Genomic DNA, 57,671 nt, shown 5'->3' with positions numbered 1-57,671 from the left:
GGACCGGATGCCCCGAGCGGGTGACCAGGCCGGTGCGCCTGGCGATCTCGTCGGCATTGTCGATGATCCGTACCAGGTAACGCGCGGCCTTGCGGGTACCACTGGCGGTGACGGTGTGCACCTGCACCTGGGTGGCGTACAGCTCCGCGATCGCATCACGAAGACGCTGCGCCACCTTCAGGCTGTCGAGGTTGACCTCGATGACCAGTCGCCCCGTGACCACCTGCATCTGCCCGGTGAAGCGGAGCAGCGCCGACACCTCGGCTGCGCGGGCACTGGGGCGGGAAACGCCGACCGTGGTCAGTTCGGCCTTGACATCAGTGGTCAGTGACAATTGTTCAAACCTTCCTCGGGCATCTCCCGCAGGTGGATGCAAACTACCGGAACGGAGAAAACCCGTACCGGAGGGGATTAAAACCGGGGTCCGCTAAGCTCTGCGCGCCTCCGCGTACACCGACAGCAGGGCCGAGCTCAGCTTCGCCGGATCGTGGACGCTGGTGAACCGCCCCCGGCCGTCCTCCGCTCGGACATCACAGAAGTCGACCTCGGCACCGAGCGCCTCCGCCGCGCGCTGAATGTAGCCCCGTTCCATTGATGAGGCCACCGTACCGGAGTCGACGAGGATCCGGTCAACCTTGAGCTCCCGTGCGTGCTGGCGCAGCACGTGGATGTGACGCTCCGAGGAGAACCCGGAGGTCTCACCCGGTTCGGCCCTGAGGTTGAGCACCACCACCTTCGTTGCCTCGGACTCCGACAGCGCCTCGACGAGGCCGGGGACCAGAAGGTGCGGAATCACCGAGGAAAACCAGGATCCGGGTCCGAGTGTGATCAGATCCGCACCGGTGATCGCCTCAATTGCCTCGGGGCTCGGCTCCGGATCCTCGGGAATCAGACGCACCCTGCGCACCTGGCCGGGTGTACTGGCCACAGCCACCTGCCCCCTCACCTGCTGCATGACCCTGGGGTCCTCCCCCAGCCCGGAAACCTCCGCCTCGATATCCAGCGGTTCGGTACACACCGGTATGGCCCGGCCCTGGGACTGGGTGAACTCGGCGATCTTATCCAGGGCGTTCTGGGAGCTTCCCAGAACATCGGTGAGCGCGACGATGAGGAGATTGCCCAGCGCATGTCCCGCGAGGGCACCGTGCCCGCCGAAACGGTGCTGCAGGAACTGCTCCCACAGCTCGCCCTCCTCATTCTCGGAGGTCAACGCCGCCAGGGCCATCCGGAGGTCTCCGGGAGGGATCTGACCGAGCTCGTGCCTGATCCGCCCGGAGGATCCGCCGTCATCGGCGACGGTGACCACCGCGTTGATCCTCTGCGGCGAACAGATCTTCGCCGCGCGCAGCGTCTGGAACAGGCCGTGTCCCCCACCGAGGCTGGTGATCACCCGCGGCTTATCCGCCGTGGGCAGGTCGCGACTCCCCCCACCCTCGCCGGGCTGCGCCGAGGCGGGCGTTCCCGCTTCAAAAATTGAGGTCATTGCCCTCCCTTTCTCTTCCTCGACTTGCAGATCAGTTCCTATTAATATCGCGGTGCACCACCGATACGTCCAAATCCTCATGGGCCGCGAGCCTGCGGCCCAGCTCCTCGGACACCGCGACCGAACGGTGGTGTCCCCCGGTGCATCCGATGGCGACGGTGATGAAGTTCTTCCCCTCGTGGCGGTAACCGGGAAGCATGTCCTCGAGCATGGAGACGAAGTTGTCAAGAAAGGTCCGCGCGCCGTTCTGGCTCAGCACATAGTCCGACACCGGCTTGTCGACGCCCCTGAAGGGTCGAAGTTCCGGCACCCAGTAGGGGTTGGGCAGGAAGCGCACGTCGACGATGAAGTCCGCGTCCCGCGGTGATCCGTGCTTGAAACCGAAGGACTCGATGGTCACATGCTGGACGCGCTGCGCGATCGTCTTGAATGAGGACTCGATGGAGCGGCGCAGGTCATGTACCGAGAGCTCGGAGGTATCGATGACAACATCGGCGTTTTCCTTGAGCTGCGAGAGCATCTCGCGTTCGCGTTCGATCCCCACCTGCAGGGTCTGGCTCCCCTGGAGGGGATGGGTGCGGCGGACACTGTCGAAGCGGCGAATAAGCACGTCATCCCTGGCATCGAGAAAAAGCACGGTCGGCGCCAGGTTCCTCCGCTGGAGCTCGGTGATGATATCGCTGAGGTTTCCGCGGAACTCCCTGGAACGCACGTCGGAGACCAGGGCGACCTTGTCCACCGGGGAGTCATCGGCCGCGCAGATCTCGATCAGCGAGGGAATCATCTGGGGCGGGAGATTGTGGGCGACGTACCATCCGAGGTCCTCCAGGACCCGGGCGGCGCTGCTGAGTCCCGCCCCGGACATCCCGGTCACCAGAACCGGTGTGAAGGGACGGCGGTTTCCCGATTCCACGCTCTGTGCTGCTGTCAACGTTCCGGCACTAGGATTCATGGCTCTCATACTAGTCAGCCCGTCCTCTCATGGTCGGTCTCTCCGTGTTCTCACGGTGTCGGGGGATGCAGACCCGCGAACACGCTCTCCGCCAGCCTGGGACCGAAACCCTTCACCGCGGCTATCTCCTCAACGGTGGCACTTTTCAGGTTCGCCACCGAACCGAAGTGTTTGACCAGTTCCGTTCGTCGGGTCTGGCCGAGCCCGGCGATGCCGTCCAGCTCGGAAACGCGCATACGCTTCGAGCGCTGCTGTCGGTGGTAGGTGATGGCGAAACGGTGTGCCTCATCACGAATCTGCTGGAGCAGGAAAAGTGCCTGGGAGCTGCGGGGCAGGATCACCGGATCGGGGTCCCCCGGCACCCAGATCTCCTCCAGGCGCTTCGCCAGGCCGATCAGTGTCACGTCGACGATACCCAGCTCATCAAAAACCTCCTGGGCGGCGGCCACCTGCGGCGCACCACCATCGACGATGAAAAGCTGTGGCGGATAGGCGAAACGCCTGTTGTCGGTGCTCATCTCCTCAACCTTTTCATCGGCGAAGTTCGAGCCGTCGAACTCTTCGGCCTCGGGAACTGCCAGGCGGTCACGGTTGTGCCTGAGGAAGCGGCGCCTGGTCACCTCAGCGATGGAGGCCACGTCATCGGAATGCCCGTCACCCGCGGCCTCCCGGATCCGGTAGCGCCGGTAGTCCGACTTGCGGGGCAGGCCGTCCTCGAACACCACCAGGGAGGCGACCACATCGGTGCCCTGGATGTGGGAAATGTCCGTGCACTCGATGCGCAGCGGCGCCTGCTCCATACCCAGGGCCTCCTGGATGTCCCGGAGGGCGGCCGAGCGGGCCGTGAGATCTCCCACCCTTTTGAGCTTGTGCTGTTTGAGCGCCTCCCTGGCGTTGCGCTCGACGGTCTCCATCAGGGCCCGCTTGTCCCCACGCTGAGGGACCCGCAGGTCAACGGTGCCCCCACGCAGCTTCTCCACCACTCGTCTGGTCTGTTCCGGCTCGTCGGGAAGGACCTGGACAAGGATCTCGTGCGGAATAACCGCTCCGGTGGACGCGCGCCCCTGGTTCGACTGCTTATCCACACCGCGGCGCTCGATGAGCTCAGCGTCCTCGGCGGCCTCCGTTTGCGCGCGCTCGACGGCATCGCCGTAGAACTGGACCAGAAAATCCTGCATGACATGCGCCAGTGCCGGATCGGTGCCATCGCCGTTCGGATCGGGCTCCTCCCGCCGGTCCCAGTCCCCGGTCTTCTCCACCACCCAGCCACGCTGGCCCCGGATGCGTCCACCGCGGACGTGGAAGACCTGGACCGCAGCCTCCAGGTCATCGGTGGCGATGGCAATGACATCGGCGTCGGTACCGTCGCCGAGGACGACCGCCTGCTTCTCCATGACCCTGCGGATCGCCTCCAGGTCGTCCCGCAGCCGTGCGGCGCGCTCAAAATCCAGATCCTCCGCGGCTTGTTCCATCTCCGCGCTGAGCTTCCTGGTCACCTTGTCGGTGTGTCCGGACATGAACGAGCAGAAACCATCGACTATCTCGCGGTGCTCCTGTTCGCTGACCCTTCCGACACACGGTGCGGCGCATTTGTCGATGTACCCGAGCAGGCAGGGTCGACCCAACGACTCGTGCCGGTTGAACACCCCCTTGGAGCAGGTACGCATCGGGAACACACGGATGAGCAGATCAAGGGTCTCCCGGACCGCCCACGCGTGGGAATAGGGCCCGTAGTAGCGAACGCCCCTGCGTCGAGGGCCACGGTAGAAGAATGCGCGCGGGAAACGTTCCCCCGTGGACACCGCGAGCATGGGGTAGGTCTTGTCGTCGCGGTACTTGACATTGAACCGCGGATCAAAGCGCTTGATCCAGGTGTACTCCAGCTGCAGTGCCTCCACCTCGCTGGACACCACCGTCCATTCAACGGAGGATGCGGCGAAGACCATCTGGCGGGTGCGCGGATGCAGCTGGGTGACATCCTGAAAATAGTTGGACAGTCGGGCGCGGAGATTCTTCGCCTTGCCAACGTAGATGACTCGGTGGTTGTCGTCCCTGAACTTGTACACGCCCGGCTCCGTGGGGATGGTCCCCGGCGCCGGACGGTAGCTTGTCGGATCAGCCATGTGCGGGACTAGTCCTCCGGCATGTAACGGGATTCCAGATCACGGAACTCCCTCACGGCGCGCACGACATCCTCGCCGTCACGGGCCTGGAACGCCCACATGGGCACGTACTCGAAATCGGGCAGTTCCAGCCGGGCGACTCGGGCGCCCTTGGGGAAGGACAGGCCGTAGATCACCGCCCAGGGGTAGAAGCGGGTCCCGATGAAGTTGCGCACCTCCACGCCGTCCTCATTGGCACGGACCCGGGCCCTGGTGAATCCGATGAAGGCCACCACCGAGATGATCAAACCGATCCCCGGGAACGCCAGGGTGTCAATGAAGGTCACCGCGGCGCCGGTGAAATCGACATCGACGACCAGCCCCATGAAGATGTGCACCGCCATGACCACGACGACCAGGATCCACGCGATCATTTTCATCGTCCTGGAGTGAACCTCGAGCCGCCACGGTTTGTCGGTCGTGGTGTCGGCGAATGCGGCGGTGTATTCGAGGAGTTCGGCGTCGCTGAGCCTTCTCGGGGATGCGTCTTCGCTGCGCATGTTGTCGGAGGCACCGCTGGGGGCTTTGGAGGTCACGATTTCACTATCCTTAAACATTCACGGCGACGGCAGTTGGACAACAGTCTAGCCCCTGCGGGCGCGAATGCCAGAAAGCACCAGAGCGGTATCCAGCGCCGCGATCATGGCTTCGGCCCCCTTGTCCTCGAGGGAGCCCTCACCTCCGGAGCGCTCTATGGCCTGATCCTCGGTGTTGACGGTGAGAACACCGTTTCCGATCGGTACGCCCGAATCGAGGGCGATGCGGGTCAGCCCCTGGGTGACGGAATCACAGACATAATCAAAGTGCGGGGTACCACCGCGGATCACACAGCCGATGGCCACCACCGCATCGTGGGAGCGGCTGAGCTCCTGGACCACCACCGGAAGCTCGAGAGCTCCGACGACGTGGTACTCGGACACCGTCGCACCGGCCGCGCATCCCGTGTCCACGGCGCGCTCGTGCATCCGCTGGCAGATCTCCGCATTCCAGCGGGCGCTGACGACCGCGACCTGCAGACCACCTGCATCGGGCAGCGTGATCCGGGGAAGTCCTTCCTTTGCCATGGGGGATTCCAGCTCCTTAAAGGTTGTCGTTTGAGAACAGTTGTTCCGGATGCGCCCTGTCCCATGCGTCCACTGCGGGCAGATCATGGCCCATCCGGTCCCGTTTGGTGCGCAGGTAGCCCACGTTGTCCTCATGGACCTGCACGGGGATGGGGGTGCGCCCGATGATCGAAATTCCGTGGCCCTCCATGCCGAGGCGCTTTCCGGGGTTGTTACTGATCAGGTTCAGTGACCGCACCCCGAGATCATAGAGAATCTGCGCGCTGGTTCCGAACTCCCTGGCGTCGGCCGGCAGTCCCAGCGCCAGGTTGGCGTCCACCGTATCGGCTCCCTCGTCCTGCAGCTGATAGGCGCGGAGCTTAGCCAGCAGGCCGATCCCGCGCCCCTCATGACCGCGCATGTAGACCACCACCCCGCGACCCGCCTCCTGGATCATGCGCAGGGATTCATGGAGCTGCTGCCCGCAATCGCAGCGGCGGGATCCCAGAACATCACCGGTCAGGCACTCCGAGTGGACCCGGACCAGGACGTCCTCTCCCCCGTTGTCCGAGGGATCGCCGACGACGACGGCCAGACTCTCCTGACCATCCACGGTGGAACGGTAGCCCACGGCCCGAAACTCGCCGAAGCTCGTGGGAAGCCGGGTTTCAACCACTCTTTCCACCAGGATCTCGTTCCGGCGCCGCCATTCGATCAGCTGCTCGATGGAGATCAGTTTCAGGCCGTGGGTGTCGGCGAAGCGCCGCAGTTCCGGAAGCCTGGCCATGCCCGTCGGATCCTCCTCGCTAACCACCTCGCACAACACCCCCGCGGGACGCAGTCCGGCGGCCCGTGCCAGATCGATGGACGCCTCGGTGTGCCCCGCCCGAACGAGTACCCCCCCGGCCCTGGCACGCAGCGGAACCACGTGGCCGGGGCGGGTGAAGTCCGAGCGCACGCTCTCCGGGTCGGCCAGGAGGCGGATGGTGTGCGCGCGGTCGGCCGCAGAGATGCCCGTGCTGCCGGTGTTGGCGTCGACAGTCACGGTGTAGGCCGTGCCACGCGCATCCTCGTTGGTGGCCGTCATCGGTGGCAGATCAAGACGATCCGCATCCTCGCCGGTCAGGGGAGCACAGACATAGCCGGAGGAATAGCGGACCATGAACGCGACCAGTTCAGGGGTCGCCTTCTCGGCGGCGAAGATGATATCGCCCTCATTTTCCCGGTCCTCATCGTCGACGACCACCACCGCCCTGCCTGCGGCGATGTCGGCGATGGCCTCTTCAACGGAGTCGAGTACTACTTCAGTCACGCGCTCAACCTTAATCCGAGGTGTTTTCGGGCCCGGTGCCGGGTGCCATCATGCGCTCGACATACTTTGCAATAACGTCAACCTCCACGTTCACCGGATCACCCGGAACCAGACCGCCGTGGGTGGTCTCACGCAGCGTGGTCGGGATCAGCGAGACCTCGAACCAGTCCGCGCCGAGCGCGGACACGGTCAACGATGTGCCGTTGAGGGCGATGGAACCCTTCTCCACCACGTACCGCGCCAGTTCCGCGGGCAGGGAGAACCGCAGCACATCCCAGTTCTCCGAATGCGTGCGCGAGATCAGCGCCGCGGTGGCGTCGACATGGCCCTGCATGATGTGTCCCCCGAGCCGACCGTTGGCGGGCAGTGCCCTCTCCAGATTCACCCGGGAACCGATGTCGAGCCCGCCGAGTGAGCTGCGGTCAAGGGTTTCCTGCATGCAGTCCGCGGTGAAGTAACCCTCACCGACACTGACCACGGTCAAGCACACGCCGTTGACGGCAATGGAGTCGCCGAGGTGCGCGTCCTCCAGGACACGTGTCGCCCCCACCTTCAGTCGGACCGAATCACCCAACCTGTCAATTCCGGTGATCCCGCCGATCTCCTCCACAATTCCGGTGAACATCCTCACATCCCTTCATCCTGCTGCTCATTGGTGGGTCGAACCATCTCTATCAGTACATCAGGGCCGAGTCGCTGCACGTCCCGGGTGTCAAAGCGCCGGATGTCGGCCATGGTTGTCACACCCGTGCCTGCGGTGTCGCCGTCCAGCACCGGGCGGCCGGTCCCGAGGAGCGCCGGGGCCAGGTAGGCCTGGACGGCATCGACCAGGCCGGCGTCGAGAAAAGCCGCCGCCAGTGTCGGCCCGCCCTCCACGAGGACGTCGCGGGCACCTGAATCCCACAGCGCGGCCAGCGCCTGATCTATTCCCGCGTACTGTTCGAAACCGAGCCGGCCCAGCTGTGAATCCGCGGGAATCGTCCGGCCGCCGATGACAACGCGCCGGGGCTGGTGCGCGTAGAGACCGTCCTCGGCGCGGGCGGTCAGCGCGGGGTCATCCTGCAGGGCGGTACCGCTACCGATCATGATCGCATCCCTGCGGCTCCGGTCCAGATGGACCGCCGCCCGCGCCCGCGGGCCGGTGATCCAGCGACTGCCTCCGTCGCCCGCCGCCGAGTACCCATCCATGGTCGCGGCGAATTTCCAGGTCACATGGGGTCGGCCGAGCCGCGTTGCGCGAAGCCAGGGACGCAGGGCCGGGACCTCGATGCCGAGACACAGCGTATCGACGCCCCGGTCGCTCAACCACCGGCCGCCACCGGCGGCTTGCGGGAAGGGGTCCGGGACGGCGTAGACCACCCGCACGATTCCCGCCTCGAGCAGCGCACGGGTGCAGGGCCCGGTGCGCCCGGTGTGATTGCAGGGTTCCAGGGTGACGACCGCGGTTCCGCCTCGGGCCCGCCCGCCCGCCTCAGCGAGCGCCACGATCTCCGCATGCGCTCCCCCCGGTGGCCGGGTGGCACCCGTTCCCACCAGCTGCCCGGCGGCATCCAGGATCACCGCACCCACGGGTGGATTCGGGCTGGTGGTACCACGGACCTGCTCGGCGGCCAGTGCCGCAACATCCAGCGCCTCGGTGGGTTCCACGGTGTCTAGCGCTCCGCGAGTTCGCGCAGCTTCAGCACGGCATCATTGGGATCGGCCTTGCCGTAGACCGCGGAACCCGCGACGAAGGCGTCCACCCCGGCATCGGCAGCGAGTCCGATGGTGGACTCCCCGATGCCGCCGTCGATCTCGATGATGATCTCCAGTCCGCGTTCGTCGATGGCCTTCCGCAGGGTGCGCACCTTGGCTAGCTGGTCGGGCATGAAGCTCTGTCCGCCGAATCCCGGCTCCACGCTCATCACCAGGACCTCATCGAAGTGCTCGAGATCGGCGAGGTAATCCTCGATCGGGGTACCGGGGCGGAGGGAGAAGCCGGCGCGCACCCCCCTGGAACGGATGTGCTCGGCCAGCCTGACATGGTCATCAGTCGCCTCCACGTGGAAGATCACGCAATCGGCACCGGCGTCGATGTAGTTGTCCACCCACCTCTCCGGGTTCTCGATCATCAGGTGCACATCGAGGGGTTTGTCGGTGACCCGGTTGACCGCGGCGGTGATGTCATGGCCGAAGCTGAGGTTGGGCACGAAGTGGCCGTCCATGATATCGACGTGAATCCAGTCCGCATCGGGTACCGCTGCGATCTCCGCACCGAGACGGGAGAAATCCGCGGCGAGTATGGACGGGGCGATGATGGGTGTGTTCATGCCCTTGATCATAACCCGCGGGGTGGTCAGCGCTTTCGCAGCACCGAGAAGAACATGGCGTCGGTGCCGTGCCTGTGCGGCCACATCTGCACCGATCTGGCCTCGCCGGTGTCACTCATCCCCGGGATCAGCGGTGCGGCGGGAAGCTCCTCGACCGGCAGGTGCTGAAGCGCCCTGTCCACGATGCCACGTGTTTCCCTGAGATCCGGAGAGCACGTGGAATAGATGATCACGCCACCGGGGCGGACGTGTGAGATCGCGGATTCGAGCAGTTCATACTGGAGGGAGTTCAGCTGCTCGATCTCGCTTTCCCGCTTGCGCCAGCGCGCCTCGGGGCGACGCCGCAGAGCGCCGAGTCCGGAGCACGGGGCATCGACGAGCGCGCGGTCGTAGTCGTTCCCGAGTGCGATCGTCCGGCCGTCGCCGACGTGCACCCTGACGGGCAGATCACGCACGGAACGCTCGATGAGCCGGGCGCGGTGATCGGAGATCTCCACGGCGTCAACCCTGGCTCGGTCCATTCGTGCGAGCGCCCCTATCAGCGCCGCCTTTCCGCCCGGCCCGGCGCAGAGATCGAGCCATCTTCCGTGATCGGTACCCTCCACCGGGGCCTCGACCAGGGCGCGGGCAATCAGCTGGGATCCCTCATCCTGCACCGCGGCGAGTCCCTGTTTGACGGGTTCGATCTCGCCGGGGTCGCCGCCGTCGAGGTAGACGGCGTAGGGAGAGTACCGTCCCTCCTCACCTCCTGTGATCAGTGCCAGTTCCTCGGCGCTGATCTCGCCCGGTCGCGCCACCAGGTGGACCACGGGGCGTTGGGAATCGGCCCGTAGTGCCGTTTCGAGCTCATCCACCGGGAGCACGCGGGCGAAGCTTTTCGCGATCCACTCCGGATGTGCGGTGCGGAAGGCGATGGCGGCGATCTCCCCCTCCGGCTCGAGTCGTTTGAGCCACTGTTCGGGGCTGCTGCGGGTGATGTTGCGCATCACCGCATTGCTAAAGCCGGTGGCCTGGAACTTCTTGAGTCCACCGACCATTTTCACACTGGTGTCCACGGCGGCATGATCCTCGACGCGGGTGAAGAGGACCTGGTAGGCGCCCAGCCGGAGCACATCGAGGACCTCCGGATCGATCTGGGCGCTCCCGCGCCTGGCGGCGGACTCGATGACCGCGTCGAGCAGGCCCTGTGTGCGCAGGGTTCCGTAGGTGATCTCCGTGGCGAAGGCCGCGTCGCGCCCCTCGAGCTTCTCCCTGTTCAACAGTTTCGGAAGGACAAGGTTGGCGTACGCCGCCCCGGTGCGTACGCGGTCAAGCACCTCGAACGCCACCTCCCTCGGCTTGTCGACGCCCAGGTCGCGGACCTCCCGCCGCTGTTTCTCCGCCCCGACGGGCACGGCCCGCGGTGCGGACGCCTTCGCCGAACGCGAGCGGAATCCGCCCTTCCTGTCCAGGCTCATTCGAAACTCGCTTCCTCGTTGAGATGGATCCCGCGCGCCCAGTCAGCGGCCGGCATCATTTTCCTGCCCGGCGGCTGGATTCCGGTCAGTGCCACCGGTGTCGTGCCGGTGCCCACGGCAACCGTGTGCTTGTCCGCCAACAGTGCCCCTGGTGCCAGTGGCACCGGCGCCTGGGCCAGCAACTCGACTGGTGCGAGTTTGATGCGGGCGTCGGCAAGCATCGTCCACGCCCCCGGGGCCGGGGTGTGCGCGCGGATACCGCGGTCGACCACCTCGGCGGGCGCGGACCAGTCGATCCTGGCGTCCTCCGTGGTGATCTTGGGTGCCCGGCTTTCGGGTCCCTGCTGTTCGGTGGCGGTGATGGTGCCCGCCTCGAGTCCGTCCATCGTCTGCACGAGCATGTCCGACCCGAGATCGGCGAGACGCTGCAGCAGCGTATCGGCGGTGTCGGTGTCGCGGATGGGGTCGCTGATGGAGTTGAGGATCGGGCCGGTATCCAGCCCTTCATCGATGCGGAAGGCGGTGGCGCCGGTGATGGTGTCACCGGCGCGGATCGCGGCCTGGACCGGAGCCGCCCCGCGCCAGGCGGGCAGCAGGGAGAAGTGGAGGTTGACCCAGCCGTGCGGCGCGACATCCAGCAGATCCGCGGTGATCAGCTGGCCATAGGCGACCACGGGAATGCAGTCGGGCGCCAGCTCGTTCAGGCGCTGCCTGATCATGGCGCCGTCCGGTGTCCCCGCCCTGAGGGTCACGGGCTTGAGCACCTCGATCCCGCGTTCGGCGGCGAGTTCTGCCACCGGGGAGGGATGGAGGCTCCGCCCCCTGCCCCTCCGCGCATCCGGGCGGGTCAGCACCGCCACCACCTCATGGTCGGAGTCCAAAAGTCTCTGCAGTGCAGTCACCGCCGGAGCGGGGGTTCCCGCGAAAACCAGTCGCATGTATTTCTCCTTGACTTATCGGTTGAACCACTCGGAGGCACGGATGGTGCCCATGGCGGCTTTGCGTTCCTCGGGAGCCAGGCGTTTGAGAAAGAGGACACCGTCGAGATGATCGGTCTCATGCTGGATGCAGCGTGCCAGAAGGCCGGAGGCTACGATCCCGACCGGATTGCCGTGCAGATCGACCCCGGAAAGCCGTACCTGTTCGAATCGTGTGGTCTCCGCCTTCACCCCGGGAATGGACAGGCATCCCTCGCCCCCGGTCTGAGTTTCCTCACCCATCGCCTCCCAGACGGGATTGACGATGTGCCCGCGCAGTCCTCCGTCGGTGTGGCTGCAGTCGAAGACGAATACCCTGCGCAACACCCCGATCTGGTTGGCGGCCAGTCCCACTCCGCCGGCCGCGTCCATCGTCTCGAACATGTCTTCGATGAGAAGTGCCAGTGCCTCGTCGAAGTCGGTGATCTCCTCGGCCCGGCTGGTCAGGACCGGATCTCCGAATAGTCTGACGTCGCGCACGGTCATGGTTGTTGGGTTCTCCTTACAGATACCGGATCCAGCGGTGGAAATACCGCCCCATCCTATCGGACCGCCATGGTCGCCGGTTGGACGGGGCCGGGCGGGCGGTGCGGGGATGGTGTGGTCTCCCCGCAGCGGTGAGTCTCAGCCGATGTGGATGGGATCCATCTGGACGCGCAGCGGAAGATCCTCCCTGCGTACAGCACGCGCGACCGCGGCGGCACGCAGGGCCGCGCCCAGCTCTGACCGCGGTCCCAGCGGGGTGCGGATCAACAATCGCTGCGCCGAGCCGAATCGCTGCTCGTCATATTCACCCGGCAGCGAGATACCCGGGGGCAGGTCAACCGGTCCGAGCACCTCCGCGTTGTCCGGTAGCCTGGCCGCCCTGAGGAAAGAGTCGAGGGCCGCCTGCGCCCCGTCCACCGCCGCCATGTGCACCGCCGGTGGGAAACCCACCTCGCGCCTCGATTCCAGCTCGGCCGCCGCGGCCCCGATTGCGTCCCACCGGATCAGCGCCTGCACCACGGTCAGTGCGGGATCGGCCACCACAACCACCTGTCCGCCGTGGACACCGGATTTCACCAGGGTCGCGGCATTCATCCAGGCGGCCAGGGTGTCCTCCGTCGCCCGCAGGTCCTGCCTGCCCATCATCGCCCAGGTGTCCAGGAGCAGGCAGGCTCCGTAGGCCCCGTCGGTGACGGGGGTTTCCGCCCCCGGGGTTGACACGACGATGCAGGCCCGGTTGTCCACGGCGTCGAGGATCCTGGATCCTCCCGAGGTGAGCACGCGGGTCTGGGAGAAGGCCCTGCCCAGCTCCTCGGCGGTGCGTTCGGCCCCAAGCACCACGGCACGCAGCTTCGGCGACCCGCACTGCTGACAGCGGAAGCGGGCATCGGGGCGACCGCACCAGCGGCAGGTTGGAACGGCCGCGTGCTCCCCCACGCTCTGCGGGAGACCAAGCGGGCCGTTGCAGTGTCTGCACCGCGCGGGGGCACGACAGTTTCCGCAGGCGAGTGTCGGCACGTAACCTTTTCTCGGCACCTGGATCAGCACCGGCTCATCGCGCTCCAGCGCTTCCCGGACCACCTTGAACGCCAGGGCGGGAAGTCGAGCCGAACGCGCCATCGGGTCACGGGAGAGCTCAAAATCCGAGTCGCCGGCAGCCTGGATCCGCGGCATGCGGGTGCGCAGGGTCTCCCTCGGAGCCACGAGATCATGGGCCCAGGAGGACTCGACGAGCAGTTGGGTCTCCGCGGTTCGGGCGTGGGAGGCGATGATCAGTGAACAGCCCTCCAGCGTGGACCGCGTGGTCAGCACCTCCCGTGCATGGGCGTAGGGGGCGCGGGGATCCACCAGATTGTCATCCCCGTCATTGAGCACCACCGCAAGGCGGAGATCACGCACCGGGGCGAAGGCCGCGCTACGGGTTCCTATCACCAGTCTCCCCTGTCCGCTGAGGACGGAAAGGAACCTGCGGTAGCGGGCCTGCGGACCCAGGCCCGCATTGAGAACGGTGATCTGCCGTGCGGCGACCAGTCCCCGCAGTGCCACCTCCAGGCGATCGAGATCACGTTGATCGGGAACCACGATCAGGGCACCGCCACCGTCGAGGACCACCTTGGTGGCTATCGACGCCAGTGCCGCCGCCCAGTCATCGCCCGGTGCGATCTGCCACGCCGCACGCGCAGTAGTTCCCCCGAGCACGGCGTCGACAAAGGACTGGCCGTGCCCGTACGCAGACCAGGAGGACAGGTCCGGTTCCGTTGCCACACCGAGGTCGCGCCAGGGTGTCGAGGTATCGGAATCCTCCGCGGCGGCGTGACGCGCCGGGATCGCTGAACGGATCAGGTCCGAGCGCACGCCCCCGTAGCGCTCGGTGACGGCCTCGACGAGGCGGGAGGTCTGTTCGGGGTAGACAATCACCGGGGAGATGACACGATCCAGCCAGCTGAGATTCCCCTCATGATCTGTGTGGGCTGTGCGGGAGATCAGCAGGGCGTCGACGAGTCTTCCTGCAAATCGGATCCGTACGCGGACCCCGGGGCGTGCCTGTTCGTGTTGCTCCGCGGTGACCATGTAGTCGAAGAGCCGATCCAGGTGGGGCAGGCCCAGAAGCGGCAGAACCCGCGCCACCGGTGCCTCGGGGGCGGGGACGCGGGGTGTAGCCATGACACAGAAGATTACTACATGGCGGTGCTAGGCCAGGTTGAGTGCGGCGCGCAGCTGCCCGGTACGGTTGGTGGCCTCCCAGGGAAGATCGATGTCCGTTCGACCGAAGTGTCCGTAGGCAGCTGTCCGTGCGTAAATGGGACGCAGCAGGTCCAGCTCCCGGATGATCACCGAGGGACGGAGATCGAACACCTCGGTCACCGCGGCCTGGATCTGTTCATCACTGAGCCCGTCCCTTGCGGTGCCGAAGGTCTCCACGTACAGTCCCACCGGCTTCGCCCGTCCGATGGCATAGGCGACCTGGACCTCGGCGCGATCGGCGAGACCGGCGGCGACGATGTTCTTTGCCACCCAGCGCATGGCGTAGGCCGCGGAGCGGTCGACCTTGCTCGGATCCTTGCCCGAGAAGGCGCCACCTCCGTGGCGGGCCATACCTCCGTAGGTGTCCACGATGATCTTCCGTCCGGTCAGTCCCGCATCCCCCATGGGACCGCCGAGGACGAAGGAGCCGGAGGGGTTGATCAGCACACTCAGCTTGTCGGTGACCATATCCTGCAATCCCGCGTCGGCGAGTACCCAGTCGATCACGTGCTCGCGCAGTTCGGTCTCCAGCCAGGGCCGGTCCACCTCGGGATCGTGCTGGGTCGAGATGACCACGGTATCCAGGTAGATCGGGCGGTCCTCGCTGTCGTAGGCGAAGGTGACCTGGGTCTTGCCGTCGGGACGGAGATGGGAGACGATGCCATCCTTGCGGACCTGGGTCAGTCGGCGGGAGAGGCGGTGCGCCAGGGCGATCGGCAGGGGCATATACTCGGGCGTCTCATTGGAGGCGTAACCGAACATCAGGCCCTGGTCGCCTGCACCGGCACGATCATCCTCCTCGACGTCACCGTTGGTGCGGGCCTCATCCGAGGTGTCCACGCCATCGGCGATCTCCTGTGACTGCTCACCGATGGAAACCGATACGCCACAGGTCCTCCCGTCGAAGCCGACCTCGGAGGAATTGAAACCGATGTCGATGAGCTTGTTCCGGACCAGCTGCGGGATCTCCACGTATGCGCTGGTCCTGACCTCACCCACGACATGAACCAGACCGGTGGTGACCACTGTCTCCACCGCGACCCTGGAATGGGGATCCTTGTCCAACAGAGCATCGAGAATGGTGTCGGAGACGGCGTCACAGATCTTGTCGGGGTGTCCCTCGGTGACGGATTCGCTGGTAAACAGGCGGACGGCGCTTGGCTGGGCCACTGGTTGCCTTCTTTCAAAACTATGAGTTCTAGTGCATTTCTTACCCAGCCAAATATAGACTAAGCTGTCTAAGCGTGCAATTACCGGGGCTGCGCGGCCTGCTCCGTGAACGCCTCGGCGGCATCGAGAACGGCCGCCGCGACCTTGAGCTTTGAGGCATCCGCGACCTCGCGGACCCCTCCCGCGGAGTCCAGGATCCAGCCCCGGTTGCGGGTCTCCCCGAACACCTTGCCCACCCCGACCTCATTGCACATCAGCAGATCGCAGCCCTTCCTCGCCAGCTTCGCCCTGGCGTAGTCGAGGGCGGGAGTCTCAGCGTCCCCGGTTTCGGCGGCGAAGCCGACGATCACGGGCTGTGCGGGCAGCTCCCCGGTGGCGCGCCTGGCCACGGTGGTGGCGAGGATATCGGGATTCTCCACGAGTTGGATGGTGGAGAGGGATTCCTGGTCGCGCCCCTTCTTCAGCTTTGATGCCCCCGTGGTGTCCGGGCGGAAATCCGCCACCGCGGCGGCCATGATGATCAGATCCGCCCGGTCAGCGCGTGCCTGAACCGCATCGAACATCTCCCGTGCCGAGAGGACATCGATGATCTCCGCCCCCGCCGGAGTGGGCAGTGACACCGTGTTTCCTGCGATGATGGTCACCTCAGCCCCCCGCTGCGCGGCCATCTCCGCCAGAGCATAGCCCTGCCGACCGGAGGAACGGTTGCCCACGAATCGAACCGGATCAATGTTCTCCTGGGTTCCGCCGGCTGTGATCAGCACCCTCCGGCCGGCCAGACTCTGTCCGAAGGAGACTCCCTCGTAGGCCGCATTCGCGGTATCGACGATCTGTTCGGGATCCGGGAGCCGCCCAGGGCCGGAGTCGCTCCCGGTGAGCCGGCCGTGCGCGGGCTCCATGACGGTGATTCCCCTACTCCTCAGTGTCTCCACATTGGCCACGGTCGCCTTGTTGAACCACATCTCGGTGTGCATAGCCGGGACGACGACCACGGGTGAGGTTGCCACCAGCACCGTCGCCGCGAGAAGATCATCGGCCCTGCCCGCGGCGATGCGCGCAATCAGATCCGCGGTCGCCGGTGCGATGAGGATCAGGTCAGCCTCCTGCCCGATACGGACATGCTGTACCCCCTCGACATCCTCGAAGACGGAGGTGGCGACCTTGTTTCCGGACAGTGCCGCAAAGGTCGCCTCTCCCACGAAGTTCAGAGCCGACCGGGTGGGCACGACGGTGACGTTATCGCCGGCCTCCCTGAGCAGGCGGATTATGTGGCAGGCCTTGTACGCGGCGATTCCACCCGCAACCCCGACGACAATTCGACGGGGCCGGGCTTCCTTCTGCTCATGCATGATGTGGGGGGATCCTTCTGTTTGCCGGAGACGGTGAACTCCCACCAACTCTAGCGACGCACAACACCCGGCGGTCACTTGCGTACCGCCGGGTGTTGTGGGGAGGACCGTGTTAGCCCTCTTCGTGGTCCAGAAGACCCGCGTTGATCTCACGCAGTGCGATCGACAGCGGTTTCTCGCCCGCCTGCGGGGTGACGAGGGGTCCGATGAACTCGAAGACACCCTCATCAGCCTGCTGATAGAAGCTGTTGATCTGGCGCGCCCGCTTCGCGGCGAAGATCACGAGTGCGTACTTGGAGGTGACCTTGTCCAGCAGTTCGTCGATCGGAGGGGCGGTGATGCCCATCGGCGGATCGAAAACGGCTCTGGTGGCGTTGGTCTCGTTGCTCACGTTGGTCACTGACACCTTTTCAGAAGATCGTAGACAGTAGTTGAAGACTGGGGAACTTGCTCAGTCGGAAAAGTATACCCCATCGCAGCGGGTTCTGGCTAAGCGCCGGTGAGAATCCGACGGATTTCCGAAACCGCCCTATCCACATCATCGTTGATGATGACATGTTTGAACTCGCTCTGTGCAGCCAGCTCTCCACGTGCGGTTTCCAGCCTGCGGGAGATGACGTCCTGACTCTCAGTTCCTCGCCCCTTCAGACGTTCAACCAACACATCCCAGGACGGGGGCGCCAGGAAGACCGTTTCTGCCTCCGGCATGAGTCTGGCAATGTTCCTGGCTCCTGCGAGATCCACCTCGATGAGCACCGGACGACCGGCCTCACGGGCCTGTTTGACGGGGCCAGCCGGAGTTCCCGACCTTTGCAGACCTCCGTGGATGTCCGCCCATTCGAGCATCTCCCCATGGTCGATCCGATCCTGAAACTCCTTGGCGGACACGTAGAAATAGTCCCGCCCATCCACTTCACCCGGACGCGGAGCCCTGGTGGTCATGGAGACACTGAAATACAGATCCGGCACCTCACTGCGAAGGCGATCGACCACCGTCGATTTACCAACTGCGGAGGGGCCCGCGAGAATCACGAGCCTTCCCTTGGGTTTTTCGCCGGGCACGTGGATTTAGCCCTCGAAACCGAAGCGTTCGAGCAGTGCACGGCGCTGGCGCTCACCCAGGCCACGGAGACGGCGGGTCTGCGCGATGCCGAGCTCGTCCATGATCTCCTTCGCCTTCACCTTGCCAACCTTCGGAAGAGCTTCGAGCAGTGCCGAGACCTTGGTCTTGCCGATGATCTCGTCGGTCTCCGCCTTCTCCAGCACCTCCTTGAGGTTGGTGTTGCCGCGCTTCAGGTTTTCCTTGAGCTCGGCGCGAGCCTTGCGTGCTTCGGCCGCCTTGGCCAGAGCGGCCTTGCGCTGCTCGTCAGTCAACTGTGGAAGGGCCACGGGGTTCCTCCGTTTTCGTGTGTTTGCGTTTACCGGTGGACACTTGCGTGTCCGCGAATCGCAGGACGGAGCGGTGAATGCCACCCTTGTCAGCCTGCGATTTTCGATTAGTCTAGCACTAGTTCGACGAACTCAAAGGTGGCGGCGTCGACACCCACTGTTTCCGCAGGTCGGACGCCGCCACCCCGATCCCTTGCAGAGCCCCTACGACCTGGGAAAACCCGGATACCCCGCCGCGTTGTCGGCGACTGAGCGACGGAGATCGCCGATCTCCGGCCCATGGGAGAGGATCGCCCGGGATACATTCGGGAATGCCAGAAACTGGTTGTCCGGGGCAATGAGGGAAACGTCCCTTGCGGTCGCCCCCTGGGCACCGACACCGGGCAGCAGAATGGGGCCGCCGATCTCGGCCAGCTCCGGTGGATGCTCAAGCGTCGCTCCGACCACCACCCCGATGTTTCCGATGTCTCCGCGGTCGGTGTGCACCCGATTCGCGGCGGCCACCTGATCGACGATCTGCTGTGAGATGCTCCTGCCGTGCGCGTCCCTTTGATCCTGGAGCTGCCTCGCCTCCGGATTGGAGGTGGCGGCCAGGACGAAGACGCCCTTCGCGTATCGCTCCGCCAACTCGAGGACCGGGTCCAGCGAATGGAACCCCAGATAGGGCGAGACGGTCACCGCGTCACTGGCCAGGGGCGAGTCCGGATCCAGCCAGGCGGTGGCGTATCCGGCCATCGTGGAACCGATGTCACCACGTTTGGCGTCCGCGAGCACCAGGCATCCCCTCGCACGCAACTCGGCGATGGTCTCCTCCAGGACTGCGAAACCGGCGGAGCCGAAACGCTCATAAAAGGCGACCTGGGGTTTGACCAGCGCCACGGTGTCCGAGACCGCCTCGACACAGATGCGGGAGAACTCCCGCAGGCCCTCGACGGAGGTGGGCAGCCCCCAGGCCGCCAAGAGGCTGTCGTGGGGGTCTATCCCCACGCACAACCTCCCGTGGACGGCGGAGGCGTCGACAAGCTTTTCTCCGAAGGTCAAGGCATTACGCCTTTACCGCGTGGTCGAGTTCCTGCAGCGCACGCACCGACAGCTCCCCGGCGCGCAGGGCCTCGATGCCCTGCACCGCGGCGGTGACTCCCTGCACGGTGGTCACCAGGGGAACTCCGACGGTCACCGCGGAGGCACGGATATCGTAGCCGTCGTGGCGCGCCCCGGCAGAACCCGCCGGGGTGTTGAGGATGAGGTCAACCTCGCCTTCGCGGATGCGGTCCACGATGGATCTGCCCCGGATCCCGTCCCGGACATCGGATCCCTTGAGCACGATCTCGCAATCGATGCCGTTTCGCCGCAGCATTCCGGCGGTACCCTCGGTGGCCAGGATGCGGAATCCCATGGAGGACAGACGCTGGATCGGCAGTATCAGGGTGCGCTTGTCACGGTTGGCCACACTGACAAACACCGTGCCCCCCGTCGGCAGGGCACCGAACGCGCCCGCTTCGGCCTTGGCGTACGCCGCACCGAAGTTGTCTGCGAGGCCCATCACCTCACCGGTGGATTTCATCTCCGGAGACAGCAGGGTATCCAGGGTCTTGCCCTCCGCATTGCGGAAGCGGTTGAAGGGCAGCACTGCCTCCTTCACCGCGATCGGTGCGTCCAGTGGCAGGGAACCCCCGTCATAATCACTCGGGATCATCCCCTCGGCGCGCAGTTCGGCGATGGTGGCACCCACCGCGATCCGCGAGGCGGCCTTGGCCAGGTGCACCCCGGTCGCCTTGGACACGAAGGGAACCGTGCGCGAGGCGCGGGGGTTGGCCTCGATGACGTAGAGGGTGTCGTCCTTGAGCGCGAACTGGACGTTCATCAGACCCCGGACCCCGATGCCGAGGGCGAGCGCCCTGGTGGATTCACGGACCCTGTCAATGTCCTGGGAACCCAGGGTCATCGGCGGCAGGGCGCAGGCGGAGTCACCGGAGTGGATTCCCGCCTCCTCGATGTGCTCCATCACACCGGCCAGGTACACCTCCTCGCCGTCGCAGAGGGCGTCGACGTCGATCTCGATGGCGTTGTCGAGGAAGCGGTCCACCAGAACTGGGTGGTCCGAAGACAGTTCGGTGGCCCGCTCGATGTAGTCCTGAAGGGAGCGCTCATCGTAGACGATCTCCATGCCACGACCACCGAGGACATAGGAGGGACGGACGAGAACCGGGTAACCGATGGCATCGGCGACGAGACGGGCCTCCTCGAAGGAGGTTGCGGTACCGAACGCCGGGGCGGGAAGCTCGACCCTGCGGAGGAGCTCACCAAACTCCCCGCGGTCCTCAGCCAGGTCGATGGCCTCGGGTGAGGTGCCGATCACCGGCACCCCCGCGGCCTTGAGTCGCTCGGCCAATCCCAGTGGAGTCTGTCCGCCGAGCTGCACGATGACGCCGGCGACGGTTCCCGACTGCGCCTCGGCATGGTAGACCTCCATGACGTCCTCGAAGGTCAGCGGCTCGAAGTAGAGGCGGTCCGCGGTGTCGTAGTCGGTGGAGACGGTCTCCGGGTTGCAGTTGACCATGACGGTCTCGTATCCGACCCGGGACAGCTCCAGGGCGGCGTGGACGCAGGAGTAGTCGAACTCGATGCCCTGCCCGATGCGATTGGGACCGGAACCGAGGATGATCACCTTCTCACGCTCGGTCTGCGGCGCCACCTCCGATTCCGCGGCGGGATCGAGCTCATAGGCCGAGTAGTAGTAAGGGGTGTTCGCCTCGAATTCGGCTGCACAGGTGTCCACAGTCTTGAACACCGGGCGGATACCCAGGGACAACCGCAGCCTGCGCACGCCCTGCTCCCCGGCGAACTCGGGCCTGAGCACCGCGATCTGGGCGTCGGACAGGCCCATGAACTTGGCCTCCCGCAGCAGCGCCTCGCTGAGGACGGGGGCGTCGATCAGCCTCCGGCGGAAGTCCACCAGGGTCTGCAGTTCGGCGAGGAACCAGGGATCGATCGAGGAGGCCTCGTGGAGCTGCTCGATGCTGGCGCCCAGGCGCATCGCGAGCTCGACGTCGTACATCCGGCCCTCCGTCGGGCGGCGCAGGTCCTGCAGGACGGCGTCGAGGTCCGTGGCACGCTCGCCGGCGAAGAACTCATCCGACTTCGTCCAGAAGCCGGTCTGCTTGGTCTCCAGCGACCTCAGGGCCTTGTTCAGGGCCGAGATGTAGTTCCGGCCGAGGCTCATGACCTCACCGACGGACTTCATCGTCGTGGTCAGGGTGTCATCGGCGCCGGGGAACTTCTCGAAGGCGAATCGCGGCGCCTTCACCACCACGTAGTCGAGGGTGGGTTCGAAGGCCGCCGGTGTCTCGCCGGTGATGTCATTCTGGATCTCATCGAGGGTGTATCCGATGGCCAGCTTCGCCGCGATCTTGGCGATCGGGAAGCCGGTGGCCTTGGACGCCAGCGCCGAGGAGCGGGAGACGCGCGGGTTCATCTCGATGGTGATGATCCGACCGTCGTCGGGATTGATGGCGAACTGGATGTTGCAGCCGCCGGTGTCCACCCCGACCTCGCGGATGATCGCGATACCCTGATCGCGCATCTTCTGGAACTCGCGGTCGGTCAGTGTCATCGCGGGGGCGACCGTGACGGAGTCGCCGGTGTGCACGCCAAGGGCGTCAACATTCTCGATCGAGCAGATGACCACCACGTTGTCATCGCCGTCACGCATGAGCTCGAGTTCGAACTCCTTCCAGCCCAGGATCGATTCCTCGATCAGGACATTGGCCTCGGGCGACGCGGCGAGACCGCCGCCGGCGATGCGTTCGAGGTCGGCCTCGGTGTAGGCGAGTCCGGAGCCCAGTCCACCCATGGTGAATGAGGGCCGGACGACCACGGGAAGTCCCAGCTCCCCGACCGCTTCATGGACCTCGGCCATGTTGTGGCACACCTTCGACCTGGCGGATTCCCCGCCGATCGTGGCCACAATGTCCTTGAACTTCTGCCGGTCCTCACCGCGTTCAATGGCGTCGATGTCGGCGCCGATCAGTTCAACGCCGTATTTGTCCAGGATTCCCAGACGATCCAGCTGGATGGCGGCATTCAGGGCCGTCTGGCCCCCGAGGGTGGCGAGTACGGCGTCAATGGGATGCCCCTGCTCGATCTCCTTGGCGAAGATCTTGTCGATGTAACCGGGTTCAATGGGCTCGACGTAGGTGTGGTCAGCCAGCTCCGGGTCCGTCATGATGGTGGCGGGGTTCGAGTTGATGAGGGTCACACGCAGGCCCTCCTCCTTGAGGACGCGGCAGGCCTGGGTACCGGAGTAATCGAATTCACAGGCCTGACCGATGACGATGGGGCCGGAACCGATGACGAGGACGTGGTTGATATCTGGGCGTTTCGGCATGTCTTCTATGCCCCTTCCTTCTGGTTGTTGGCGTCCGCATCCATGAGTCCGACGAACTGGTCGAACAGGGGGCTGGCGTCATTGGGGCCGGCGGCGGCCTCGGGATGGTACTGGACGGAATAGGCACGTCCCGATTTCAGTGCGACGCCTTCGACGACGCCGTCATTGAGACAGGTGTGGGTGACCACCGCGGTGCCGAAATCGGTGTCGAATTCCTGACCGGCCTCGCCCCTGAGCGCGAAACCGTGGTTCTGCGCGGTGATGTCTATCTTGCCGGTAATGTGGTTCTTCACCGGAACATTGATTCCGCGGTGTCCGAACTTGAGCTTGTAGGTCTCCATGCCCAGTGCGCGGCCGAGGATCTGGTTTCCGAAACAGATTCCGAAGAAGGGGATGTTCGAGGCGAGGATCTCACGGACGATGCCGACCATCGCATCCGCCGCGGCGGGGTCACCCGGTCCATTGGAGATGAACACGCCAGCGGGGTTGTACTTCCGGATCTCCTCGAAGGGGGTCTCAGCCGGGACGATCACGGTGCGCACACCGCGGGCGGCGAGACGGCGCGGGGTGTTCTGTTTGATGCCCAGGTCGTAGGCGACGACGGTGTGGCGTGGTTCGTCCTCGGCCTCGACGATGTAGGTCTCATCGGTGGAGACGTCCGCGGACAGGTTCGCCCCGGCCATCGACGGCTGTTCCCGGACGATTCCGAGCAGCTCCTCCACGGGGAGTTCCGCCGCCCTGCCGGAGAAGATTCCGGCGGCGATGGCACCCTCCTCGCGGATGTGGCGCACCAGTGCCCTGGTGTCCACACCCCCGATGCCGACGATTCCCTGATTCGCCATTTCCTGCTGCAGCGAGGTGGTGGCGCGCCAGTTGGACACCCGTGCGGAGAGGTCGCGGATCACAAGTCCGGCAACCCAGATCCTGCCGTCGCGGGACTCATCGTCCTCCTCGTTCCAACCGGTGTTGCCGATCTGGGGAGCGGTGGCGATCACGATCTGCCGATGGTAGGAGGGATCGGTCATGGTTTCCTGGTAGCCGGTCATACCGGTGGTGAACACGGCCTCGCCGAGGGTGGTGCCGATCGCTCCGAAACCGAATCCATGGAAGGTGCGTCCGTCTGCAAGGACCAGGAGGGCCGGGACTGATCCGATATCGCTCACGCCCTGATAGTTAGTTTCTGCACTCACGGTGACAGCATCGCCTTTCGCTTTGTGTACACGTGCAGGCCAGGCTGCAGTGCGGGTGGGAGAAGATCCCGGTGTGTGGTTTATTCAACATTCTGCATTATATGCATACTTCGGTGTGTTCTACGCACGGGGCTCAGCTACCGTGCCATCCGCGCAGGTGATCCGACCCCGCAGGATGGTGTGGGTGACCCTCGCGTCAAAGTCCATTCCCTCAAAGGGCGTATTGGTCGACTTCGAGGCCATGTCCGCTCCATGGACCGTCCAGGTGCGCCCCGGATCGACGATGGTCAGGTTCGCCGGCTCCCCCACCGCGATCGGACGACCCTGACCGGGCAGTCGGGTGATTTCCGCGGGCCGTTCGCTCATCACCCTTGCCACGAAACGCCAGTCGGCCAATCCCGGGGCGACGAAGACCGCGGCGATAATCGCCAGCGAGGTCTCCAGACCCAGCATGCCAGGCTTGGCGTTCTCGAACTCGCAGCACTTGTCCTCCGAACCGTGGGGCGCGTGGTCGGTTGCCACAATGTCGACCGTGCCGTCGAGAAGTGCCTCCCGCAGCGCCTGCACGTCCCGGTTCTCCCGGAGCGGTGGATTGACCTTGTTCACCGCGTCATAGGTGGCCAGCCGCTCGTCGGTGAGCGTCAGGTGGTGCGGGGTGACCTCGGCGGTGATCGGGATGCCCTGGGCCTTCGCCCAGCGCAGCAGCTCCACCGTCCCCTCGGTGGAGGCGTGACAGATGTGGATGCGGTTTCCATAGTCCCGCGCCAGCAGGGCGTCGCGGACCACGATGGACTCCTCAGCCACCCGCGGCCATCCGCGGAGCCCGAGGCGGGCCGCGTTGCCACCCTCGTGGGCGACCGAGCCGACGGTCATCCGGTGATCCTCACAGTGCTGGGCGAGCAGCACGTCCAGGCCCCCGGCGTACTCGATCGCCCGGCGCATGAGCTGCGGGTCGTCGACACACCTGCCGTCATCGGAGAACATGCGCACCCGGGCTTCCGAGCGCGCCATCATCCCGAACTCGGTAAGCTCCCTACCCTCGAGCCCCCTGGTAATCGATCCGACCGGATGGACATCGCAGAGACCGGTGTGCTGACCCTTGTACCAGACGGACTCGGCAATCACCGGCTGGTCCATCACCGGTGAGGTGTTGGCCATGGTGAACACGGCGGTGAATCCACCCCTGGCCGCGGCGGCTGAGCCGGTGGCGATGGTCTCGGTGTCCTCCCGCCCCGGCTCACGCAGGTGCACGTGCATGTCCACCAGGCCCGGAAGCAGCACCCCTCCCCCGCCATCAATGACGCGGTCGGCCTCGTCCTCGGGCCAGGCGGAGTCCACGGAGACGATGACGCCGTCCTCAACGAGGATGGACACCGGCTCCCCCTCACCGTAGGGGCGGACGTTTGTAATCAGCAGTGCTCCCGGCTCCGCCGGTGAAAGCTCCCCGGTCGCCGGATAGTCGGAAGAGGTCATCTCCGGGTTTTCCTTCCTTGTCATCATGGTCATCCCCCTAGATCCCGGCGTCCGCGCCCGCAATGAGGGCGAACAGGACCGCCATACGCATGTGCACGCCGTTACTGACCTGCTGCAGCACCGCGGTGCGCGGCGCATCCGCGACACTGAAGTTGATTTCCATTCCCCTGAGCATCGGGCCGGGGTGCATGATGATCGCGGTGTCCTTCATCCGGGACTCACGTTCCGTGGACATTCCGTAGAAGGCCGCGTACTCGCGGTGGGAGGGGAAGAAACCGCCCTGCATGCGTTCCTGCTGAACTCGCAGCATCATCACGGCGTCGGCCCCGACGATCTCGGCGTCCATCTCATGGGAGGTGCGCACCGGCCAGTTCTCCACACCGGCGGGCAGCAGCGTCGGAGGCGCGACGAGAACAACCTCAGCACCCATGGTCGAGAGCAGATCAACGTTGGAACGCACCACACGCGAGTGCAGGCAGTCACCGACAATGACGATCCTGCGGCCCTCGATGCCACCGAGGCGCTGCCTGATGGTCAGCGCATCCAGGAGCGCCTGGGTGGGATGCTGGTGCGAACCGTCCCCCGCGTTAATTACGCTCGGCCCGACCCCGCCGGGTGCCACATACTGCGCCAGCTGCTGGGCGGCGCCGGAGGACGGGTGCCGCATGATGATCGCATCCGCGCCGATCGCCTTCAGCGTCAAGCCGGTGTCCTTGAGTGACTCGCCCTTCTTCACCGAGGAGGAGGACGCGGAAATGTTGATCACATCCGCACTCATCCATTTGCCCGCGGTTTCAAAGGAGGAACGGGTGCGGGTGGAGTTCTCGTAGAAGAGGGTGAAGATGGTCCGCCCACGGAGGGTGGGCAGCTTCTTCACCTCGCGTCCCTCCAGAGCCTCGCGGAACCGCTCCGCCTCGTCCAGCAGCCCGGCGATCTCCTCGCGGGAGAGATCGGCGATGGACAGGAGGTGCTTCATCAGCTCTCCCCCCCGAAACGGGTGAGGGTGACCGCATCCCTGCCGTCGATCTCCTTGAGCAAAACGGTGACGTCCTCGGCACGGGCGGTGGGGAGATTCTTGCCCACATAGTCCGCGCGGATTGGCAGCTGCCGGTGTCCGCGGTCGACCAGCACGGCGAGCTGAATGTAGTTCGGCCTGCCGACATCGCGCAGGGCGTCGAGGGCGGCGCGGATACTGCGTCCGGAAAACAGCACGTCATCAACGAGGATGACGGTGACATTGTCGATTCCGCCCGTGGGAATCGATGTGGGCTGCAGCGCCCTGTGCGGCTTGCTCCTGAGATCATCACGGTAGAGGGTGATGTCCACCGCGCCGGTGGGAACCCTTACTCCGGAGAACTCCTCGATCTTCTCCGCCAGGCGATTCGCCAGCGGAACTCCGCCCGATGGAATGCCGAGCAGTAGAACCTGGTCCGCGTCCGTGGAATCCAACGCGGTCTTCTCAATGATCTGGTGCGCGATGCGCGCGACGGTACGGCCGACTTCCTCCTCATTGAGGAGTTCCAGTACGGTGCCTGCTCGTTCGCTCATCGTGACCTCCTTCCCCGCCTCTCAGTGCGGTCCGTTAAAGGATGTCCAATTGTGCCTGCCGGTGCCGAGTCATCCCCAGCACCACCATGACCCGAATTTCCCCCGGGCTGACTATGCTCGAGAGTCGTGCGTCATGGTTACGCTGAAAAATGCTACATCATCGTGAACGAAACTGTGACATGAGCACCGATAGATTCTTTATTGACAAGGACACCCGGATTACCCACCCTGGCATCCTTCCACCGTTTTCCAACTGACATGGAGAAGCCCCTGTGAGTCTGACTACCAGCCACTTTATCCCTTTTCCCCGCGAAGCGGTATGGGATTGGCACACTCGCACGGGTGCGGTCGCGCGCCTGACCCCCCCGTTCATCCCGATGTCACCGGTGTCACAGGCGGAGAGGCTCTCGGATGGCACGACCGTGTTCAGCCTGCCCGCGGGCCTGAAGTGGGTGGCCAGGCACGATCTCTCCGGGTACAACAGGGGCACCCGATTCACCGACGTGTGCATCTCTGCTCCGGCCAGGGCCCTTGCCAATTGGCGTCATGTGCACAATTTCGTCGACCAGGACGGCGGAACCCTGATCACCGATTCGGTGAGCACGCGGCTGCCCGCCGGCACGCTCCATGGAATGTTCGCCTACCGGCAGAATCAACTGCTCCAGGACATGCTGTCACTGGACCGCCTTTCCCTGCTTTCCGACGCCCCCACGAAACCACTGACCATCGCCATCACGGGGTCGAGGGGCCTCGTCGGCAGGGCGTTGACCGCCCAACTGCAGACGGGCGGGCACAAGGTGATCCAGCTGGTGCGCAGGGAGCCGAAACCCGGTCAGCGCTACTGGGACCCCAACAACCCCTCCTTCAACCTCCTCGATGATGTCGATGTGCTCATCCACCTCGCGGGCGAACCCATCCTCGGCCGTTTCAATCAATCGCACCGCGAGGCGATCCGGGAGTCACGGGTGCAGCCCACCAGATTCCTCGCGCAGCTGGTCGCGGAATCCACCCGATGCACGGCGATGATCAGTGCCTCGGCCATCGGCTACTACGGCTCGGCACGCGGTGGGGAGATCCTGAGCGAGGGCTCCGATCCGGGTGAGGGATTTCTCAGCGAGGTGGTCCGGGACTGGGAGGCTGCTACCTCACCGGCACGCGATGCCGGAAAACGGGTGGCACTGATCCGGACCGGGGTGGTACTGAGCGGTAGGGGGGGTATGCTCCCGCTGCTCAAGACACTGTTCTCCACGGGGCTGGGAGGAAAGTTCGGTGACGGATCGACCTGGTTCAGCTGGATCGCCCTCGATGATCTCACCGATATCTACTTCCGCGCCGCAATAGATCCGCAGGTCCACGGACCCATCAACGCCGCGGCCCCGAATCCGGTGATCAACGCGGATATGACCAGGGCACTGGCCAGCGAACTCAACCGGCCGGCCTTCATCCAGATCCCCTCCCTTGGCCCGAAAATCCTCCTGGGCAGTCAAGGGGCGGAGGAGCTGGCGCTGGCGGATCAACGCGTCAGCCCACGGCGGCTGGCCGACCTGGGTCACGTGTTCCGCTATCCCGAGATCAACGGCGCCATCGCCCATGAACTCGGCCGCGAGGAGCTTGCCGACGCCTCCGCGATCCGCGAACAGGAGGCGCGGGAGGCCGCGGACCGAAAAGTTGAGAAAGCGGAACTGAAGGCGGCGAAGAAGGCCGCACGGGCCGAGAACTCCGATGAGGTCGAGGAGAACATCATCTTTTCCATCATCAACTTCAGACGGAGGCGCGGGGACTAGTACAGGATCTGTAGGGTGGATCGGAACAACAATCTGACCTATTTCCCGATTGGATCACCCAAGTGACAGAAGAATCCTCACCCCACGAGGTCAGGACGCTGCGCCTTGACACCGTGGCCAGAATTCTCGACGAGGAACAGCTCGACTACCGACGTGAGGAGCACGGGGGCACGGACGTCATCCGCACCGGTTTCATCAACGCCGCCATCAGCATCGCCCAACTGGACGGTGCACTGGCCGTCGAGGCCATGTGGCGCGGGATGCCGCCGACCGCGCAGGCGGCGGAGGTGCTCGCGGCCACCAACGAGTGGAATCTCACCCAGTTCGCCCCCACACTGCGCTTCTTCGAGGCCGGCGAGGGCACGCTCGCCATCAACGGGGTCCGTCAGATTTCCACCGGCTCCGGAATCAGCTACAACCAGACGGGGGCGTTCATCATGAGCACGCTCGACGCGACGATCGCCTGCTTCACCTGGCTCGAACAGCAGTTTCCCGAACTTGTCACATGGGAGGACAATCACGATGACCACGTCTGATCCACACGCGGTGACCATCGATCAGGTGGTCCGCATCATGCGGGAATTCGGGATCACGCTGTCGGTGTCAACCGAACCGGACAGCCCCGCCCCGGTCGCATCCGCGAACCTCAACGGCTATCCCGTGATTTTCGCCCTGCTGGACTCCGTCCTCATCGTCCGCGCCGACCACGAGACCACGACGGCGGTGTCCGAGGGGGATCCGCGCTGGCATCTGGCATGCAACCAGGTCAACTGCTTCAACTTCGCCGCCAAGGCGGTTGCCATGGATCGCGGTGAGAAGGTCATCGTCCGCGCCGAGAAGGACATCCCCGTCGCGGCGGGCCTCACCGACACCCAGCTGTCCATGGCACTGAAGGTGGCCATCGACCACGTGCTCGGCGTCCAGAAGGCCGTTGAGGAGGCCGGGACGCAGCTCGGTCAGGGGGTCTAGGGACGTTCCCCGGGGGCTCCGGTGTTCGGCTCATCACCGTGCGGGTGAAGATCCGGTTCCTCCTCATCGAGGGAATCGTCCCACGGAGCCGGTGGCGCGGAGGTGTCCTCGGCCGGTGACGTGGCGTGTGGATTCGCGGCACGGTCCCTCAACTGATCGACCTTGGACGCCATCGCGTCCAGGGTTGCGTTTATGTATGCGCTGGAGTTGTCGGTGGAATACTCTGAGGCGATTTCCACCGCTTCCACGACCGTGGTCGGGACGGGGACCTCGTGGTTGAACAGCATCTCCCAGGCCGCGACGCGCAGAATCGCACGGTCCACCGATGGCAGCCGGTTCAGCGTCCAGGTATCGGAGATGTGCTCGTCGAGAATCGTGTCGATGCCATCGAGTTCAACGGCCACACCCTCAACGATGGTTGCGGTGTACTCGGCGACCGGAGCCACCGCGGCGTCGGTGCCCACCGACAGTGCCCTGCGATCATCGATGATCGCCACCGGGTCCACGTCGCGGGATTCCGCCTCGAAGAGGATGTCCACCGCACGGCGACGTGCCTTGTACCTGGATCCGTGACGCTTATGGCCTTTCAGACGCTCACTCACGTTGAGTTCTCTTAGTTCCTGTTCGCATAGGGGAAGGCGGTGTGGGATCCGCCCTCCATGAGGGGTGGTGCCTAGTTGTTCACACGCGAGAGGTAGGAGCCGTCCCGGGTGTCAACCTTGAGGACGTTTCCGGTCTCAATGAACAGGGGCACCTGGATCTCGGCTCCGGTCTCCAGGGTCGCGGGCTTGGTGCCCCCGGTGGAGCGGTCGCCCTGCAGGCCTGGGTCGGTGTGCTCGACACGGAGATCAACGGAGACGGGCAGCTCACCGAAGAGGGCCTCGCCCTCGTGGAAGGATACCTGGACACGCATGTTCTCCAGCAGGAAGTTTCCGGCGAACCCGAAGGAATCATGGGGCAGTTCCACCTGCTCAAAGGTCTTGTCATCCATGAGAACGTAGGAGGAGCCGTCATTGTAGAGGTAGGTCATGTCGCGGCGGTCCACGGTGGCGGTCTCAACCTTGACACCGGCGTTCCAGGTCTTGTCCACGGTCTTGCCCGTGACCACGTCCTTGAGCTTGGTGCGCACGAATGCGGGGCCCTTGCCCGGCTTGACGTGCTGGAACTCGATGATCTGCTGCAGCTTGCCGTCGATCTTGAGCACAAGACCGTTCTTGAAATCAGCGGTTGTTGCCACGGATTTGATCTCCCTCGTGGTTGGCTTTAGGTGTGTCACCGCATCCCGCATGCGCGAATCGCGGTGACTGAATAGCTCACCCAGATTACACCACGCGGAGGTCCTTCCCCACCTTGGTGATGATTTCCGGCGCACCGTTGGTAATGATCAGGGTATCCTCAATGCGCACCCCGCCCCTGCCCGGGACGTAGATTCCCGGTTCGATGGTCAGTGTGGAACCGGCTTCGAGCACCCCTGTGGAGGTGCGGGCCGCACTGGGCGCCTCATGGACCTCGAGGCCGATGCCGTGTCCGGTGGAATGCACGAAATACTCCCCGTACCCACCGTCCTCAATGACGGAACGGCAGGCCAGATCGATGTCGGAGAGCTTCGTTCCGGCATATGAGGCCTCCACTCCGGCCAGCTGGGCCCGGAGCACGAGGTCGTAGATCTCTGTTTCAAAGTCACCGGCCTCGCCCATGATGATGGTCCTGGTCATGTCCGAGTTGAAGCCGCGCGCGTGGGCACCGAAATCAATGGTGACAATGTCCCCGTGCTGGATCACCCGCTCCCCCGCGCCGTGGTGCGGTTTCGCGGAGTTCGGGCCGGAGGCGACGATCGTATCAAAACTCGGACGCTCCGCACCGCCCAGGCGCATGCGGTACTCCAGATCCGCCGCCACCTGGCGTTCGCTGCGGCCCTGGGCCAGTTCACCGGCGGCGATGAGATCCTCGAAGGCCTGGGAGGCCAGCTGCGCCACCTCCCGGAGCCGATCGAGCTCGAAGGGATCCTTGATCAGACGGATTGATTCCACCACGCCGGTGACCGGGAAGAGGTTGACATCCTCATTCAGTGCCGCGGTCAGTGACTCCAGTTGTGCGACGGTGGTCTGGGCCGCCTCGAAGGCCACCCTTCGCGGTCCCTCGACCGTCCTGAGGAGCTCGACCGCGGAGTTACGTTCAATCAGTGCGTCGATATCGGGTACCTCCTCCGCGATCTGGGTGGTGTATCTGCCATCGGTGCAGATTCGTGCGGACAGATCCTTGTTCAGCAGCAGCGCACCGTTGGAACCGGTGAAGCCGGAGAGGTAGCGCACATGGATCGGGCTGGTCACCACAATCGAATCAATGCGCTGAGCCGCGAGCTTCGCAGCCAGTGCCCGCCTTCGGGTTGCAAACCGTGTATCTGCCAGTGGCATACTGTCACTCCTTCACTTCACGGGCCGGGCAGTGTTCCCGACCGGGTCACAAGATTGTCTCCGAATCTCCATTGGAGATTACGCCCAACTTAGTTGATCAGGATGGTCGGTGACGGCGGAACGTGCGGATTCAGCCTTCCGCCTCGCAGAAGTACCTCAGTGCGAGCTCGTATCCGGTGACGCCGAGACCGGCGATCACACCGCGGGCGATCCCGGAGAGGTAGCTGTGCCCGCGAAACGGTTCACGGGCGTGGACGTTGGAAATGTGCACCTCCACAAAACCGGCACCGTCGGCGACCTCCTGGAGCGCATCGCGCAGGGCGACGGAGGTGTGGGTGAATCCACCGGGGTTGATGATCACGGGATAGCCATTGTCCGCGGCGCCGTGAACGGCGTCGATGAGGTCTCCCTCGTGGTTGGACTGCACGAAACCGACGGTCACACCGAGGCTGGCTGCGCTCGAGGTGATTCGTTTCTCCACATCCGCGAGGGTCGTGGAACCGTAGACCTCCGGTTGGCGTTTGCCCAGTCGGTCGAGATTGGGTCCGTTGATGATCAGGATGTGCACGTGCGGCCTTTCGTGGGTGCGGGGGTTGAGGGGCGGGGGCTAGTTACTGCTGATGTCCTCGTAGGCGGCCAGCAGCTCCTCGCGGCCGGGTCCCTCGAGTCTGGTCACATCGCCCACGCCTCGCAGGGCGACGAAGCGGATGTCGCCGTCACGGTTCTTCTTGTCCCGGGTCATGCCCTCATAGAGCTGATCGAAGACGGAGCCGGTATATGTAGTGGGTAGACCCACCGATTCCAGAATGGCGCGGTGGCGTTCAAGCAGCCGGGCGTCGATGAGCCCCGCGCGGTGAGAGAGATGGGCGATGAACATCATGCCGACGGCCACCGCGTTGCCGTGCCTCCACCCGAAGTGTTCCCTGAGCTCAACGGCGTGGCCGAAGGTGTGACCGTAGTTGAGTATTTCGCGGAGACCTGATTCCTTCAGATCCTGCCCTACCACGGCCGCCTTGACGGTCACCGAACGCGCAATCAGCTCAGGGAGGTTCGAATCCCCGGGTGTCGTCCGCAGGCAGGCGGCAGGGTCGGTTTCATAGAGATCCAGGATCACCGGATCGGCGATGAAACCGGTCTTGATGATCTCCGCGGAGCCGGCGATGATCTCATCCTCAGGAAGGGTGCGCAGACGGTTGATGTCGATGAACACCGAATCCGGTTCATGGAAGGCTCCGACGAGGTTCTTCCCCGCGGAGGTGTTGATGCCTGTCTTTCCGCCCACCGCGGCATCGACCATTGCGAGCAGCGTGGTGGGCACCTGGATGACACGGACCCCTCGCATCCAGGCCGCGGCGATGAAGCCGGCGAGATCGGTGGCGGCACCGCCACCGAGCCCGATGACTATGTCACGGCGTCCGAAGGCCGCCTCACCGAGGGCGTCCCAGCACCGTCCCGCCACCTCCAGGGTCTTGGCGGCCTCGGCATCGGGAACAGCCAGCTGCTGCACCCGGACCCCGGCTGCCGCGAATGCGGACCCCAACTCCGCGGCGACCCCCGCCATCGCGGGTTGGTGCACGATGGCAACCTGGGCCGCACCGGAGTGTGCCACGCGGTCGACGATCAGGGATCCGAGGTTCTCGCCAATGGTGACCTCGTAGGGGGATGCACCGTTGACGGTGACGGTGGTCGAAACAGTAGCCTCGGCGCTCACTGGCGCTCACAACCTTTCATGGTTTTTGGTCACGGGGGACAGCTAGTCCTCGGTGTTGTCCAGGTGTGCGAGCACCTGTGCCACAACCTGCTGGGGACTGCGGGAATTTGTGCGCACCCTGTATGTGGAGACCTCCCGGTAGAAGGGGCGGCGCGCCTCCAGCAGTCCACGGTAGTGCTCGGCGGGGTTGTCCGCCGCTAATACGGGTCGAGTTCTCTCCCCCGCGGTCCGGCGCACACCCTCCTCGACGGAGACGTCGATCCACACCACATCGTGGTCCCTGAGGAGTTCGCGGGTGGAGGCGGTGAGCACCGCACCGCCACCGAGACTGACCACGCCGTCGCTGTGCAGGGCCTCCGCGACGTGCTTCGCCTCCAGTTCGCGGAAGCGTTCCTCGCCGAGTTCGGAGAAGACCTCACCGCAGGATTTGTTCATCGCCTGCTCAATGAGCTCATCGGAATCGACCAACCCGGTGTTGAGCGCCCGCGCCAGCCGGCGGCCGATGGTGGACTTTCCAGCGCCGGGCGGGCCGACGAGGACGACCAGGGGACGCAGTGGGCTATTCACCGTCATTGAACTCCAATCGCCTGGTCACCCTCGCCACATAGGATTCAATGCTGTCCCTGGTCTCCCCGAGCGAATCACCGCCGAACTTGGTCAGAACAGCGCGGGCGAGTACCAGTGCCACCATCGCCTCGGCGACCACGCCTGCCGCGGGCACGGCACAGACGTCGGAACGCTGGTGGATGCCCGTCGCCGGGCTTCCCGACGCCATGTCCACGGTCGACAGTGCCCTGGGTACCGTTGAGATCGGCTTCATGGCGGCGCGCAGACGCAGGGTTTCACCGTTGGTCATCCCGCCCTCGAGACCGCCGGCACGGTTGGTGCCGCGGTGTAGCCCCCGCGCGTCCCGGAAAATCTCGTCATGGGCCTCGGATCCACGGCGTCTCGCTTCCGCGAAACCATCTCCGACCTCCACGCCCTTGATCGCCTGAATTCCCATCAGGGCGGCGGCGAGCTGCGCATCGAGCCGGTCCTCACCGGAGATGTGGGAGCCCAGGCCGATGGGCAGTCCCTCCACGATGACCTCGACGATGCCGCCGAGGGTGTCCCCTGCCTTCTTCGCCGACTCGATCTCGGCGATCATGGAGACCTCCGCATCGCTTCCGAAGGCGCGGACGGGGGAATCGTCGATGGCGCCGATGTCGGCGAAGGAGGGTGCGTCACCGTCATAGGGGTCGGAGGCGCCGATGGAGATGACGTGGGAGAGAACCTCCACCCCGAGGGTTTCCCTGAGAAGCGACCGTGCAACCGTCGCGGCGGCGACGCGCGCGGCGGTCTCCCTTGCCGAGGAGCGCTCGAGAACGTTGCGGGCGTCATCGAAACCGTATTTGAGCATTCCCGCGAAGTCCGCGTGTCCGGGGCGCGGCCTGGTCAGTTTGGCTCCGCGGCCGGAGGCAAGGGCCGCCGCGTTCTCGGGGTCGTCCAAGTCCAGGGCGTCGGAGGACATGATGGTGGTCCACTTCGGCCATTCGGTGTTGCCGATCATGATGGCGATCGGGCTTCCCAATGTCAGCCCGTGACGGATTCCACTGAGGAAGGTCAGTTCGTCCTGTTCAAACTTCATGCGGGCCCCGCGCCCGTACCCCAGTCGGCGTCGCGCGAGCTGGTGCGCAACCTCATCCTTTGACAGCGGCACACCCGCTGGCATGTGTTCAACCAGGGCAATCAGTGCCTGGCCGTGGGATTCACCTGCTGTTGTCCATCGAAGCATGCCTAGCATTATCGCATGAGCCGGGAAATATGGGAGTAATCGGCCACCTCATGCCGCAATCGCCACAACCGTCGCGATCGCCATACCCGGCCCGTGGGGGATCTCACCACCGCGTCCCCCGCGCAGAACACGGGAGCCGGCAAGGGATACTATCGACGCCCCCACCACGGCACCGACCCAGGCCGCGGGTGCGGCGGAGGCCGCCACGATCCCGAGTCCGAGGGCGAACTTGATGTCCCCACCCCCGATACCACCCACCACGACGCCGGTGAGCAGATAGATGCCGGCCCACCCCACACCCCCGAGAATCCATGTGGGATCATGCGCAAGTGCCCAGGCGGCCGCCACCGCGGCACCCGGAAGGGTCAGCTGATCGGGCAGCCGGTGGACGCGGACATCAATGAGACTCAGGCACAGCACCCAGAAAAGGAAAAGAACCGTCACATCCCTGTTGGACTCCGCGGAGGTGGCTCCGGGTTCCCCGGGCCGGTCAGGCGGTGATGCCCAGGGAGGCGTCCAGGGCGGCACGCATCGCCTCCCTGGGTGCGCGCAGGCCGGTGAACTGCTCGAACTGGCCATAGGCCTGGCATGCCAGCATCACCTGGCCACCAACCGCAGGCAGGTGCCTCTGCCTGGCGCGTGCGACAAGCGGGGTCGGCCACGGATCGTAGATCACATCAAGCACGGGGGCGGTGCACAGCGCGTCCTCGATTCCCGCGATGGCGACGGAGGGAACCGTGGAGATGACCACGGCTGCGTCCGCGGTCTCGGAACCCGGATCGCCGTCGATGGCGGTGTGGGACAGCGTCGTCTCCGATCCCCCGACCAGCGGCGCCAGCTCCGCAACCCTGTCGCTCCGGTTGATCACGGTGATGTGTGCGACGTGGGCGTCGACAAGCGCGCGGATCGCGGGGCGGGCGGTGCCACCGCCGCCGACGACCACCGCCTTGAGTCCTGCGAGCGACTGCTCCCCAAGCAGTTCCGCGAGCGCTCCGCGGATTCCATCGACATCGGTGTTATCGGCACGCCACCCTGTGCCGGTCCGGACCAGGGTGTTGGCGGAGCCGATCAGACGGGCACGTTCGGTAGCCTCCTCCGCGAACGCCAGTGCCGCGAATTTGGCCGGCATGGTCACCGAGAGTCCACGGTAGGAATCATCGAGGGAGTTGACCAGCCGCGGCAGGGACTCGGCGTCGCACTCGAAACGACCGTACTCCCAGTCGTCCAGGCCGAGAGCCACGTAACCGGCGTTGTGCAGCACAGGTGAGCGGGAGTGCTCGATCGGCCGACCCAGAACGGCGGCGCGGTGGATGATCGACCGGTTCATCGGTTACTGTCCAGAACGCCGCTTTCGAGTGCACGCCGGGTGTCCTCCTGGTGCTGCTCGAAGGTGTCATTGAACACCGTCGTCCCGCTGGAATCGATGGTGACGAAGTAGAGCCAGCTGCCCTCCGCCGGATTCTCCATCGCGTGCAGCGCCTCCAGCGAGGCCGCGGCGATCGGGGTCGCCGGAAGTCCATCCCTGGCGTAGGTGTTCCACGGTGTCTCGGTGGCGCGATCCTCATCTGTGGTCGCGACCTCCTGCTCGGACAATCCGTAGTTCACGGTGGAATCGAACTGCAGGGGCATGGGAAGCGCCAACCGGTTGAGTATCACGCGGGCCACCTTGTCGAAGTCCCCCGCCGGCGCCTCGCGTTCAATAAGCGAGGCCGCGGTGAGCAGCTCGTAGGGGGTCAGCCCGATGACACGGGCCCTGCCCTCGATATCGGTATCGGCGAACTGCGTGGCTGAGCGGGTGATCAGATCCCGGAGAATCCCCCTGGCGTCATCCTCGGGATTGACCACGTAGCGCCCGGGCATGATCAGGCCCTCCAACCTCTTGGGGTCATTTCCCCGCGATTCCACGGCGGCGATGGCCCACTGCGGGACGCCGAGTTCCGCGGGCGCAACGGTGGAGGCTATCTGCTGAAGCGACTGCGCGGTGATGCAGTTGGTCGAACCGGCGGTGCAGGTCACCTGGGCGATCTGGGAGAAGATGCCGAGCCTGGTGGCGCCGCCGACGACAGTGACATCCATCAGGGTGGCGCCGCCGTGAATATCGAGCAGATCCACCTGGTTCGCGGGATCGAGCAGGGCGGACACCGCTGAGGCCGCGCTCATCTGTTCCTGCAGACGAAAGAACCCCGGCTGAATACTGGCTGCACCCGGATTGGCCGCGGCCGCGGACTGGAAGGACGCGTTCGAGGCGATGATTCCGCGCTCGACGAGCTCGGGACCGATCTCCGACATGGAGGATCCCTCGGGGATTTCGACCAGCTGCATGGTTCCGTTTCCGCTTCCCTCATAGTCCGCAACCACGGAACTGTGATTGGAGGTGGCGACTCCGATGTAGATCGTCGCGCCGATGAGCAGGATGACAGCTGAGATCACGACGGCGATGAATCGCTGACGCCTCTTGACGTAGACGGGTTCCATCCGTCTTCCCTTGAAGGTGGCGCGGGCGTGCCTCTTGCCTGTCATTCCGGGAGGTTTCCCTTCTCGTCTGCTGCCGCGAGGGCATTGGCGCGACCATCCAACCAGGTCTGCAGAATGGCAACCGCAGCCGCCTGATCAATGATCTTGCGCCCCGACTTCTCCGAGACCCCCGAGGCGCGCAGTGCGTGGGTCGCGGCGACGGTGCTCAGGCGTTCGTCGCCCATCCGCACCGGGACCCCGCTGCCCTCGGCCTCAAGTCTGCGGCGGATCCGGAACGCGATCTCCCTGGCGTGCTTGACGCTTGCGGAACCGTTTCCCTTCAGATCGGCGGGCAGTCCAACGACCACTTCAACCACCTCGTACTCCCTGATCAGTTCGAGGATCCGGTCGATATCGCCAAGGTCACGGTCCTTGAAACCGGTCTGCCGTGGAATCGTCTCCACGGGGGTGGCGAGCACGGCGCCCCGATCGGATGAGGCGACCCCTATTCGGACGGTGCCCACGTCAACAGCCAGACGGCGGCCGGGGCCTGGGTCATCCTGTCCGGGAATATCGGGGTGGACCTTCATCTGGCTTCCGGGCTGCCTTTCTGCGTTGACTATTCAGATCACAATCTGAGCTGGGGAATCCGTGGTGTGGACTAACCTGTCGGCCACGGGCACTCCGCCTTGACCTCCGCGGATTGGTTATCGTTTTGTGATCATACTACGTGAACCACAGGTGAAATCCGGGTGCCCGGTGGAAAGCCCGATTCTAGAGGTTTCCGAATTCATCGCGCAGAGCGTTGAAACCGGCGTTGATACCTTCCGCCCTGGAGCCCGACCCCTGCGCCATGTCGGCCTTGCCCCCGCCCCTACCTTCGAGGTAGGTGCCCAGCACATTGACGAGCTTTCCTGCGTTGATTCCGCGGGCCACGGCCGGTTCAGTCACCGCGACCACGAACGGGACCTTGTCTCCGGCGGCGGAGGGGGCCGCGAGGACCACGACGCCCTCGCGCTGCCCGAGACGGTCCCTGAGAGTCGTAGCGACGGAGCGGAGATCGGCAGCGGAGGTGTCCGCGTCCATGGTGGTCAGCAGGACGCTGACACCACCGATCTCCTCCGTCGCCTCGAGCAGCCCGGCTGATTCATTCGCCAACTGTGCACGACGGAGGTTCTCGATTTCCTTCTCCGCAGCCCTGAGCTTGTCCACCAGCTGGGCCACCCGCTCGGGAAGCTCCTCTGAGGGAGACTTCAGAGAGGTGGCCAGCCCCTCGGCCAATGCGCGCTCCCGGGACAGATAATTGAAGGAATCCAAACCGGAGTACGCCTCGATGCGGCGCACTCCGGAACCGATCGAGGATTCGCCGAGCAACGCCACGGGGCCGATCTGGGATGAATGAGCCACGTGGGTGCCACCGCAGAGTTCCATTGAGAAGGGGCCGCCGATCTCAACGACACGCACGGTGCTGCCGTAGTTCTCGCCGAACAGTGCCATCGCACCCATCGCACGCGCCTCCTCCAGGGAGGTTTCGATGGTGTTTACGCTCCAGTCCGAATCCACGGCCTCGTTGGTGATTGCCTGGATCTGTTCAATCTGTTTCGGACTGAGCTGTTCGGTGTAGTTGAAATCGAAGCGGAGGTAGCCCGGCCTGTTCATCGAACCCGCCTGCACCGCGGTCGGCCCGAGAACCTGGCGCAGCGCGGCATGGATGAGATGGGTCGCGGTGTGTGCCTGACGGGCGGCGTGCCGCCATTTGCGGTCCACGCTTGCGACCACGCCGTCACCGATGGCGAGCTCTCCGCTGTCCACGACCGCCTTGTGGACCCACAGCTTCTTGCCGATCTTCTGGACATCACGTACCTCGAGCACGGTTCCACCGGCGACGATGTGGCCCCGGTCCCCGAGCTGTCCGCCGGACTCGGCGTACAACGGGGAATGGTCGAGGATCACCTCGACCTCCTGGCCCTGTCCCACCTCGGAGACCCTGACGCCGCCGGAGAGGATGCCGAGCACGCGTGCCTGGGATTCAAGCTCGGAAAAGCCCGTGAAGACGGTGGGATTGTTGTCCACCCATTCGCGGTAGATCGACAGGTCGGCGTGCCCGTGCTTCTTGGCCCGGGAATCGGCCTTGGCGCGTTCCCGCTGCGTCGCCATCAGCGATTCGAAGCCCTCGACGTCGACCTCGAGACCGGCCTCCGCGGCCATCTCGAGAGTCAGATCGATGGGGAAACCGTAGGTGTCATGAAGGGCGAAGGCGCGGGGGCCGTCGACCGCGCGTCCGCCGGCCGATTTGATCTCGGCCGCCGCCTCCTCGAAGAGATGGGTTCCGGAAACCAGAGTCTTCAGGAAGGCCCGCTCCTCGGTGATGGCGACCCGGAGAATCCGCTCGCGGTTGTCCGAAATCTCCGGGTAGGACGGCGTCATGGTGTCCATGATGGTGTTCATGAACGCCTCCATTGTTTCCCCGGTGGCTCCGAGGAGCCGGGCCGAACGGATGATCCTGCGCAGCAGACGGCGCAGGATGTACCCGCGCCCCTCGTTGCCAGGTGTGACACCGTCGAGTATGAGCATCATTCCCGTGCGGGAGTGATCGGCAATGACCCGGAACCGGATATCCGACTGCTGCTGACTGCCATACCGGGAGCCGGAAAGATCCTCGGCCACGTCGATGACGGGGCGGAGCAGATCGGTCTCGTAGACGTTTTCCACCCCCTGCAGGATGCAGGCCACACGTTCGACGCCGAGACCGGTATCAATGTTCTTCTTCGGAAGATCGCCGACGATCTCGAAGTTGTCCTTGCCCAGTCCGGCTCCGCGTTCCTTCTCCATGAAGACCAGGTTCCAGATCTCCATGTACCGGTTGTCATCGGCGACGGGGCCACCCTCGACCCCGTAGGCCGGTCCGCGATCATAGTAGATCTCCGAGCAGGGGCCGCAAGGGCCGGGAATACCCATGGACCAGTAGTTGTCAGCCATGCCCAGCCGCTGGATGCGTTCGGCCGGAACACCGACCTTCTTCTTCCAGATCTCGGCGGCCTCATCGTCATCGAGATAGACGGTCACCCACAGCCGATCGGGATCCAGGCCGAGCCCGCCGTCGTCCAGGGAACCGGTCAGCAGCGTCCAGGCATGGGTGATGGCACCCTCCTTGAAGTACTGGCCGAAGGAGAAGTTGCCCGCCATCTGGAAGAAGGTGTTATGGCGGGTGGTGATCCCCACCTCCTCGATGTCGAGGGTGCGCACGCACTTCTGAATGGAGGTCGCCGTGCCGTTGGCAAACGGCGGGGTCTGCTGACCGAGAAAATAGGGTTTGAACGGCACCATGCCCGCGTTCACGAAGAGCAGGTTCGGATCATCGAGAATCAGCGAAGCGCTCGGGACCGCCTGGTGTCCGGCCCTGACGAAGTGATTGGTGAAGCGCTCCCTGATCTCATGGGTCTGCACAGCGGTAACCTGCCTTTCGACTTCTCGGCTAAATGGTGCACCCCGTTCGGGGACGGGGTTGGACACCGTATGTGACAAGCAGCCACATTACCTTCCTTTGCCGTCCGCGCCTCAATCCGGGCTATTTTGCGCCCCGGATTATTCGCCGGAGTCTACCCAGGTAGCCCGAAATGCGCTTTTCACCGCCGTGCTCGGTGGGCTGGTAGTACACCGCCTCCCGCAACTCCTCAGGCAGATAGTCCTGCTGGACGACACCGCGCGGGTCATCGTGCGGATACCGGTATCCGACCGCATTCCCGAGTTTCTTCGCACCCTCGTAGTGCCCGTCCCGCAGGTGGGCTGGAACGGTGCCGATCCGCCCTCTTTTCACGTCGTCAAGCGCGGCATCGATCGCCCTGATCACCGACGCCGACTTCGGTGCGGTGGCCAGGTAGATGGTGGCCTGGGCGAGGTTGATCCGTGCCTCGGGCATCCCTATCAGCTGGACGGCCTGCGCCGCCGCGACCGCGATCTGGAGGGCGGCCGGATCGGCCATTCCGATGTCCTCGCTCGAGTGGACCACCAGGCGGCGGGCGATGAAGCGTGGATCCTCCCCGGCATCGATCATCCGCGCGAGGTAGTGCAGCGCGGCGTCGACGTCCGATCCCCGAATGGACTTTATAAAGGCGCTGACGATGTCATAGTGCTGATCTCCATCGCGGTCGTAGCGGACGATGGCCCTGTTCACATTCGACTTCACCGTGTCCACGGTGATCTCACCGCCCTCTGCAACCGCCTCGGCCGCCGCCTCGACGTAGGTCAGTGCCCGCCGCGCATCACCGCCTGCCAGGCGCACGAGCTGATCGACGGCCTCCGAAGTCGCCCTCACGCGGCCCGCGAGTCCGCGCGGGTCAACCAGCGCCCTGTCGACCACCGTGCGGATATCATCCTCGGACAGTGTCTCCAACTGGAGGATGAGGGACCGTGAGAGCAGCGGCGCCACGACCGCGAAGGAGGGGTTCTCGGTGGTTGCGGCGACCAGGAGCACGGTTCGGTTCTCCACCGCGGACAGCAGCGCATCCTGCTGGGTCTTGGAGAAGCGGTGGACCTCATCGATGAAGAGCACGGTCCGGACACCGTGGATGAGGTCGGTACGGGCGCGGTCGATCACCGCGCGGACCTCCTTGACCCCCGAACTCAACGCGGACAGCGCGATGAAGTGGTCACCGGTCGCGGCTGAAATCAACGAAGCGATTGTCGTCTTGCCCGTTCCCGGGGGGCCGTAGAGGATGACCGAGGCCTCACCGGACCCCTCGATCAGCCTGCGCAGTGGCCGACCGGCCCCGAGCAGATGCTCCTGACCGACCACCTCATCCAGCGTGCGCGGACGCATCCGGGCTGCAAGAGGGGCATGGGCACCGGGATGAAAGTACCGCTGCGCGCGCTCGGATCGCGAATCCTCCCCACCGGGGCCGGAACCCGGCGCTTCAAATAGTGAATCCTGGGCCATGTATCCTCAGGCCAGTCCGGAAGCCCTGAAGTCGGTGAGGTAGCCGACCACTTCCTTCGCGAATGCCGCAACCACCGCGAACCGTGTATCCGCACCACGGGAGGCGTAACGCTGGAGGGCGGTGTAGGTTTCGCAGAGGTCCCGACGGACCAACTCGTCATCGTGCTCACTGCGCGGAACCGCGCTGTCCTCGATGGCACCTTCCTCAAAGACCGAGCGCCCCTCCTCGGACTCCGCAACGGCGGTAAGGACGTTGGACATCGATCCCAGATGCATCAGTGCCACGCTTGACAGCGCCCAGCCGATCAACGCGGTGACGATCCGGGCCTGCAGGCGATCCTCGTTGTTGACATTCGGCCAGATTCCCCTGACCTCCTGGACCCAGGCGTCGGTGAGCTCGTCGACCTCATCATCGGTGATGGGATGGCTGAAAATGAACTGCGGGAAACCGGCGATCACGCAGGCGACGTCAAAGGTCGCGTCCCGGAAGCCCGCCACCTCATAGTCGAGGAAGTGGGTCCGCTCGGCCACGATGATGTTGTCCGGGGAGAGATCAAAGGGCGTGAATGCACGGTGGCGCCCGGAGATCAGTCGACGCTTGGCGTTGCCCGCGAACTCCTCGACCACGGGTGGAATACCGATCCCGGAGGCGCGCAGCAACTGCAGTCCCGCGTCGATCGAACCCGGGAACAGGCTGTCCCTGCGCCGTTGCATCTCGGCGGTCGCGGGGTACTTAGCGAGCATGCGTGTCATGAGAGTATCGAAATCGGCCTCGCGGTCGGCGGTGGCGGCGTGGAGGCTGCCCAGAGCCTGACCGAGGTTGCGCAGGATCTGCATGCGCTGATCCCCGGTACGCTGGTCCAGGAGATCGGCGAAGGTGTCACCGTTGCCGGAATCCGAAATGACGATGATCCGCTGATCAATGTCATAGGCCAGAAGAACCGGTCCGGGGCGAACGTCCTCGCTCAGCGATGTGGTGAATTGGTAGGCCACAACCTCGCGCACCAGTGCGGAATCATCGAAGAGGTCGCCGGTCGCCGGAACGTATTTCAATACGACGGAACGCTGCTGCAGGAAGGGTGAATTAGCCACCCGTGCACGCAGAACCGCGGCGGTCCCGGAACCGTTGAGTTGTTCGATCTCGGTGAGGTGCTGGGTTCCGCCGTAGCGTTTGGCTAGAAGTTCCTCGGCGATCTCGACGATCTCTTCGTTACTCAGCATTGGTGTCTTCTCCTTCAGAGGTACTTCGGTGCGGGTCCGGTGCGCACCCTGCTCCATCAGGAGGAGACACATAAACTGGAATGTCTCTGTCTTAGCGGGTGGTCCGGGATTGTCCTCCCGGTCCTGGCGCGCGGGGTCGGTGCCAAGGCTCCACCAAGGACCGGAACGCAACCACAACCCCAACTATGGTACCGACCACCGCGGAGGGGTGAAGGTGACTTGGCAGACTTCACCCCCGGTGTCGGGGAACCGCGCCGCCTACTTCTGGCTGGCGGTCTCGGAGTGCTCCGCCTTGTCCTGCTCTGCCTTCGGCTTGGCATCGATGCCCGATTCCCTGCGCTGCAGGGGCGTGATCGGTGCCGGGGCGTCGGTCAGCGGATCGACTCCACCTCCGGACTTGGGGAAGGCGATGACATCGCGGATGGAATCAAATCCCCCCAGCAGTGACACGATTCGATCCCACCCGAAGGCGATCCCGCCGTGCGGCGGTGCGCCGAAGGCGAAGGCATCGAGGAGGAAGCCGAACTTCTCGCGGGCCTCATCCTCGCCGATGCCCATGACCTTGAACACCCGCTCCTGGACATCGCGCTGGTGGATACGGATTGATCCGCCACCGATCTCATTGCCGTTGCAGACGATGTCGTAGGCATAGGCGTTGGCCTCGCCCGGGTTGGTGTCGAAGGTATCGAGGAACTCCGGCTTGGGGGAGGTGAAGGCGTGGTGGACCGCGGTCCACTTCGAGTGTCCGAGGGCGACGTCACCCGAGGCGGTGGCATCGGCGGCCGGTTCGAACATCGGGGCATCGACGACCCAGGTGAAGGCCCAGTCTCCCTCCCTGATCAGATCGAGCTTCCTGGCGATTTCGCCCCGTGCCGCCCCCAGCAGTGCACGCGAGGACTTGGTTTCGCCTGCGGCGAAGAAGATGCAGTCACCGGGCTGCGCGCCGACGTGTGCCGCGATGCCCGCGCGTTCGGCGTCGGTGATGTTCTTGGCCACCGGTCCGGAGAGCTCGCCATCCTCACCGACGAGGATGTAGGCCAGCCCCTTGGCGCCACGCTGCTTCGCCCACTCCTGCCAGGCATCGAGCTGACGGCGCGGCTGGGAGGCCCCACCCTGCATCACGACGGCTCCGACGTACTCGTTCTTGAACACGCGGAAGGATGTGTCCTGGAAGAATTCCGTGCACTCGGTGATCTCAATATCAAAACGCAGATCCGGCTTATCGGAACCGAACCGGCGCATGGACTCCGCGTAGGTGATGCGCGGTATCGGCCTGGGGATTTCGTATCCGATCAGTTTCCAGACCGCGGCGATGATCTCCTCGGCGAGCGAGATGACATCATCCTGGTCGACGAAGCTCATCTCGACATCGAGCTGGGTGAACTCCGGCTGACGGTCCGCGCGGAAATCCTCATCGCGGTAGCAGCGTGCGATCTGGTAGTACCGCTCCATACCGGCAACCATGAGCAGCTGCTTGAACAGCTGCGGTGACTGCGGGAGGGCGTAGAAGGTACCGGGACGCAGACGGGCGGGGACGAGGAAGTCACGGGCCCCCTCGGGCGTCGAACGCGTCAGGGTGGGGGTCTCGATCTCGGTGAATCCATGGGAATCGAGAACGCTGCGGGCTGCCTGGTTCGCCCTCGAGCGCAGGCGCAGCGCCTCGGCCTGTGCCGGGCGTCGCAGGTCGAGGTACCGGTACTTCAGCCGTGTCTCCTCCCCCACCTCGCCGGAGGAGGAGGCATCCTCAATCTGGAACGGCAGCGGAGCCGATTCATTGAGCACCTCGAAATCGGTAACGTTGACTTCGACATCACCGGAAGGCAGGTTCGGGTTCTCGGAGCCCTCGGGGCGCTTCTCAACCACGCCGGTGACGCGGAGGACGAACTCACTTCGCAGCGCGTGGGCACGGTGGGCGAGATCCTCATTGCGGAACACCACCTGGGCAATACCGGAGCGATCGCGCAGATCGATGAAGATCACGCCACCATGGTCACGGCGACGGGCTACCCAGCCGGTCAGAGTGACTGTCTGACCGGCATTTTCCTTACGAAGCTCGCCTGAGAGATGAGTGCGCAGCACGTGTACGGAGTCCTTCCACTTGGAGTAATTTCTATCGACGCCTAACGTTCTGTGGTCTTCCGGGGACGCCGGGCAATGGCGGAGACCAACCGGAGACAGGCAACAATGGCATTGTACTCGCCGGGTCCGGCCAACGGAGAACGAGGCGCCCAAGGTCGAGGGGACCGATACTTTTCAAGCTACCGTGATGTGCGTCCACCCCTTGTGCAATGATTCAATCATGACTTTTCGTGGAGATGTTTCCCGTTCAGGCGGAAATGCGCGTAGGAGCGGCGGGGGTCGCGGTCTGGCTGTCGGCGGTGGCCTCGGTGGACTCCTGCTGGTCGGCCTCTTTCTCCTGCTCGGAGGGGATCCGGGGCAGGTGGGCAGCATCCTGGGGCAGGACCAGGAACAACAGGGCGAGATTGAATCCGGTGGCAATTTTGACAACTGCCGGACCGGTGAGGATGCCAATACCGACGACAACTGCCGGCTGTACTACACCTCATTCTCGGTCAACGAGGTCTGGGAGCAGCAGCTGCCGAAGCAGGCGGGGATCACCTATACCGAGCCCACGCTGGACATCTTCAACAGCTCCGTGCAGACCGGCTGCGGGCTGGCTTCGGCGCAGACGGGGCCCTTCTACTGCCCCGGGGATGAGACAGCCTATTTCGATCTGAGCTTCTTCGAACAAATGCGGCAGTTCGGCGGTGAGAACGCGCCCCTGGCGCAGATGTATATCGTGGCCCATGAGTACGGCCACCACATTCAGAAGCTGGAGGGGACCCTCGGACTGTCCAACTACAATGACCCCGGCCGGGATTCCAACGCCGTCAAGCTCGAACTCCAGGCCGACTGCTATGCCGGAATCTGGGCGAGCTACGCGGACAAGGGGCCGGACCGGATGCTGGAACCCATCACCGAGGACCAGCTCGACAGCGCGCTCACCACGGCCGGTGCGGTCGGAGATGACAATATCCAGGAACGTTCAGGCGGCCAGGTCAACCCTGAGACCTGGACCCATGGTTCATCCCAGCAGCGCAGGGATGCCTTCCTCTCCGGCTACACCACCGGAAAGATGAGCTCCTGCGACTTCCTGCAACGCGGGGTCTACCGCTCCTGAGCGCCCACCCGCCCCATCTCTCAGGCTGCCCAGCCCAGAAGACCCAACCGGGATCCCACAGGTAGCCGACCCGGCTCCCGCTAAATGCTGAGTTCCGGGTGATAATCCTTCATCGTGAGCACCTTGTTCATTCGGTTGGCCACCGAGGAGATCGCGAGCATGAGCGCCCACACGAAGGCCAGCACGATGATCGCCTGCATGAACCGGGGATCACCGCTGGGATCGGGGTTGAAGATCATCTGCCGGATGAGATTGACCGCGTAGGTGATCGGATCATAGTGGTGGAACCAGCGGAAGAACGCCGCCTGGGTCTCCGGTGGATAGAGTCCACCGGAGGCCACCAGCTGGAAGGACATCAGCACGATGGACAGCACACGGCCCGCGGTCGGACCGGCCACGTTGTTGAACATGTGGGTGATGGATACGAACACCCAGGAGATGGCCACCATGGAGATCCACAGACCAAGGTGATGCTGCGGGTTGAGATCGAGCAGGAAGTTCAGCACCAACCACATCACGCTCGCCTGACCGGTTCCCATCAGCATGCCCGGAAGGTAGCTGGCCAGAGTCCCACGGAAGCCACCCATCGGGGAATCCAGGGCCCTGCGCAGGCGCGGATGGATCAGCATCCAGGTGACCGTTGCTCCCATGAAGAGACCGACGCACATGAAGAAGGGCGAGAGTCCGATACCGAACTTCGGTGTGATGTCGCCGTCCTGCCTGGTGCCCACCGGGGTCGAGATGGTCTGACCCGCGTTGTCGGCGAAGCTTGGGATCTTTTCGGCACCCTGGGACAGCTGCAGCGCGAGCTGCCCGGACCCCTCATCCAGTTGGACCGTACCGTCACGCAGCGCCGCGGCGCCGACAACGAGCTGCTCGGAACCGGCCGCCAGCTGACCCGTGCCGTCGGCGAGAGTCCGCGCACCGACGCTGAGCTGCGAGGATCCATCCTTGAGCTGCGCCAGACCCGCCGCCAACTGAGCGGAGGCACTGACGGCACTGTCCACACCCGCACGGTAGGTCGAGGCAGGGTTGTCCAGTTCATCGGCGATCTGGGCGGCACCGGCGCGCAGGGTTTCCAACTGCGCATTGAGATCCGCACCCCCCGCCGCCTCGGCGATGGTGTGGTCGATCTGGTCCGCAATCTGCGCCGCACCCGGAACTCCACTCGCACGCAGTTGTGTGCTGATGTTGATAAGCGGGGAAACGGTGGAAACAAGCGTATCGACGCCCTGGGAGACGGCACTGGCGCCGGTACCGAGCTGACGGGTTCCGGCGGACAGCGTGTTCAGTCCGTCACTGAGTTGCTGGCTGCCGCTGGCAGCCGTGCCCAGCCCGGTGTCGAGGGCGGCCGCGCCGTCGGCAAGCTGATTCGCCCCGCTCTGTCCGCTGAGGATCCCGTCATGGAGCTGGGTCGCGCCGTCGGCGAGCTGGCCCGCGCCGTCCTGGGCGGAAGATGCGCCGTCGGCGAGCTGGCCCGCGCCGTCGGCGGCCCGGTTCATTCCGTCCCCGATGGTGGAGAATCCCACCAGGATGTTATCCACAACCTGGGCGCCGAATTCTCCGTCCATTGTGCTGATCACGGTGTTGACCACCTGGTTTCCCAGCATTGAGGCGATGAAGCCGTTGGAGTTGTTGAACACAGCGTTCACCGTCGCCTGCTGCGGGCTGTCCGTGGTCACACTCGCGATGGAGGAACTGAAATCGGAGGGGATCTCGATGCCGAAGTAGTAGGTGCCGTCATTGATGCCCTCGCGGGCGTCATCGGCGCTGACCGGGATGAAATGGATGGTGTCGAGCTGTTCAAGCTGCTGGACCACCTGTTCACCGGCGTTGAGTTGACCTCCGCCCGCCTCCTCGGAGAGCGTGACCCCGTCGTCCTGATTGACCACGGCCACGGGCAGCTTCGACAGTCCTGAAATCGGGTCATAGTAGGCCCAGACGAAGACGCCACCGAAGAGCAGCGGCAGAAGCATGACCACAACGAAACCCAGGGGTGGGAGTTTCCCCCTGGCGAAGCGCGTGAGCTCGGTTCCCATGTGCAACAGGGACATTATGCCGCGACCTCCTCTGTGGCATCGGCGATGCCGTCGAAATCCGGATTGGTGGAAACCACCAGGACGGGAACAGCCGTTGAGACCTCCTTGAGTCGGGAGAGGATCTCGCTGCGCAGCTGCATGCTGCGGACCTGATCCGGGTCGTCGACCACGAGGAGCTTCGGATCGCGCCGGGAGATCAGCGAGAGCGCCACCCGCAGCAGGAAGCGCTGCCCCACGTCCAGGTCACCTACCAGGGTTCCCGGGTTGAGATCCAGGCCCAGCATCTCTGAGTAGTGCCGCCATGAGCTGTCCTGGTCGATCGCACGGGGCACGAGGCGGTACCAGGGGCTCGCCCAGGCGATCTGCTCGCGGACCACCGCGCGGACGGTCACCAGCCGTTCCAGGGAGTCGATCTCGGTGACACCGGCGAGGGCGATGTGCCGGGCGAGCTGTCTGGCCTTCGCGGGGGTTCCGTCGAGCAGGACGGTCCCCGCGTCCGGTCGCATGCGCCCGGATAGCACGAGCGAATAGGAGCTCGAGGACGCCTCGCGTGCGGTGGTGAGCAGCGTCAGTCCCTGCTCGACATCAACATCGACGAATGATCTGCCGTGGATGCTCAGGGAGCTGGTGTGGAGGATGGATGGATCCATATATGTTTCAGATTTCTTTGATCGGGGTCTTTCACAGCGGGCGATCGGCCCTGCTGCGTCGGACTACTGTCTGGTACCCACCCCCGCCACAAAGCGGAGGTTTGACTATCAGTTACTGGTGTTCCATCATAATGAGAATTCACCCCCTCATGTCAACCGGAAGCAGGGACCACCATGCGTGCCGATGCCCGAAGACGCCGCGATCTCATCATCACCACAGCGTGCGCGTTGTTTCGAAGCCATGGACACGATTCTGTCACGCTCGAGCAGGTCGCGCAGCAGGCCGGTGTCGGCATCGCGACCGTCTACCGGAACTTCCCCGATCGCAGCGCCCTGGACATGGCCTGCGCCGAGCACCTGTTCAACAAGGCGATCACGCTCCAGGACGCGGCGATAGCATCCTTCGACGCCGCGCCCAGATCGACCTGGTACTCCTTCAACGTGGACATGGTGGAGATGGGAGTCGGCATCCTCGTCCCGGGCCTGGCCCCCAACTCCCTCGATGAGCTGCCCCCGAAGGTGTCAACGCTGAGACGGGAGATGAAGAACCGGACCGCCACTCTCATATCGCTCGGTCAGAAGCACGGGATCATCCACCCCGACATCGACGCCAGCACCTACATCGTCGGGTTGTTCACCACCTCGCGACCGCCGGTGCAGGCGGTTCAGGATCTCAGCCCGGGGTCCTCCCGACGTCTCCTGGGAATCTTCCTCACCGGTCTCGAACACGGGATCGCCTCCCTGCCCCCCGCCGGAGACACTAGAGTCTAAGGGCATGAACGAGCAGCACCCACGGGTGGACGGTCCGGATCTCGCCATCGCCTTTCTGGCCGCTTTCAACGATATCGAGGCCCATCTGAGGGCGAAGCTCAGCGCCAGGCGATCAGATGGTTTCAGATGGATGGTGCGTCTCGCGGAGAAGAAGCACCTGATCTCGGCCAACCAGGCCGCGGCGCTGGACGCCTTCGCCGAACTGCGCAACGCCATCAGCCACGGCCCCTATGACAATCTCAGACCGATCGCTGACCCGCGTCCGGATACCGTGGCCACGATCGTGCAGATCAGGGATCTGCTGCTGCATCCCCCGATCGCCCTGGAGCGGCTACCCCACCAGAACGTGCGCTCGCTGCAGCTCGGCGATCCGATCCGGGATGCCCTGAGCATCATCCGCACCACGGAGATCTCCCAGTTTCCGGTGTACGGGGATGCCGGTTATGTGGCCCTTTTGACCACCAACACCATCGCACGGTGGGTTGCCGCCGATCTCCAGGACAATTCGCGCCTGGACGCGGGCACGGTGGGAGAGGTGCTCGACTATGCGGAGAGTTCCGACACCGCGGTGTTCATGTCGCGGACGGCCACAGCCCAGGAGGTCATCGACACCATGACGGGCCCCGCACTCCCCTGGTCCGTCATCGTCACCGAGCACGGCAAGGCCGACCAGAAGCCGCTGCGGATCATCAGCGGCCGGGACATGCGCGCGCTGATTGAACTGGTCGACCTCAAGTAGCAGCCGCTTGTCGACGCCCGACGCCGCACCACGCGCCGGTGGTGCGGCGTCGTCAGGCAACTCAGGACAGCAGGGCCCTGAGGTGGGCAACCACCTCATGCAGCTGGATCTGCTGCTGTTCGTGGGTCTGCATGTGCTTGACCGCCACGGTTCCGTCCTCAAGTTCCTGATCGCCGAGAACCAGGGTGAAGCGGGATCCGGAACGATCCGCACCCTTCATCGCACCCTTGAGTCCCCTGTCGCCATAGGACATATCGGCCGCAACTCCGTTGACGCGCAGCTGATTGACAATTCCCGCCATCGCCCGCTTCGCCGCGGATCCCAGGGCGACGCCGTAGACATCGACGCGCCTGTCCAGCCCGACACCGACACCCTCGGCCTCGAGTGCGAGCACGGTGCGGTCGACCCCGAGCCCGTAGCCGATCCCCGAGAGATCCTGACCCCCCAGCTGCGCCATCAGACCGTCATAGCGACCGCCCCCTCCGATGCCAGACTGGGCTCCGAGTCCGTCGTGGACGAACTCGAAGCAGGTCTTGGTGTAGTAGTCGAGGCCGCGGACCATCCGGGGATTGACCTGGTACGGCACGCCCATGTCATCGAGCAGCCCGGTCACGGTCTCGAAGTGGACGCGGCACTCCGGGTCGAGGTAGTCGAGCATGAGCGGTGCGTCCGCCGTCATCTCCCTGACCTCGGGGCGCTTATCATCAAGTACCCGCAGCGGATTGATCTCGGCGCGCTGGCGCGTCTCCTCGTCCAGGGGAAGTGCGAACAGAAACTTCTGGAGTTTCTTCCGGTAGGCGGGACGGCAGTTCCGGTCGCCGAGGCTGGTCAGCTCGAGACGGAAACCGGAGAGTCCGAGTGCCCGGTAGGAGCGGTCGGCCAGTGCGATGATCTCGGCGTCGAGAGCCGGATCGTCCACACCAATGGCCTCGACGCCGACCTGCTGGAGCTGGCGGTAACGGCCCGCCTGCGGACGTTCATAACGGAAAAAGGGGCCGGCGTAGTTCAGCTTGACCGGCAGCTGCCCACGGTCGAGGTTGTGCTCAATGACGGCGCGCACGACACCCGCGGTGCCCTCGGGACGAAGGGTGACGGAACGACCACCCCGATCGGCGAAGGTGTACATCTCCTTGGCCACGACGTCGGTTGACTCGCCCACTCCGCGGGCGAAGAGTCCGGTGTCCTCGAAGATGGGAAGCTCAATGTGCTCGAAGCCCGCGAGGTGCGCCTGGGTGATGAAGGTATCACGCACCGCGAGGAAGGCCGCGGATGTCGGCGGGACGTAGTCAGGGACACCCTTGGGCGCGGAAAAGGGCTGGATCTTCTCGGTTTTGCTGTTCTTTTCGCTCACCATGCTCAGGATACCTACTCCGTTGCCGTGCTCCGGGTTAGGGCACGGAGAAACGGATTTCCCATTCTCTCCGCACGCATCGTGGTGGTCGGGCCGTGACCGGGCAGTATCTGCAGGGAGTCATCCAGCTGCAACACCACGGTACGCAGGGACCTGTTCATCAGCTCCTCATCGGCGAACTCGAAATCCGTCCTTCCAATGGAGCCCTTGAACAGCACATCCCCGGAGAAGCAGTACTCCGCCCCGACCAGGAGGGTGCACCCCGGCGAGTGGCCCGGTGCATGCGCCGGCCGGAACTCGGTTCCGGCCAGGGTGATGATGTCGCCGTCGCGGAGCTCGCGGAGATCAGGTGGGGTGACCATGTTGTCCGCGTCGAAGAGGTTCGCGGTCTTTGACCCCGATCCCTTGTAGGCCTCGAGGAAGAAGGCATCCTCGGGGTGGATGTAGACGGGGGCGTTGAAGCGCCTGGCCACGGTCCCCGCATCCCTGGTGTGGTCGATGTGACCGTGGGTGAGAACGATCTTGTCCACCTCTAGGCCGTTGCCTGTGATGTACTCCACCAGATCATCATGGGAGTGCATCCCGGGATCGATGATGGCCACCTCGCCGTCCCCGACGACGACGTAGCAGTTCGTCTTGTACGGACCGGCCGCGAATCCAAGAATCTCCATACGCGATGAGTCTAGCGCCACTCGAACCCGCCCCCAATCCGCGGCCGGGACGCAGCCACCCCGACCAGGCTCAGCGGATTCCTGGGCGCTGCGGCCACCGGGGCCCGGGCAGCATTCACCACAGCACCTGCACCACGGTTACAATGATGAAGATTTTCAAAACGACCTCCATTATCTGAAGCAGATAGCACAAAACCAAGGGATGCGATTTTGGTGACTAACAACAAGGAACGCCGTGAACAGGCACTGTCCTCGCTCGAGAAGGAAATCAGGAGCAGGGACCGTAGGGAGAAGACCAAACCCTTGACGGTCGTGGCGGCATCCCTGGCCGTGATCCTCGTTGTGGTCGGCGGAATCTGGTACGCCGCGACGCGGACGACCGATGATGAGAGCATCACGGCAGAGGAATCCACGGCTCCGACAACCACCGAGGTGGACTACCAGCCACTGGCGACCAGTCGGACCACCCCGCTGGCGGAAACGGTGACCTGCACCTATGACAGCGCGGGTGAAGCCTCCCGCGAGGTGAGCATCCCCACCTCCGAGAACGTTCCGGCGACCGGCACCACCACCGTGACCCTGAAGACCAACCGGGGCGACATCGGAATGGAACTCGACCGCTCGGTCTCCCCCTGCACGGTCAACGCCGTTGAGCACCTGGCCACCGAGAAGTTCTACGACGACACCGTCTGTCACCGCATCACCACCTCCGGCATCCATGTCCTGCAGTGCGGCGATCCCAGCGGCACCGGTGCCGGCGGCCCGGGCTTCCAGTTCCCCAATGAGTTCCCCACCGACGAGGCAAGCGACACCAGCACCCCGGTGATCTACGGACGGGGCACGATCGCCATGGCCAACGCAGGCAGGGACACCAACGGATCCCAGTTCTTCCTCAACTACCAGGATTCCCCGCTGCCGCCGATGTACAGCTACTTCGGTCAGATCGACGAGACCGGCCTGGCAACCCTTGATGCCATCGCCGAAGCCGGAGCCGAGGGCGGGGCATCCGACGGAGCGCCGGCCGAGGAGGTTCGCATAGAAACCGCGACGGTTAGTTCCTGATTCACCCCGCTCAGCAGAAGCCGCCCCCTATCTCAGGGGGCGGCTTTGTGCAAGCGGAACTCGGCGAGATCGACGGTACCGTCGGCAAAAGCTGATCCGGGAGTGAATAAGCTGTACAAATGCTGCCAGCAGCCACCCCCGTTGTGAGGTAGAAGCGAGCGGTGAGTTCTATTCACAGGGCCTTAATTGCCATCACAGCTGCTTTTTCCCATGGCTTTAGTTGACTCAGGTCACAAATATAACAGAATCCTTACAATTAGATCCCGAGACGCTTGCACCACTCTGTCCCCGGCATTAAGGTGATCAGGGAAATTCACCTCCTCGAATAGAAGGATCCAGGAATCATGAAGCTCTTCTCCCGCACCACTCTGGTCGCCCTCGGCACCGCTGCCGCCGTCTCCATCTCTCCCCTCAGCGCTCCGGCCTTCGCCGAAACCCCTACTCCGGTCCCCACCACGGTGACTGTAACCGCCACTCCCACCACCTCGGAGAACACATCCTCCACCGGATCCTCCGAAGTTAAGACCAGCGAGATCAATGAGTGGATCAAGCTGATCACCGCGGTCATCGGTGTGCTCACCACGATCCTGACCTTCAGCTCCAAGTTGGACACCCTCTTCCGTTAGACTCCCTTCCGCGGATACCGGTAGACAAAAATCCTCCATCGAACACCAGTCGATGGAGGATTTTTCCTAGTCCCGGGTGGGCCCTCAGCCCCCCGAGGTCACGCGGTAGACATCGAAGACACCCTCGGCGTTGCGCAGCTGGGTCATCAGTGAACCCAGTTGCTTGGTATCGGAGACGGCGAAGGTGAAACGCACCATCGCCACATGGTCCTCGGAGCTGTGCGAACTCATCGCCGTCACGGAAACCTTCTGCTCGTTGATCACGCGGGTGAGCTCGAACAGCAGCCCCGAGCGGTCCAGGGCCTCGATCTGCAGCGTCGCCGAGAACACGGAACCGGTGCGCTCCGAGGCCCAGGAGACCTCGACCATGCGCTCGGGTTCCTCACGGAGCTTCTCGGCGTTGGTGCAATCCGTGCGGTGCACGGACACCCCGCCGCCACGGGTGACAAATCCGAAGATCTCGTCACCGGGCACCGGCATGCAGCACTTGGCCAGTTTCGCCAGCACGTCGGGGCTTCCCTCGACGAGGACTCCGCTCTCACTGTCGGTGACAGGGGAACGGGAACTGACCAGTTCGCTGAAGGGCGTGCGGGCGACGAGTGCGTCCTCGGCATCCTCCTCATCACCGAAGATGGCGATCAGCCGGTTGGTCACATGCTGGGCGGAGACAGATCCGGAGCCGATCGCGGTGTAGAGCGCATCCACATCCGGGTAGTGCAGTTCGGTGGCCACGGTTTTCATCGACGCGGCGGTGAACAGCCGGTGCATGGGTAGTCCGCTGCGCTGGATGACCACCGCGAGGGAATCCCGCCCTGCCTCCAGGTACTCCTCACGTCGTTCCTTGGCGAACCACTGACGGATTTTCGCCTTCGCGCGCGGGGAGACCACGAAGTCCTGCCAGCCCCGGCTCGGGCCGGCGTTCTGATCCTTGGAGGTGAAGACCTCGACGCGGTCACCGGACTTCAGCTTGGTCTCCAGTGCCACCAGCTTTCCGTTGATTTTCGCCCCGATGCACCGGTGCCCGACCTCGGTGTGCACGGCGTAGGCGAAATCGACGGGGGTGGAATTGACCGGCAGGTTGATTACGTCACCCTTCGGCGTGAACACGAAGATCTGTTTGGAAGTCAGATCGTAGCGCAGGCTGTCAAGGAACTCGTTGGGATCCGCTGCCTCCTTCTGCCAATCGAGCAGCTGGCGCATCCATGCCATCTGATCGACCTCGGACTGCTCACCGGAGTGGCTGCCCTTGGTTTCCTTGTACCGCCAGTGCGCGGCGATGCCGAACTCCGCGTTGTAGTGCATGTCATGCGTACGTGCCTGGACCTCCAGGGGTTTTCCCCCGGGTCCCATCACCGTGGTGTGCAGTGACTGGTAGACACCGAAGCGCGGCGAGGAGATGTAGTCCTTGAACCTGCCGGGCAGGGCGTTGAACAACGAATGGACCACACCGATCGCGGCATAGCAGTTGTTGACATTGTCAACCAGGATGCGGATGCCCACCAGGTCGAAGATGTCATCGAAGTCCCGTCCCCGGACGATCATCTTCTGGTAGATCGACCAGTAGTGCTTCGGTCGCCCGAGCACCTCGGCGTTGATGTTGTTCTCCTTCAGGCCCGCGGTGACCAGATCGATGATCTCCTTGAGGTAGCGGTCGCGGGAGGGCGCACGGTCCGCCACCAGGCGGACGATCTCCTCGTACTTCTTCGGGTAGAGAATGGCGAAGGAGAGATCCTCAAGCTCCCACTTGACGCTGGCCATGCCGAGGCGGTGTGCCAGCGGGGCGATCACCTCGAGGGTCTGGCGGGCCTTTTTCGCCTGCTTCTCCGGCGGCAGGAAGCGCATGGTGCGCATGTTGTGCAGTCGGTCGGCCACCTTGATAACCAGCACGCGGGGGTCCTGGCTCATCGCGACGATCATCTTCCGGATCGTCTCAGCCTCCGCCGCGGCGCCCAGGGCGACCCGGTCCAGTTTGGTCACGCCGTCGACAAGCCTGGCCACCTCCTCACCGAAATCCCGGGTGAGATCGTCGAGTGAGTAGTCGGTGTCCTCCACGGTGTCGTGGAGCAGGGCGGCCACCAGGGTTGTGGTGTCCATACCGATCTCCGCCGCGATCGTGGCCACTGCGAGCGGGTGGGTGATGTAGGGATCGCCCGATTTCCGGATGACACCCTCGTGGAGCTTCTCCGCAGTGGCGTAGGCACGTTCAAGGACCTGCGCATCGGCCTTGGGGTGGAACTGCCTGTGGATGCTCAGCAGCGGATCCAGAACGGGGTTCGTTCGTACCCGGTTCCCGGTGAGGCTGCGTGCGAGCCTGGCGGACATGCTGCGCACGCCCATTGACGACTTCTGTGGGTGACGCTCCAGACTCATGGTGCCGTTGCCTTTCG

At 64.5% G+C, this 57,671-nt stretch carries 53 protein-coding genes (1 of these 53 only partly in view); 8 read left to right on the top strand and 45 right to left on the bottom strand.

Annotated elements, in window-relative coordinates; all coding sequences use genetic code 11:
• The 25 genes from whiA to pyrR form a co-directional block, all read right to left on the bottom strand.
• Nucleotides 1-334: the beginning of a DNA-binding protein WhiA gene (whiA, locus tag B7E02_RS07960; RefSeq protein WP_080794807.1), read on the bottom strand. 650 nt of this gene lie to the left of the window's left edge; 334 of the gene's 984 nt are visible here — the first part of the coding sequence; the start codon lies at nucleotides 332-334; its stop codon lies off the left edge, out of view.
• 93 nt (nucleotides 335-427) lie between these two features.
• On the bottom strand, nucleotides 428-1,483 hold the full coding sequence (locus B7E02_RS07955) for a gluconeogenesis factor YvcK family protein (RefSeq protein WP_080794805.1): 1,056 nt from the start codon (nucleotides 1,481-1,483) through the stop codon (nucleotides 428-430).
• Nucleotides 1,484-1,514: 31 nt separating this feature from the next.
• Nucleotides 1,515-2,435 carry an RNase adapter RapZ gene (rapZ, locus tag B7E02_RS07950; protein ID WP_080794803.1) on the bottom strand — a complete coding sequence of 307 codons (921 nt, stop codon included), beginning with the start codon at nucleotides 2,433-2,435 and terminating at the stop codon, nucleotides 1,515-1,517.
• Between the two features lie 50 nt (nucleotides 2,436-2,485).
• Nucleotides 2,486-4,558 (bottom strand): excinuclease ABC subunit UvrC, encoded by a 2,073-nt coding sequence (gene uvrC, locus B7E02_RS07945; RefSeq protein ID WP_080794802.1) that lies wholly within the window; start codon nucleotides 4,556-4,558, stop codon nucleotides 2,486-2,488.
• Nucleotides 4,559-4,566: 8 nt separating this feature from the next.
• Complete coding sequence (locus tag B7E02_RS07940; protein WP_080794800.1) at nucleotides 4,567-5,133, bottom strand: PH domain-containing protein; 567 nt, start codon at nucleotides 5,131-5,133, stop codon at nucleotides 4,567-4,569.
• Nucleotides 5,134-5,181: 48 nt separating this feature from the next.
• On the bottom strand, nucleotides 5,182-5,661 hold the full coding sequence (gene ribH / locus B7E02_RS07935; protein ID WP_080794799.1) for a 6,7-dimethyl-8-ribityllumazine synthase: 480 nt from the start codon (nucleotides 5,659-5,661) through the stop codon (nucleotides 5,182-5,184).
• 16 nt (nucleotides 5,662-5,677) lie between these two features.
• A complete protein-coding gene (locus tag B7E02_RS07930) occupies nucleotides 5,678-6,952 on the bottom strand; it encodes a bifunctional 3,4-dihydroxy-2-butanone-4-phosphate synthase/GTP cyclohydrolase II (RefSeq protein WP_179129693.1) in 1,275 nt (424 codons plus the stop codon).
• Nucleotides 6,953-6,962: 10 nt separating this feature from the next.
• Complete coding sequence (locus B7E02_RS07925; protein ID WP_080794795.1) at nucleotides 6,963-7,577, bottom strand: riboflavin synthase; 615 nt, start codon at nucleotides 7,575-7,577, stop codon at nucleotides 6,963-6,965.
• A 2-nt stretch (nucleotides 7,578-7,579) separates the two neighbouring features.
• On the bottom strand, nucleotides 7,580-8,599 hold the full coding sequence (gene ribD, locus B7E02_RS07920) for a bifunctional diaminohydroxyphosphoribosylaminopyrimidine deaminase/5-amino-6-(5-phosphoribosylamino)uracil reductase RibD (RefSeq protein ID WP_080794793.1): 1,020 nt from the start codon (nucleotides 8,597-8,599) through the stop codon (nucleotides 7,580-7,582).
• Between the two features lie 5 nt (nucleotides 8,600-8,604).
• Nucleotides 8,605-9,261, bottom strand: coding sequence for a ribulose-phosphate 3-epimerase (gene rpe, locus B7E02_RS07915; RefSeq protein WP_080796851.1), 657 nt, complete (start codon nucleotides 9,259-9,261; stop codon nucleotides 8,605-8,607).
• A 26-nt stretch (nucleotides 9,262-9,287) separates the two neighbouring features.
• The gene (locus B7E02_RS07910) at nucleotides 9,288-10,718 is read right to left on the bottom strand and encodes an RsmB/NOP family class I SAM-dependent RNA methyltransferase (RefSeq protein ID WP_080794792.1); all 1,431 of its coding nucleotides are present in this window, start codon (nucleotides 10,716-10,718) and stop codon (nucleotides 9,288-9,290) included.
• Nucleotides 10,715-11,656, bottom strand: coding sequence for a methionyl-tRNA formyltransferase (fmt, locus tag B7E02_RS07905; RefSeq protein ID WP_080794790.1), 942 nt, complete (start codon nucleotides 11,654-11,656; stop codon nucleotides 10,715-10,717). Before fmt ends, B7E02_RS07910 begins: the two co-directional genes overlap by 4 nt.
• A gap of 15 nt (nucleotides 11,657-11,671) precedes the next feature.
• On the bottom strand, nucleotides 11,672-12,181 hold the full coding sequence (gene def, locus B7E02_RS07900) for a peptide deformylase (RefSeq protein WP_080794788.1): 510 nt from the start codon (nucleotides 12,179-12,181) through the stop codon (nucleotides 11,672-11,674).
• A 138-nt stretch (nucleotides 12,182-12,319) separates the two neighbouring features.
• Nucleotides 12,320-14,344: a primosomal protein N' gene (locus tag B7E02_RS07895; protein ID WP_080794786.1), complete on the bottom strand. Its 2,025-nt coding sequence runs from the start codon at nucleotides 14,342-14,344 to the stop codon at nucleotides 12,320-12,322.
• A 27-nt stretch (nucleotides 14,345-14,371) separates the two neighbouring features.
• A complete protein-coding gene (metK, locus tag B7E02_RS07890; protein WP_080794784.1) occupies nucleotides 14,372-15,595 on the bottom strand; it encodes a methionine adenosyltransferase in 1,224 nt (407 codons plus the stop codon).
• 80 nt (nucleotides 15,596-15,675) lie between these two features.
• On the bottom strand, nucleotides 15,676-16,944 hold the full coding sequence (gene coaBC / locus B7E02_RS07885) for a bifunctional phosphopantothenoylcysteine decarboxylase/phosphopantothenate--cysteine ligase CoaBC (protein WP_080794782.1): 1,269 nt from the start codon (nucleotides 16,942-16,944) through the stop codon (nucleotides 15,676-15,678).
• A gap of 112 nt (nucleotides 16,945-17,056) precedes the next feature.
• A complete protein-coding gene (gene rpoZ, locus B7E02_RS07880; RefSeq protein WP_245802288.1) occupies nucleotides 17,057-17,290 on the bottom strand; it encodes a DNA-directed RNA polymerase subunit omega in 234 nt (77 codons plus the stop codon).
• Nucleotides 17,291-17,433: 143 nt separating this feature from the next.
• Entirely contained in the window at nucleotides 17,434-18,006 is a 573-nt protein-coding gene (gene gmk / locus B7E02_RS07875; RefSeq protein WP_080794778.1) for a guanylate kinase, read from the bottom strand.
• A gap of 6 nt (nucleotides 18,007-18,012) precedes the next feature.
• Nucleotides 18,013-18,333 carry an integration host factor, actinobacterial type gene (mihF, locus tag B7E02_RS07870; RefSeq protein ID WP_080794776.1) on the bottom strand — a complete coding sequence of 107 codons (321 nt, stop codon included), beginning with the start codon at nucleotides 18,331-18,333 and terminating at the stop codon, nucleotides 18,013-18,015.
• Nucleotides 18,334-18,537: 204 nt separating this feature from the next.
• Nucleotides 18,538-19,374, bottom strand: coding sequence for an orotidine-5'-phosphate decarboxylase (gene pyrF, locus B7E02_RS07865; protein WP_080794774.1), 837 nt, complete (start codon nucleotides 19,372-19,374; stop codon nucleotides 18,538-18,540).
• A 4-nt stretch (nucleotides 19,375-19,378) separates the two neighbouring features.
• Nucleotides 19,379-22,720, bottom strand: coding sequence for a carbamoyl-phosphate synthase large subunit (gene carB / locus B7E02_RS07860; protein WP_080794772.1), 3,342 nt, complete (start codon nucleotides 22,718-22,720; stop codon nucleotides 19,379-19,381).
• 5 nt (nucleotides 22,721-22,725) lie between these two features.
• Complete coding sequence (gene carA / locus B7E02_RS07855) at nucleotides 22,726-23,910, bottom strand: glutamine-hydrolyzing carbamoyl-phosphate synthase small subunit (RefSeq protein ID WP_080794770.1); 1,185 nt, start codon at nucleotides 23,908-23,910, stop codon at nucleotides 22,726-22,728.
• Nucleotides 23,911-24,030: 120 nt separating this feature from the next.
• On the bottom strand, nucleotides 24,031-25,383 hold the full coding sequence (locus B7E02_RS07850) for a dihydroorotase (protein WP_080794768.1): 1,353 nt from the start codon (nucleotides 25,381-25,383) through the stop codon (nucleotides 24,031-24,033).
• Nucleotides 25,384-25,420: 37 nt separating this feature from the next.
• On the bottom strand, nucleotides 25,421-26,359 hold the full coding sequence (locus tag B7E02_RS07845; protein WP_080794767.1) for an aspartate carbamoyltransferase catalytic subunit: 939 nt from the start codon (nucleotides 26,357-26,359) through the stop codon (nucleotides 25,421-25,423).
• A complete protein-coding gene (gene pyrR, locus B7E02_RS07840) occupies nucleotides 26,359-26,931 on the bottom strand; it encodes a bifunctional pyr operon transcriptional regulator/uracil phosphoribosyltransferase PyrR (protein WP_080794765.1) in 573 nt (190 codons plus the stop codon). Before pyrR ends, B7E02_RS07845 begins: the two co-directional genes overlap by 1 nt.
• Before the next feature lie 272 nt (nucleotides 26,932-27,203).
• Here pyrR and B7E02_RS07835 point away from each other — a divergent pair, with 272 nt between their 5' ends.
• The 3 genes from B7E02_RS07835 (at nucleotide 27,204) to B7E02_RS07825 (ending at nucleotide 29,684) form a co-directional block, all read left to right on the top strand.
• Nucleotides 27,204-28,715: a TIGR01777 family oxidoreductase gene (locus tag B7E02_RS07835; RefSeq protein WP_080794763.1), complete on the top strand. Its 1,512-nt coding sequence runs from the start codon at nucleotides 27,204-27,206 to the stop codon at nucleotides 28,713-28,715.
• A 62-nt stretch (nucleotides 28,716-28,777) separates the two neighbouring features.
• Nucleotides 28,778-29,251 carry a YbjN domain-containing protein gene (locus B7E02_RS07830; protein WP_080794761.1) on the top strand — a complete coding sequence of 158 codons (474 nt, stop codon included), beginning with the start codon at nucleotides 28,778-28,780 and terminating at the stop codon, nucleotides 29,249-29,251.
• A complete protein-coding gene (locus B7E02_RS07825; RefSeq protein ID WP_080794759.1) occupies nucleotides 29,238-29,684 on the top strand; it encodes a YbjN domain-containing protein in 447 nt (148 codons plus the stop codon). Before B7E02_RS07830 ends, B7E02_RS07825 begins: the two co-directional genes overlap by 14 nt.
• On the opposite strand, the gene nusB is transcribed toward B7E02_RS07825, so the two are convergent.
• From nusB to aspS, 15 genes are all read right to left on the bottom strand, one after another.
• Complete coding sequence (gene nusB / locus B7E02_RS07820) at nucleotides 29,681-30,286, bottom strand: transcription antitermination factor NusB (RefSeq protein ID WP_080794758.1); 606 nt, start codon at nucleotides 30,284-30,286, stop codon at nucleotides 29,681-29,683. The genes B7E02_RS07825 and nusB overlap by 4 nt on opposite strands.
• A 71-nt stretch (nucleotides 30,287-30,357) precedes the next feature.
• A complete protein-coding gene (efp, locus tag B7E02_RS07815; protein ID WP_080796850.1) occupies nucleotides 30,358-30,921 on the bottom strand; it encodes an elongation factor P in 564 nt (187 codons plus the stop codon).
• Between the two features lie 85 nt (nucleotides 30,922-31,006).
• Complete coding sequence (locus B7E02_RS07810) at nucleotides 31,007-32,098, bottom strand: aminopeptidase P family protein (RefSeq protein ID WP_080794756.1); 1,092 nt, start codon at nucleotides 32,096-32,098, stop codon at nucleotides 31,007-31,009.
• 130 nt (nucleotides 32,099-32,228) lie between these two features.
• Nucleotides 32,229-32,666 (bottom strand): type II 3-dehydroquinate dehydratase, encoded by a 438-nt coding sequence (gene aroQ / locus B7E02_RS07805; protein WP_080794755.1) that lies wholly within the window; start codon nucleotides 32,664-32,666, stop codon nucleotides 32,229-32,231.
• A gap of 39 nt (nucleotides 32,667-32,705) precedes the next feature.
• The gene (gene aroB / locus B7E02_RS07800) at nucleotides 32,706-33,809 is read right to left on the bottom strand and encodes a 3-dehydroquinate synthase (protein ID WP_080794753.1); all 1,104 of its coding nucleotides are present in this window, start codon (nucleotides 33,807-33,809) and stop codon (nucleotides 32,706-32,708) included.
• 42 nt (nucleotides 33,810-33,851) lie between these two features.
• Nucleotides 33,852-34,382, bottom strand: coding sequence for a shikimate kinase (locus tag B7E02_RS07795; protein WP_080794751.1), 531 nt, complete (start codon nucleotides 34,380-34,382; stop codon nucleotides 33,852-33,854).
• Entirely contained in the window at nucleotides 34,369-35,583 is a 1,215-nt protein-coding gene (gene aroC / locus B7E02_RS07790; RefSeq protein ID WP_080794749.1) for a chorismate synthase, read from the bottom strand. The genes B7E02_RS07795 and aroC overlap by 14 nt, the downstream gene beginning before the upstream one ends.
• A gap of 48 nt (nucleotides 35,584-35,631) precedes the next feature.
• Entirely contained in the window at nucleotides 35,632-36,027 is a 396-nt protein-coding gene (locus B7E02_RS07785) for a prepilin peptidase (RefSeq protein ID WP_245802223.1), read from the bottom strand.
• Nucleotides 36,028-36,073: 46 nt separating this feature from the next.
• Nucleotides 36,074-36,910, bottom strand: coding sequence for a shikimate dehydrogenase (locus tag B7E02_RS07780; protein WP_080794745.1), 837 nt, complete (start codon nucleotides 36,908-36,910; stop codon nucleotides 36,074-36,076).
• Nucleotides 36,907-38,103 carry an endolytic transglycosylase MltG gene (mltG, locus tag B7E02_RS07775; protein ID WP_245802222.1) on the bottom strand — a complete coding sequence of 399 codons (1,197 nt, stop codon included), beginning with the start codon at nucleotides 38,101-38,103 and terminating at the stop codon, nucleotides 36,907-36,909. The genes B7E02_RS07780 and mltG overlap by 4 nt, the downstream gene beginning before the upstream one ends.
• A complete protein-coding gene (gene ruvX / locus B7E02_RS07770) occupies nucleotides 38,100-38,627 on the bottom strand; it encodes a Holliday junction resolvase RuvX (RefSeq protein WP_080794743.1) in 528 nt (175 codons plus the stop codon). The genes mltG and ruvX overlap by 4 nt, the downstream gene beginning before the upstream one ends.
• Before the next feature lie 184 nt (nucleotides 38,628-38,811).
• Nucleotides 38,812-41,484 (bottom strand): alanine--tRNA ligase, encoded by a 2,673-nt coding sequence (alaS, locus tag B7E02_RS07765; RefSeq protein ID WP_080794741.1) that lies wholly within the window; start codon nucleotides 41,482-41,484, stop codon nucleotides 38,812-38,814.
• Between the two features lie 121 nt (nucleotides 41,485-41,605).
• Complete coding sequence (locus B7E02_RS07760; protein WP_080794739.1) at nucleotides 41,606-42,973, bottom strand: replication-associated recombination protein A; 1,368 nt, start codon at nucleotides 42,971-42,973, stop codon at nucleotides 41,606-41,608.
• A gap of 6 nt (nucleotides 42,974-42,979) precedes the next feature.
• Nucleotides 42,980-44,194, bottom strand: coding sequence for a phosphotransferase (locus tag B7E02_RS07755; protein ID WP_080794737.1), 1,215 nt, complete (start codon nucleotides 44,192-44,194; stop codon nucleotides 42,980-42,982).
• A gap of 258 nt (nucleotides 44,195-44,452) precedes the next feature.
• The gene (gene aspS / locus B7E02_RS07750; RefSeq protein WP_080794735.1) at nucleotides 44,453-46,273 is read right to left on the bottom strand and encodes an aspartate--tRNA ligase; all 1,821 of its coding nucleotides are present in this window, start codon (nucleotides 46,271-46,273) and stop codon (nucleotides 44,453-44,455) included.
• Nucleotides 46,274-46,493: 220 nt separating this feature from the next.
• On the opposite strand from aspS, the gene ypfJ reads away from it, so the two are divergent.
• Entirely contained in the window at nucleotides 46,494-47,375 is an 882-nt protein-coding gene (gene ypfJ, locus B7E02_RS07745; protein ID WP_080794733.1) for a KPN_02809 family neutral zinc metallopeptidase, read from the top strand.
• Nucleotides 47,376-47,455: 80 nt separating this feature from the next.
• On the opposite strand, the gene B7E02_RS07740 is transcribed toward ypfJ, so the two are convergent.
• Entirely contained in the window at nucleotides 47,456-49,429 is a 1,974-nt protein-coding gene (locus tag B7E02_RS07740) for a YhgE/Pip domain-containing protein (protein ID WP_080794732.1), read from the bottom strand.
• Nucleotides 49,429-50,064, bottom strand: a complete 636-nt coding sequence (locus B7E02_RS07735; protein WP_080794730.1) for an ATP-binding cassette domain-containing protein — start codon at nucleotides 50,062-50,064, stop codon at nucleotides 49,429-49,431. Before B7E02_RS07735 ends, B7E02_RS07740 begins: the two co-directional genes overlap by 1 nt.
• Nucleotides 50,065-50,238: 174 nt before the next feature.
• Here B7E02_RS07735 and B7E02_RS07730 point away from each other — a divergent pair, with 174 nt between their 5' ends.
• Together B7E02_RS07730 and B7E02_RS07725 are read left to right on the top strand one after the other, a co-directional pair.
• The gene (locus tag B7E02_RS07730; RefSeq protein WP_080794728.1) at nucleotides 50,239-50,835 is read left to right on the top strand and encodes a TetR/AcrR family transcriptional regulator; all 597 of its coding nucleotides are present in this window, start codon (nucleotides 50,239-50,241) and stop codon (nucleotides 50,833-50,835) included.
• Between the two features lie 4 nt (nucleotides 50,836-50,839).
• Nucleotides 50,840-51,574 (top strand): CBS domain-containing protein, encoded by a 735-nt coding sequence (locus B7E02_RS07725; RefSeq protein ID WP_080794726.1) that lies wholly within the window; start codon nucleotides 50,840-50,842, stop codon nucleotides 51,572-51,574.
• A 61-nt stretch (nucleotides 51,575-51,635) separates the two neighbouring features.
• Here the strand turns inward: B7E02_RS07725 and hisS are convergent, their stop codons facing one another.
• Entirely contained in the window at nucleotides 51,636-52,925 is a 1,290-nt protein-coding gene (gene hisS, locus B7E02_RS07720; protein WP_080796848.1) for a histidine--tRNA ligase, read from the bottom strand.
• A 14-nt stretch (nucleotides 52,926-52,939) separates the two neighbouring features.
• Complete coding sequence (locus B7E02_RS07715; protein WP_080794724.1) at nucleotides 52,940-53,596, bottom strand: MBL fold metallo-hydrolase; 657 nt, start codon at nucleotides 53,594-53,596, stop codon at nucleotides 52,940-52,942.
• 213 nt (nucleotides 53,597-53,809) lie between these two features.
• Between B7E02_RS07715 and B7E02_RS07710 the strand changes: the two genes are divergently transcribed.
• Both B7E02_RS07710 and B7E02_RS07705 read left to right on the top strand, forming a co-directional pair.
• Entirely contained in the window at nucleotides 53,810-54,658 is an 849-nt protein-coding gene (locus tag B7E02_RS07710) for a peptidylprolyl isomerase (protein ID WP_080794722.1), read from the top strand.
• 344 nt (nucleotides 54,659-55,002) lie between these two features.
• Nucleotides 55,003-55,284, top strand: a complete 282-nt coding sequence (locus B7E02_RS07705; RefSeq protein WP_080794720.1) for a hypothetical protein — start codon at nucleotides 55,003-55,005, stop codon at nucleotides 55,282-55,284.
• Between the two features lie 84 nt (nucleotides 55,285-55,368).
• Here the strand turns inward: B7E02_RS07705 and B7E02_RS07700 are convergent, their stop codons facing one another.
• Nucleotides 55,369-57,654, bottom strand: a complete 2,286-nt coding sequence (locus B7E02_RS07700) for a RelA/SpoT family protein (protein WP_080794718.1) — start codon at nucleotides 57,652-57,654, stop codon at nucleotides 55,369-55,371.
• Nucleotides 57,655-57,671 lie beyond the last annotated feature (17 nt).

The organism is Corynebacterium pacaense (assembly GCF_900169525.1).
In the GTDB taxonomy this organism is placed as follows: Bacteria; Actinomycetota; Actinomycetes; order Mycobacteriales; family Mycobacteriaceae; genus Corynebacterium; species Corynebacterium pacaense.
This window is presented reverse-complemented; position numbering and strand designations above follow the sequence as displayed.

Excerpts from the sequence above, each read along its gene's own strand:
- B7E02_RS07955 (WP_080794805.1), bottom strand. The coding sequence starts at position 1,483 with ATGACCTCAATTTTTGAAGCGGGAACGCCCGCCTCGGCGCAGCCCGGC.
- rapZ (WP_080794803.1), bottom strand. The coding sequence starts at position 2,435 with ATGAATCCTAGTGCCGGAACGTTGACAGCAGCACAGAGCGTGGAATCG.
- uvrC (WP_080794802.1), bottom strand. The coding sequence starts at position 4,558 with ATGGCTGATCCGACAAGCTACCGTCCGGCGCCGGGGACCATCCCCACG.
- ribH (WP_080794799.1), bottom strand. The coding sequence starts at position 5,661 with ATGGCAAAGGAAGGACTTCCCCGGATCACGCTGCCCGATGCAGGTGGT.
- B7E02_RS07925 (WP_080794795.1), bottom strand. The coding sequence starts at position 7,577 with ATGTTCACCGGAATTGTGGAGGAGATCGGCGGGATCACCGGAATTGAC.
- rpe (WP_080796851.1), bottom strand. The coding sequence starts at position 9,261 with ATGAACACACCCATCATCGCCCCGTCCATACTCGCCGCGGATTTCTCC.
- B7E02_RS07910 (WP_080794792.1), bottom strand. The coding sequence starts at position 10,718 with ATGAGCCTGGACAGGAAGGGCGGATTCCGCTCGCGTTCGGCGAAGGCG.
- fmt (WP_080794790.1), bottom strand. The coding sequence starts at position 11,656 with ATGCGACTGGTTTTCGCGGGAACCCCCGCTCCGGCGGTGACTGCACTG.
- def (WP_080794788.1), bottom strand. The coding sequence starts at position 12,181 with ATGACCGTGCGCGACGTCAGACTATTCGGAGATCCGGTCCTGACCAGC.
- B7E02_RS07895 (WP_080794786.1), bottom strand. The coding sequence starts at position 14,344 with ATGGCTACACCCCGCGTCCCCGCCCCCGAGGCACCGGTGGCGCGGGTT.
- coaBC (WP_080794782.1), bottom strand. The coding sequence starts at position 16,944 with ATGCATGAGCAGAAGGAAGCCCGGCCCCGTCGAATTGTCGTCGGGGTT.
- rpoZ (WP_245802288.1), bottom strand. The coding sequence starts at position 17,290 with ATGGGCATCACCGCCCCTCCGATCGACGAACTGCTGGACAAGGTCACC.
- carB (WP_080794772.1), bottom strand. The coding sequence starts at position 22,720 with ATGCCGAAACGCCCAGATATCAACCACGTCCTCGTCATCGGTTCCGGC.
- B7E02_RS07850 (WP_080794768.1), bottom strand. The coding sequence starts at position 25,383 with ATGACCTCTTCCGACTATCCGGCGACCGGGGAGCTTTCACCGGCGGAG.
- B7E02_RS07845 (WP_080794767.1), bottom strand. The coding sequence starts at position 26,359 with ATGAAGCACCTCCTGTCCATCGCCGATCTCTCCCGCGAGGAGATCGCC.
- pyrR (WP_080794765.1), bottom strand. The coding sequence starts at position 26,931 with ATGAGCGAACGAGCAGGCACCGTACTGGAACTCCTCAATGAGGAGGAA.
- B7E02_RS07825 (WP_080794759.1), top strand. The coding sequence starts at position 29,238 with ATGACCACGTCTGATCCACACGCGGTGACCATCGATCAGGTGGTCCGC.
- B7E02_RS07810 (WP_080794756.1), bottom strand. The coding sequence starts at position 32,098 with ATGCCACTGGCAGATACACGGTTTGCAACCCGAAGGCGGGCACTGGCT.
- B7E02_RS07795 (WP_080794751.1), bottom strand. The coding sequence starts at position 34,382 with ATGACGGTGAATAGCCCACTGCGTCCCCTGGTCGTCCTCGTCGGCCCG.
- aroC (WP_080794749.1), bottom strand. The coding sequence starts at position 35,583 with ATGCTTCGATGGACAACAGCAGGTGAATCCCACGGCCAGGCACTGATT.
- B7E02_RS07780 (WP_080794745.1), bottom strand. The coding sequence starts at position 36,910 with ATGAACCGGTCGATCATCCACCGCGCCGCCGTTCTGGGTCGGCCGATC.
- mltG (WP_245802222.1), bottom strand. The coding sequence starts at position 38,103 with ATGACAGGCAAGAGGCACGCCCGCGCCACCTTCAAGGGAAGACGGATG.
- ruvX (WP_080794743.1), bottom strand. The coding sequence starts at position 38,627 with ATGAAGGTCCACCCCGATATTCCCGGACAGGATGACCCAGGCCCCGGC.
- B7E02_RS07760 (WP_080794739.1), bottom strand. The coding sequence starts at position 42,973 with ATGGCCCAGGATTCACTATTTGAAGCGCCGGGTTCCGGCCCCGGTGGG.
- B7E02_RS07755 (WP_080794737.1), bottom strand. The coding sequence starts at position 44,194 with ATGCTGAGTAACGAAGAGATCGTCGAGATCGCCGAGGAACTTCTAGCC.
- ypfJ (WP_080794733.1), top strand. The coding sequence starts at position 46,494 with ATGACTTTTCGTGGAGATGTTTCCCGTTCAGGCGGAAATGCGCGTAGG.
- B7E02_RS07740 (WP_080794732.1), bottom strand. The coding sequence starts at position 49,429 with ATGTCCCTGTTGCACATGGGAACCGAGCTCACGCGCTTCGCCAGGGGG.
- B7E02_RS07735 (WP_080794730.1), bottom strand. The coding sequence starts at position 50,064 with ATGGATCCATCCATCCTCCACACCAGCTCCCTGAGCATCCACGGCAGA.
- B7E02_RS07730 (WP_080794728.1), top strand. The coding sequence starts at position 50,239 with ATGCGTGCCGATGCCCGAAGACGCCGCGATCTCATCATCACCACAGCG.
- B7E02_RS07725 (WP_080794726.1), top strand. The coding sequence starts at position 50,840 with ATGAACGAGCAGCACCCACGGGTGGACGGTCCGGATCTCGCCATCGCC.
- B7E02_RS07715 (WP_080794724.1), bottom strand. The coding sequence starts at position 53,596 with ATGGAGATTCTTGGATTCGCGGCCGGTCCGTACAAGACGAACTGCTAC.
- B7E02_RS07705 (WP_080794720.1), top strand. The coding sequence starts at position 55,003 with ATGAAGCTCTTCTCCCGCACCACTCTGGTCGCCCTCGGCACCGCTGCC.
- B7E02_RS07700 (WP_080794718.1), bottom strand. The coding sequence starts at position 57,654 with ATGAGTCTGGAGCGTCACCCACAGAAGTCGTCAATGGGCGTGCGCAGC.